This is a genomic window from Ectobacillus soli, assembly GCF_042610425.1.
In the GTDB taxonomy this organism is placed as follows: Bacteria; Bacillota; Bacilli; order Bacillales; family Bacillaceae_G; genus Ectobacillus.
On sequence record NZ_JBGJZM010000007.1, the window covers coordinates 1 to 50,467 of the forward strand.

General features: G+C 38.7%; 50 protein-coding genes, 2 tRNA genes, 2 rRNA genes and 1 pseudogene. 54 read left to right on the plus strand and 1 reads right to left on the minus strand.

Annotated features, from left to right (window positions below; translation table 11 throughout):
• Positions 1–117 precede the first annotated feature (117 nt).
• The 10 genes and pseudogenes from rrf (at position 118) to rsmI (ending at position 7,145) form a co-directional block, all read left to right on the plus strand.
• Positions 118–233, plus strand: a 5S ribosomal RNA gene (gene rrf, locus ACAN53_RS17440).
• Positions 234–532: 299 nt separating this feature from the next.
• A complete protein-coding gene (locus ACAN53_RS17445; RefSeq protein WP_379971429.1) occupies positions 533–736 on the plus strand; it encodes a sigma factor G inhibitor Gin in 204 nt (67 codons plus the stop codon).
• Positions 737–930: 194 nt separating this feature from the next.
• Complete coding sequence (locus ACAN53_RS17450) at positions 931–2,373, plus strand: aminotransferase class I/II-fold pyridoxal phosphate-dependent enzyme (RefSeq protein WP_379971430.1); 1,443 nt, start codon at positions 931–933, stop codon at positions 2,371–2,373.
• Positions 2,370–2,993, plus strand: coding sequence for a dTMP kinase (tmk, locus tag ACAN53_RS17455; protein WP_379971431.1), 624 nt, complete (start codon positions 2,370–2,372; stop codon positions 2,991–2,993). Before ACAN53_RS17450 ends, tmk begins: the two co-directional genes overlap by 4 nt.
• A 34-nt stretch (positions 2,994–3,027) precedes the next feature.
• A complete protein-coding gene (gene holB / locus ACAN53_RS17460; RefSeq protein WP_379971432.1) occupies positions 3,028–4,008 on the plus strand; it encodes a DNA polymerase III subunit delta' in 981 nt (326 codons plus the stop codon).
• A 4-nt stretch (positions 4,009–4,012) separates the two neighbouring features.
• A complete protein-coding gene (locus ACAN53_RS17465; RefSeq protein WP_379971433.1) occupies positions 4,013–4,840 on the plus strand; it encodes a PSP1 domain-containing protein in 828 nt (275 codons plus the stop codon).
• Positions 4,841–4,854: 14 nt separating this feature from the next.
• Positions 4,855–5,202: a DNA replication initiation control protein YabA gene (gene yabA, locus ACAN53_RS17470; RefSeq protein WP_379971434.1), complete on the plus strand. Its 348-nt coding sequence runs from the start codon at positions 4,855–4,857 to the stop codon at positions 5,200–5,202.
• An 80-nt stretch (positions 5,203–5,282) separates the two neighbouring features.
• Positions 5,283–6,023, plus strand: a complete 741-nt coding sequence (locus tag ACAN53_RS17475) for a tRNA1(Val) (adenine(37)-N6)-methyltransferase (RefSeq protein ID WP_379971478.1) — start codon at positions 5,283–5,285, stop codon at positions 6,021–6,023.
• Positions 6,010–6,337: pseudogene (locus tag ACAN53_RS17480) on the plus strand (GIY-YIG nuclease family protein). Before ACAN53_RS17475 ends, ACAN53_RS17480 begins: the two are co-directional and overlap by 14 nt.
• Positions 6,270–7,145, plus strand: coding sequence for a 16S rRNA (cytidine(1402)-2'-O)-methyltransferase (gene rsmI, locus ACAN53_RS17485; protein ID WP_379971435.1), 876 nt, complete (start codon positions 6,270–6,272; stop codon positions 7,143–7,145). The pseudogene ACAN53_RS17480 and the gene rsmI overlap by 68 nt, the downstream one beginning before the upstream one ends.
• A gap of 61 nt (positions 7,146–7,206) precedes the next feature.
• Here the strand turns inward: rsmI and ACAN53_RS17490 are convergent, their stop codons facing one another.
• The gene (locus ACAN53_RS17490) at positions 7,207–7,494 is read right to left on the minus strand and encodes an AbrB/MazE/SpoVT family DNA-binding domain-containing protein (protein WP_379971436.1); all 288 of its coding nucleotides are present in this window, start codon (positions 7,492–7,494) and stop codon (positions 7,207–7,209) included.
• A gap of 412 nt (positions 7,495–7,906) precedes the next feature.
• Here ACAN53_RS17490 and metG point away from each other — a divergent pair, with 412 nt between their 5' ends.
• The 44 genes from metG to ACAN53_RS17710 form a co-directional block, all read left to right on the plus strand.
• Positions 7,907–9,886 (plus strand): methionine--tRNA ligase, encoded by a 1,980-nt coding sequence (gene metG, locus ACAN53_RS17495; RefSeq protein WP_379971437.1) that lies wholly within the window; start codon positions 7,907–7,909, stop codon positions 9,884–9,886.
• Positions 9,887–10,076: 190 nt separating this feature from the next.
• The gene (locus ACAN53_RS17500) at positions 10,077–10,844 is read left to right on the plus strand and encodes a TatD family hydrolase (protein ID WP_379971438.1); all 768 of its coding nucleotides are present in this window, start codon (positions 10,077–10,079) and stop codon (positions 10,842–10,844) included.
• A gap of 163 nt (positions 10,845–11,007) precedes the next feature.
• The gene (locus ACAN53_RS17505; protein WP_379971439.1) at positions 11,008–12,207 is read left to right on the plus strand and encodes a ubiquitin-like domain-containing protein; all 1,200 of its coding nucleotides are present in this window, start codon (positions 11,008–11,010) and stop codon (positions 12,205–12,207) included.
• Between the two features lie 220 nt (positions 12,208–12,427).
• On the plus strand, positions 12,428–12,985 hold the full coding sequence (rnmV, locus tag ACAN53_RS17510) for a ribonuclease M5 (protein WP_379971440.1): 558 nt from the start codon (positions 12,428–12,430) through the stop codon (positions 12,983–12,985).
• A complete protein-coding gene (rsmA, locus tag ACAN53_RS17515) occupies positions 12,982–13,857 on the plus strand; it encodes a 16S rRNA (adenine(1518)-N(6)/adenine(1519)-N(6))-dimethyltransferase RsmA (protein ID WP_379971441.1) in 876 nt (291 codons plus the stop codon). Before rnmV ends, rsmA begins: the two co-directional genes overlap by 4 nt.
• A gap of 143 nt (positions 13,858–14,000) precedes the next feature.
• Complete coding sequence (gene yabG, locus ACAN53_RS17520; protein ID WP_379971442.1) at positions 14,001–14,876, plus strand: sporulation peptidase YabG; 876 nt, start codon at positions 14,001–14,003, stop codon at positions 14,874–14,876.
• Positions 14,877–15,073: 197 nt separating this feature from the next.
• The gene (veg, locus tag ACAN53_RS17525; protein ID WP_379971443.1) at positions 15,074–15,337 is read left to right on the plus strand and encodes a biofilm formation stimulator Veg; all 264 of its coding nucleotides are present in this window, start codon (positions 15,074–15,076) and stop codon (positions 15,335–15,337) included.
• Between the two features lie 94 nt (positions 15,338–15,431).
• Positions 15,432–15,614, plus strand: a complete 183-nt coding sequence (locus tag ACAN53_RS17530) for a small, acid-soluble spore protein, alpha/beta type (RefSeq protein ID WP_379971479.1) — start codon at positions 15,432–15,434, stop codon at positions 15,612–15,614.
• A 201-nt stretch (positions 15,615–15,815) separates the two neighbouring features.
• Complete coding sequence (gene ispE / locus ACAN53_RS17535) at positions 15,816–16,685, plus strand: 4-(cytidine 5'-diphospho)-2-C-methyl-D-erythritol kinase (protein WP_379971444.1); 870 nt, start codon at positions 15,816–15,818, stop codon at positions 16,683–16,685.
• Between the two features lie 54 nt (positions 16,686–16,739).
• Complete coding sequence (purR, locus tag ACAN53_RS17540; protein ID WP_379971445.1) at positions 16,740–17,588, plus strand: pur operon repressor; 849 nt, start codon at positions 16,740–16,742, stop codon at positions 17,586–17,588.
• Between the two features lie 107 nt (positions 17,589–17,695).
• Positions 17,696–18,076 (plus strand): RidA family protein, encoded by a 381-nt coding sequence (locus tag ACAN53_RS17545; protein WP_379971446.1) that lies wholly within the window; start codon positions 17,696–17,698, stop codon positions 18,074–18,076.
• A 122-nt stretch (positions 18,077–18,198) separates the two neighbouring features.
• Positions 18,199–18,489 (plus strand): septation regulator SpoVG, encoded by a 291-nt coding sequence (gene spoVG / locus ACAN53_RS17550; RefSeq protein WP_379971447.1) that lies wholly within the window; start codon positions 18,199–18,201, stop codon positions 18,487–18,489.
• Positions 18,490–18,730: 241 nt separating this feature from the next.
• A complete protein-coding gene (gene glmU / locus ACAN53_RS17555) occupies positions 18,731–20,110 on the plus strand; it encodes a bifunctional UDP-N-acetylglucosamine diphosphorylase/glucosamine-1-phosphate N-acetyltransferase GlmU (protein WP_379971448.1) in 1,380 nt (459 codons plus the stop codon).
• 33 nt (positions 20,111–20,143) lie between these two features.
• Positions 20,144–21,097 (plus strand): ribose-phosphate diphosphokinase, encoded by a 954-nt coding sequence (locus tag ACAN53_RS17560; protein ID WP_379971449.1) that lies wholly within the window; start codon positions 20,144–20,146, stop codon positions 21,095–21,097.
• A gap of 63 nt (positions 21,098–21,160) precedes the next feature.
• The gene (gene pth / locus ACAN53_RS17565) at positions 21,161–21,721 is read left to right on the plus strand and encodes an aminoacyl-tRNA hydrolase (RefSeq protein WP_379971450.1); all 561 of its coding nucleotides are present in this window, start codon (positions 21,161–21,163) and stop codon (positions 21,719–21,721) included.
• 143 nt (positions 21,722–21,864) lie between these two features.
• Positions 21,865–22,089, plus strand: coding sequence for an anti-sigma-F factor Fin (locus ACAN53_RS17570; protein WP_379971451.1), 225 nt, complete (start codon positions 21,865–21,867; stop codon positions 22,087–22,089).
• A 237-nt stretch (positions 22,090–22,326) separates the two neighbouring features.
• Complete coding sequence (mfd, locus tag ACAN53_RS17575; RefSeq protein ID WP_379971452.1) at positions 22,327–25,857, plus strand: transcription-repair coupling factor; 3,531 nt, start codon at positions 22,327–22,329, stop codon at positions 25,855–25,857.
• A gap of 144 nt (positions 25,858–26,001) precedes the next feature.
• Entirely contained in the window at positions 26,002–26,538 is a 537-nt protein-coding gene (spoVT, locus tag ACAN53_RS17580; protein ID WP_379971453.1) for a stage V sporulation protein T, read from the plus strand.
• Between the two features lie 419 nt (positions 26,539–26,957).
• Complete coding sequence (locus ACAN53_RS17585) at positions 26,958–28,544, plus strand: putative polysaccharide biosynthesis protein (protein ID WP_379971454.1); 1,587 nt, start codon at positions 26,958–26,960, stop codon at positions 28,542–28,544.
• Positions 28,545–28,559: 15 nt separating this feature from the next.
• Positions 28,560–30,023: a bifunctional methyltransferase/pyrophosphohydrolase YabN gene (gene yabN, locus ACAN53_RS17590; protein WP_379971455.1), complete on the plus strand. Its 1,464-nt coding sequence runs from the start codon at positions 28,560–28,562 to the stop codon at positions 30,021–30,023.
• A gap of 11 nt (positions 30,024–30,034) precedes the next feature.
• Positions 30,035–30,292, plus strand: coding sequence for an RNA-binding S4 domain-containing protein (locus ACAN53_RS17595; RefSeq protein ID WP_379971456.1), 258 nt, complete (start codon positions 30,035–30,037; stop codon positions 30,290–30,292).
• Between the two features lie 65 nt (positions 30,293–30,357).
• On the plus strand, positions 30,358–30,651 hold the full coding sequence (gene yabP / locus ACAN53_RS17600) for a sporulation protein YabP (RefSeq protein WP_379971457.1): 294 nt from the start codon (positions 30,358–30,360) through the stop codon (positions 30,649–30,651).
• Positions 30,648–31,301, plus strand: a complete 654-nt coding sequence (gene yabQ / locus ACAN53_RS17605) for a spore cortex biosynthesis protein YabQ (RefSeq protein WP_379971459.1) — start codon at positions 30,648–30,650, stop codon at positions 31,299–31,301. Before yabP ends, yabQ begins: the two co-directional genes overlap by 4 nt.
• Positions 31,298–31,657 carry an FtsB family cell division protein gene (locus tag ACAN53_RS17610; protein ID WP_379971460.1) on the plus strand — a complete coding sequence of 120 codons (360 nt, stop codon included), beginning with the start codon at positions 31,298–31,300 and terminating at the stop codon, positions 31,655–31,657. Before yabQ ends, ACAN53_RS17610 begins: the two co-directional genes overlap by 4 nt.
• Before the next feature lie 86 nt (positions 31,658–31,743).
• Positions 31,744–32,211 carry a S1 domain-containing RNA-binding protein gene (locus ACAN53_RS17615; protein ID WP_379971461.1) on the plus strand — a complete coding sequence of 156 codons (468 nt, stop codon included), beginning with the start codon at positions 31,744–31,746 and terminating at the stop codon, positions 32,209–32,211.
• Between the two features lie 174 nt (positions 32,212–32,385).
• Positions 32,386–32,459, plus strand: a tRNA-Met gene (locus ACAN53_RS17620).
• A 9-nt stretch (positions 32,460–32,468) separates the two neighbouring features.
• Positions 32,469–32,540: transfer RNA gene (locus ACAN53_RS17625), tRNA-Glu, on the plus strand.
• 406 nt (positions 32,541–32,946) lie between these two features.
• Positions 32,947–35,397 carry a stage II sporulation protein E gene (spoIIE, locus tag ACAN53_RS17630; protein ID WP_379971480.1) on the plus strand — a complete coding sequence of 817 codons (2,451 nt, stop codon included), beginning with the start codon at positions 32,947–32,949 and terminating at the stop codon, positions 35,395–35,397.
• A gap of 215 nt (positions 35,398–35,612) precedes the next feature.
• Positions 35,613–37,043, plus strand: coding sequence for a tRNA lysidine(34) synthetase TilS (gene tilS / locus ACAN53_RS17635; protein ID WP_379971463.1), 1,431 nt, complete (start codon positions 35,613–35,615; stop codon positions 37,041–37,043).
• A complete protein-coding gene (gene hpt / locus ACAN53_RS17640) occupies positions 37,040–37,582 on the plus strand; it encodes a hypoxanthine phosphoribosyltransferase (protein ID WP_379971464.1) in 543 nt (180 codons plus the stop codon). The genes tilS and hpt overlap by 4 nt, the downstream gene beginning before the upstream one ends.
• Positions 37,583–37,665: 83 nt before the next feature.
• On the plus strand, positions 37,666–39,579 hold the full coding sequence (gene ftsH / locus ACAN53_RS17645) for an ATP-dependent zinc metalloprotease FtsH (protein WP_379971465.1): 1,914 nt from the start codon (positions 37,666–37,668) through the stop codon (positions 39,577–39,579).
• A gap of 184 nt (positions 39,580–39,763) precedes the next feature.
• Positions 39,764–40,546, plus strand: coding sequence for a type III pantothenate kinase (locus ACAN53_RS17650; protein WP_379971466.1), 783 nt, complete (start codon positions 39,764–39,766; stop codon positions 40,544–40,546).
• A gap of 5 nt (positions 40,547–40,551) precedes the next feature.
• Positions 40,552–41,430, plus strand: coding sequence for an Hsp33 family molecular chaperone HslO (gene hslO / locus ACAN53_RS17655; RefSeq protein WP_379971467.1), 879 nt, complete (start codon positions 40,552–40,554; stop codon positions 41,428–41,430).
• A gap of 138 nt (positions 41,431–41,568) precedes the next feature.
• A complete protein-coding gene (gene cysK, locus ACAN53_RS17660; RefSeq protein ID WP_379971468.1) occupies positions 41,569–42,489 on the plus strand; it encodes a cysteine synthase A in 921 nt (306 codons plus the stop codon).
• 192 nt (positions 42,490–42,681) lie between these two features.
• On the plus strand, positions 42,682–44,070 hold the full coding sequence (gene pabB, locus ACAN53_RS17665; RefSeq protein WP_379971469.1) for an aminodeoxychorismate synthase, component I: 1,389 nt from the start codon (positions 42,682–42,684) through the stop codon (positions 44,068–44,070).
• 13 nt (positions 44,071–44,083) lie between these two features.
• Positions 44,084–44,671 (plus strand): aminodeoxychorismate/anthranilate synthase component II, encoded by a 588-nt coding sequence (pabA, locus tag ACAN53_RS17670; protein ID WP_379971470.1) that lies wholly within the window; start codon positions 44,084–44,086, stop codon positions 44,669–44,671.
• Complete coding sequence (gene pabC / locus ACAN53_RS17675; RefSeq protein WP_379971471.1) at positions 44,665–45,534, plus strand: aminodeoxychorismate lyase; 870 nt, start codon at positions 44,665–44,667, stop codon at positions 45,532–45,534. Before pabA ends, pabC begins: the two co-directional genes overlap by 7 nt.
• The gene (gene folP, locus ACAN53_RS17680; RefSeq protein WP_379971472.1) at positions 45,534–46,394 is read left to right on the plus strand and encodes a dihydropteroate synthase; all 861 of its coding nucleotides are present in this window, start codon (positions 45,534–45,536) and stop codon (positions 46,392–46,394) included. The genes pabC and folP overlap by 1 nt, the downstream gene beginning before the upstream one ends.
• Positions 46,372–46,734: a dihydroneopterin aldolase gene (gene folB / locus ACAN53_RS17685; RefSeq protein WP_379971473.1), complete on the plus strand. Its 363-nt coding sequence runs from the start codon at positions 46,372–46,374 to the stop codon at positions 46,732–46,734. Before folP ends, folB begins: the two co-directional genes overlap by 23 nt.
• Positions 46,731–47,246: a 2-amino-4-hydroxy-6-hydroxymethyldihydropteridine diphosphokinase gene (gene folK / locus ACAN53_RS17690; RefSeq protein ID WP_379971474.1), complete on the plus strand. Its 516-nt coding sequence runs from the start codon at positions 46,731–46,733 to the stop codon at positions 47,244–47,246. The genes folB and folK overlap by 4 nt, the downstream gene beginning before the upstream one ends.
• Positions 47,198–47,404 carry a helix-turn-helix domain-containing protein gene (locus ACAN53_RS17695; protein WP_379971475.1) on the plus strand — a complete coding sequence of 69 codons (207 nt, stop codon included), beginning with the start codon at positions 47,198–47,200 and terminating at the stop codon, positions 47,402–47,404. The genes folK and ACAN53_RS17695 overlap by 49 nt, the downstream gene beginning before the upstream one ends.
• Before the next feature lie 23 nt (positions 47,405–47,427).
• Positions 47,428–48,426 (plus strand): tRNA dihydrouridine synthase DusB, encoded by a 999-nt coding sequence (gene dusB / locus ACAN53_RS17700; RefSeq protein ID WP_379971476.1) that lies wholly within the window; start codon positions 47,428–47,430, stop codon positions 48,424–48,426.
• Positions 48,427–48,552: 126 nt separating this feature from the next.
• The gene (gene lysS, locus ACAN53_RS17705; protein WP_379971477.1) at positions 48,553–50,034 is read left to right on the plus strand and encodes a lysine--tRNA ligase; all 1,482 of its coding nucleotides are present in this window, start codon (positions 48,553–48,555) and stop codon (positions 50,032–50,034) included.
• 353 nt (positions 50,035–50,387) lie between these two features.
• Positions 50,388–50,467: ribosomal RNA gene (locus tag ACAN53_RS17710) — 16S ribosomal RNA — on the plus strand; the annotation flags it as partial.

Consider the following 50,467-nt stretch of genomic DNA (forward strand, 5'->3'; position numbering starts at 1 on the left):
GGAAGCATGGTGACATGTGGAGCTGACGAATACTAATCGATCGAGGGCTTATCCAAAAAGTTTTTATTCCTTACACTTTTGTTACCTAGTTTTGAAGGAATATTGCCTTTCTATAGGTCTAGTGATGATGGCAAAGAGGTCACACCCGTTCCCATACCGAACACGGAAGTTAAGCTCTTTTGCGCCGATGGTAGTTGGGACTTTGTCCCTGTGAGAGTAGGACGTCGCTAGGCAAACGAAAAGAACCGATCAATATGATCGGTTCTTTTTATGCTGTATAAAGTTTTCGGATTACATCAAGACAGACACAATCCATGCAAACTCCCATACAAATAAAGTAAGAAAAATTTGAAAATTTTGNGAAAAGAACCGATCAATATGATCGGTTCTTTTTATGCTGTATAAAGTTTTCGGATTACATCAAGACAGACACAATCCATGCAAACTCCCATACAAATAAAGTAAGAAAAATTTGAAAATTTTGTATATACAAAACAAATTTGTTAAAGATAGAAGTGTGGAGGTGGAGAGTATGAAAGAGACGTTAATCTATACGCATACGCAACCAACTTGCTGCGTTGTATGCGAAGAAGAAAAAAACAAAGGTATTTTTGTATACAAAGGTTTTTTATGTGAAGATTGTGAAAAAAAAATTGTTCAAACCGATACAGATGATCCTCAATATAGATTCTACTTACGCCAACTCCGAAAAGTTAGATTCTCTCAAAATAAATAGAAAATAAGACGATTGATTGTAAAATTGATTCATTAACAAAGATTTCGTGATAAATAGACTAAGATAATGCTTACACGAGTATAGTCTAGAAGACGAGCATCGACTATCTTGATCAAACAACACAAGACCATTATGTTTTTCTCGAAAATTGCGTATAATAGAATAGATAGAAATGATACGTAAGGAAGAGATAAATGGAACAAAATAATACTCCGTTGTATGATGCGCTCGTACAATTCGCAGCAAATAAACCGTTATCGTTTCATGTGCCGGGTCATAAAAATGGCATGGTTTTCCCAGAAAAAGCAGCTGCACATTTCCAAAGTTTGCTAGAATTAGATGTAACAGAGCTTACAGGGTTAGATGATTTACATGATCCAACAGGATGTATTAAGGATGCCCAAACGCTTCTGTCAGAACTTTATGAGGTAGATGCGAGTTATTTTCTCGTGAATGGTTCTACTGTTGGGAATCTAGCGATGCTGTTTGCTGTATGTAAACAACAAGATATCGTATTGGTACAACGTAATTGTCATAAATCAATAATAAATGGGCTAAAGCTCATAGGAGCTAAGCCTGTTTTTTTAATGCCAAACATAGATAAAGATGCCCATGTTCCGACTGGAGTCTCTTTTGAGAGTGTAGAGGGTGCCCTACTAAATTATCCAGAAGCGAAAGCTGTCGTATTAACACATCCGAATTATTATGGTATGACGCAAGATTTAACATCAATTATACAGCTTGCTCACGATCACTTTATTCCCGTACTCGTCGATGAAGCACATGGTGCTCATTTTGGTTTAGGATTTCCGTTTCCAACGTCTGCAATTGCATACGGAGCAGATGTGGTCGTTCAATCTGCTCATAAAACGCTACCTGCCATGACGATGGGGTCTTTCCTTCATGTAAATAGCTCGTTGTTAAAACGAGAGCAACTTGCAAGGTCATTGCATATGCTACAGTCAAGCAGCCCTTCCTATCCGATTATGGCATCGTTGGATTTGGCTCGTTATTCGTTAGCTAAGCTAAAGAAGGAAGGGACGGGGGAACTCTCGTTTTTCCTTCAGTATATTCGTGAGGAATTATCGCGCATACCGCAAATTACAGTTATCCATAAACAGGCACAAGATCCACTAAAAATTATTATTCAAACGAAGTGCAATCTGTCAGGATATGATATACAAACTATATTGGAAGAAAAAGGATTATATACGGAATTGGCTGACTCATATAATGTATTACTCGTTTTACCACTTTCAATTTCTTCTGCCTATATAAAAGCAGTTGCAATTATTCGAGAAGCACTGCAGTCATTTCCTGTAGTACTTAAGGGAAACCATGAAGTACCTTTACATAGTTCGTCTTTATTTTCTACGTTAGCCATTTCATATGAAGAAGCGGATATGTGGACGGAACAAACTATTCCGCTTACTGAAGCATCCGGTCAGATTGCAGCGGAAATGATTCTTCCGTACCCTCCAGGAGTACCGATTGTGATGCCAGGGGAACGTATCGAAAGAGAACATATTGAACATATACAAATGCTTCTAGAAGCAGGTGCTCATTTTCAGGGCAATACAAGCTTGGATACTCAATCAATTCAAGTTTACGGGCGAAGAAAGGTGAAGTCAAAATGAAGGGTTTATTTATTACGATAGAAGGACCAGAAGGTTCAGGAAAAACAACGCTACTAAGAAATCTACTTCCGCATTTGCACGATAGAGGAAGAACCATTGTCGTAACTCGTGAACCAGGCGGAATAGAAATTGCAGAAAAAATTCGAACTTTGATTCATGATCCTGCTCATACGATGATGGATGCTCGTACGGAGGCCCTGCTTTACGCTGCTGCACGAAGACAGCATTTAGTAGAGAAAGTTATGCCAGCACTTAAGGAAGGGGCTATTGTATTATGTGATCGCTTTATCGACAGCTCTCTTGCTTATCAAGGTTATGCAAGAGGGTTAGGAATCGATAATGTGTACGAAATTAATCGGTTTGCTACCGAAGATTGCATGCCGAATCTTACCATTTATTTAGATATTCAACCGAGCTTAGGTTTAGAAAGAATTCACGGTGATGAACAAAGAGAAATCAACCGTTTAGATATGGAGAATATTTCATTTCACCAAAAGGTACGCGAAGGTTATTTACAGCTACTGAAGCGATTTCCAAACCGCATTGTTCGAATTGATGCTGCACGGTCTAAAGAAGAGGTATTAAAGGATGTACGAGATCGAATAGAGAAGTATTTATAGGAGTGAAAACTTTAAAATAAGTGAGTGATGATTTATGCAACAATGGGGAAAGTTGGCGGACATACAGCCTATCGCCACCCAAATCATAACGAATAGTATTATTAAGCAGCGAATCTCGCACGCCTATTTGCTAGAAGGACCAAAGGGCACAGGGAAAATGGAGACGGCTATTCTACTTGCCAAAAGTATATTTTGTCTAAATAGAAGAGGGGCAGAGCCGTGTCAAACCTGTAGCAATTGCAAACGAATAACGTCGGGGAATCATCCGAATGTATATAAAGTCCTACCTGAAGGATTATCGATTAAGAAGCAGCAAATTCAAATGCTTCAAGAAGAATTTACGAAAACGGGCTTAGAAACGAATAAAAAAGTGTATATCATTGGCCATGCGGACCGTATGACAGTCAATGCCGCTAATACATTACTTAAATTTTTGGAGGAACCAAGCAGTGAGGCGACGGCAATCTTAGTTACAGAGCACAGTCATCAAATGCTAAGTACGATTTTATCCCGTTGCCAAATAATAACATTTCGTCCACTTTCTCATCCTGCTTTAGTTAAGCAACTGCAAGAGCAAGGAATTCCAGCGTATTTTGCAGCAACAGCTGCTAAATTAACGAACAATGTAGATGAGGCGTTAGCCTATTGTCATGATGAATGGTTTGCACAAGCCAGAACTTTAGTGATAAAATTATGTGAAGCTCTTGGAAAAGATTCAGCGTCTCTTTTTTTTGTACAAGAAAAATGGGTCAAGCATTTTTCAGAAAAAGAACAACTACAAATGGGATTAGATATGCTACTCCTTATTTATAGGGATTTATTATATGCGCGGTCTATCGAGAATGAGGAAATTGTTTTTCAAGATCAGCATGATTTATTACAATCTTTCTCTTATTCTCAAAAACGGATTGTATCGGCTCTTTCCAATATATTAGAAGCAAAAAAACGGCTTAATGCGAATGCAAATGCTCAGCTTATATTTGATCAGCTTGTATTTCGCTTACAGGAGGGATAAACGCTTGTATGATGTAGTAGGGGTACGCTTTAAAAAGGCAGGAAAAATCTATTACTTCGACCCGAACAATCTAGATATACCGAAAGACGATTTTGTAATTGTAGAAACGGTACGGGGAATTGAGTATGGGAAAGTTGTTATGCCTAAGAAACAGGTAGGCGAAGATGATGTTGTATTGCCATTAAAAAAGGTAATTCGCATTGCAGAAGAGGAAGACCGACAAATTGTTGATGAGAATAAAAGAGACGCGAAAGAGGCTTATAAGATTTGCTTACAGAAGGTAACGGATCACGAGCTAGATATGAAGCTTGTAGATGTAGAGTATACATTCGATCGTAATAAAGTAATTTTTTATTTTACAGCAGATGGACGTATTGATTTCCGGGAGCTTGTAAAGGACTTAGCCGCAATATTCCGCACGCGGATCGAGCTTCGTCAAATTGGAGTACGTGATGAAGCAAAAATGCTCGGTGGTATTGGTCCGTGTGGACGTATGCTTTGTTGTTCTACCTTTTTAGGAGATTTCGATCCTGTATCCATTAAAATGGCGAAAGATCAAAGCTTATCGTTAAATCCAGCTAAGATTTCCGGATTGTGCGGACGGTTAATGTGCTGCTTAAAATACGAGAATGATGAATACGAGACAGCGAAAGAACAGCTACCAGATTTAGATGAAAAAGTGCAAACATCGAACGGTCCCGGACGTGTAATTGGCTTGAATATATTAGAACGATTAATTCAAATCGAGCTAGTGGGGAAGGACCGTATCGTTGAATATACATTAGATGAGCTCATGCATGAAGGAGTCGTATCGAGTCAAACCACAGACTAATGAGGTGGACGCTTGTGGAGAAAAAGGATATTTTTGAGTCGGTAATAAGCATGGAAGAACAAATCGGCCATTTATATAAGCAACTCGGCGAGTTGAAGCAGCATCTCGCCGAGCTTCTCGAAGAAAATCAACATATAAAGATGGAAAACGAGCATTTACGTCGCCGATTTGAGAACGTGCTTGAAAAAAAGCAACATCGCCAGAAGGAAAAAGAAAAAAAGCCAACAGCAGATATTGGTGAAGGGTATGATAACTTGGCAAGACTTTACCAAGAAGGCTTTCATATTTGTAATTTGCATTATGGGAGTGTTCGTAAGGAAGGCGACTGCTTATTCTGTTTATCATTTTTAAATAAAAAATAAAATTACCTTTCCATGCGAGTGGAAAGGTAATTTTTTGTAAACGTAACCCAATCATATATAAAGTAGAAAGGATTATGGGCATGGAATTGTATGGGGATGAACGTCTTGATTATTTATTAGCAGAGAAATTAAAAATTGTGCAAAGTCCGTCGGTTTTTAATTTTTCATTAGATGCTGTCTTGCTGGCCGACTTTGCTTGGGTGCCGATACAGAAAGGGTCACTTCTGGATTTATGTACAGGCAATGCAGTGATTCCATTGCTGTTAAGTACAAGAACGAAGGGGAGTATTACTGGCGTAGAAATACAAGAGCGTATTTATCAAATGGGAGTGCGTAGTGTTGATTATAATGGCTTATCAGATCGCATTCACCTTATTCATGGTGACATTAAAGAAATGCCAGCGGTTTTGGGGCACCATACATTCGATGTGGTAACATGTAACCCACCTTATTTCCAAACACCAGCCTTATCTGAGATCAATCCGAATGAACATCTTGCTATTGCTCGTCATGAAATCATGTGCAAGCTTGAGGACGTGGTTCGTGTGAGTAGCCAGCTCGTCAAACAAGGAGGGAAAGTTGCCTTTGTACATCGTCCTGGGCGCCTACTGGATATTGTAACGCTAATGCGTAAGTATAAAATTGAGCCAAAGCGTCTACAATTCGTATATCCTAAGCTAGGAAAGGAAGCGAATATGCTTCTCGTAGAAGGAATAAAGGATGGAAAGGCTGATTTGAAAATTCTTCCGCCACTTATCGTTTATAATGAAAAAAATGAATATACAGCAGAAATTCGAGAAATTCTGTATGGAGAAAAATAAACATTATTTCTATGTGCTGGAGTGCGGAGACGGAAGTTACTACGGCGGATATACCATTGATATTGAACGAAGAGTGAAACAACATAATGAGGGAAAAGGAGCACGCTATACGCGGAGTCATCGTCCGGTTGAGCTCCTATATTCAGAAGAGTTCGAAACGAAAACAGAGGCAATGCGGGCAGAGTATCATTTTAAACAGCTTACGCGAAAAGAGAAAGAACAGTATGTGCAAAAAGGAGAATAACTATGTGGCAGCAGAAGAGCTTTCAAGCAAAAGGCGGAACATTGTTTCTCGTTCCAACTCCGATTGGTAATTTAGAGGACATGACTTTTCGTGCAGTACGAATGCTGAAGGAAGCAGATATCATTGCAGCAGAAGACACGAGACAAACTAAAAAACTGTGTAATCACTTTGAAATTGAAACGCCAATTATGAGTTATCATGAACATAATAAAGAAACCATAGGCTTTAAAATTATCGAATTATTACAAGATGGAAAGACGATTGCACTTGTGAGTGATGCAGGTATGCCTTGTATTTCAGATCCAGGCTATGAGCTTGTAATGCAGGCTGTCTCCAATCAAATTACAGTAGTACCTCTGCCAGGGGCAAACGCCGCTCTTACAGCACTCATTGCATCGGGTCTTTCTACGCAGCATTTTTACTTTTTCGGTTTTTTACAGCGGCAAAAAAAGGATAAAAAGAAGGAGCTAGAGCAGCTTCTCTACCGAAAAGAAACATTGCTTTTCTATGAGGCACCTCATCGATTGGAAGAAACGTTACTTGCTATAAAGGATGTACTTGGGAATCGAAGAATTGCCATATGCCGTGAGCTTACAAAGAAATTTGAAGAATTTATACGCGGTACAGTTGAAGACGTTTTACAATGGTCGAAATCAGGTGAAGTTCGAGGAGAATTTTGTATTGTGGTGGAAGGATCTACCGAAGAAATGCCGCAGGAAGAGGAATGGTGGCAATCACTTTCTATTATCGAACATGTAGAGCACTACATCAAAGAAAAGAAGGAGTCCTCTAAGGATGCCATTAAACATGTAGCATTAGATCGAAATATGTCGAAAAGAGATGTTTATCAAATCTATCATATTGATGAAAAAGAATAACAGAATATGAAAATAAAAACCACTTCTCTCACAAACTAAGTGAAGAGAAGTGGTTTCTTTATTATTTTGCAGCAGCTGCAATGTAAGATTGTAATTCTTGTAAAATGATTTGTGCACCTTCAGGTGAAAGAATGATTTTACCACCTGCAAGAGATAGATTTTCGTCAGAAACTTCACCAGTTACTTGGCAAGTCATATTAGGCTTGTACTTTTTAAGAATGATTTTTTCGTCATCCACGTAGATTTCAAGTGCGTCTTTTTCTGCAATACCTAATGTACGACGTAATTCGATAGGAATTACCACACGACCTAGCTCATCAACTTTACGAACGATACCTGTAGACTTCATAATTTTTTCCTCCTAATTGTGTGTATATGCTGTAATGATTATATATCTTGTTTCGTCATTTTTCGACAAAATACCTTATGAATCTATGATACCAATCATTTACATTTCCGTCAATTATTAATTCGCAAATTTCGATAAATTTTTTAAATTTTTTTTCTATGAAAAATGGACAATAAGAAACTATCTAAAATCCCATATTAGTAGCATGTAGACCATCTGTGATGTGAAGATAGCATGTATAATTTTTAGCTTTCAGAGAAATACATGGTAATATAATGATTGGCTAACAAACACGTTCTCATTTTTATGAGTAAGTTTGGTATACTATTTAAAAAGGAAAACTTCTAACAAGGGAAACATTTCTACTTGTTAGAACGGCTAATTACATAATAGTCATTTGGGAGGTTTCGAAATGGCAGCGGACAAAAAAAGTTTTTATATTACAACCCCTATTTATTATCCGAGTGGTAAACTGCATATCGGACATGCTTATACGACAGTTGCTGGAGATGCAATGGCACGGTATAAGCGTTTGAAAGGGTTTGACGTACATTATTTAACGGGTACGGATGAACACGGTCAGAAGATTCAGAAGAAGGCTGAAGAAACGGGAGTAACCCCGCAACAATACGTAGATGGTATTGTGTCAGGAATTCAAGATTTGTGGGGAAAAATGGATATTTCTTATGATGATTTTATTCGTACGACGCAAGATAGACATAAGAGTATTGTCGAAAAGATTTTCAAACGCCTATTAGATCAAGGTGACATTTATCTAGACGAATATGAAGGATGGTATTCAGTTCAGGATGAAACCTTTTATACGGAGTTGCAGCTAGTAGATCCTGTGCTTGAAAATGGGAAGATAGTTGGCGGAAAAAGCCCTGATAGTGGTCACCCTGTAGAACTTGTACGGGAAGAATCCTACTTTTTTAAAATGGGAAAATATTCGGATCGACTATTAAAATTCTATGAAGAAAATCCAGAATTTATTCAGCCAGAATCTCGTAAAAATGAGATGATAAATAATTTTATTAAACCAGGGCTGGAAGATTTAGCGGTTTCTCGTACTTCCTTTGATTGGGGAATCCGTGTTCCTGGAAATCCAAAGCATGTTATTTATGTGTGGATTGATGCGTTATCCAATTATATTACGGCACTTGGCTATGGTACGGACCAGGATGAGCTTTATAAGAAATATTGGCCTGCTGATGTTCATCTTGTCGGAAAAGAAATCGTTCGTTTCCACACGATTTATTGGCCAATCATGTTAATGGCACTTGATTTACCGCTTCCGAAGAAAGTATTTGCTCATGGCTGGATTTTAATGAAGGACGGTAAGATGAGTAAATCAAAGGGGAATGTAGTAGATCCCGTTACATTGATTGATCGATATGGTCTTGATGCGCTTCGTTATTATTTGCTTCGTGAAGTACCATTTGGTTCAGATGGTGTGTTTACACCAGAGGGTTTTGTCGAACGATTAAACTATGATTTGGCAAATGACTTAGGAAACTTATTGAACCGTACGATTGCAATGATAGACAAATATTTTGGCGGAGCAATCCCTGTCTATAAAGAAAATGTCACTGCATTTGATACAGATTTAGTGGCTGTTACAAAAGAAACGATTCAAAAAGTAGAAAAATCAATGGATAATATGGAGTTTTCAGTTGCTTTAGCGGAAATTTGGCAATTAATTAGCCGTTCTAATAAATACATTGATGAAACGCAGCCGTGGGTTCTTGCTAAGAATGAACAGGACCGGGAAAAGCTTCAATCCGTTATGGCCCATTTAGCTGAGGTGTTACGTCAAGTAGCTGTTATGCTCCAACCATTTTTAACTGCATGCCCTGCGGAAATGTTTGCACAGCTTGGTATTCAAACAACAGAGTTAAAAACATGGGATAGCCTTGTATTTGGGATGATTCCAGAAGGAACAAACGTGGCAAAAGCAAATCCGATTTTCCCTCGTTTAGAAGTAGAAACAGAAGTTGCCTATATTAAGTCTCAAATGAAGGGGCCATCTCCAAAACAAGAAGAAAAACCAGAGAAGCATGAAGATTCGGAAGAGATTTCTATCGATGAATTTTTCAAGGTGGACCTTCGCGTGGCAGAAGTACTTCATGCAGAGCCTGTAAAAGGCGCGAATAAGCTATTAAAGCTTCAACTTGACCTTGGCACGGAAAAACGCCAAGTAGTTTCTGGAATTGCACAGTGGTATTCACCAGAGGATTTACAAGGGAAAAAAGTAATTTGTGTTGCTAACTTAAAGCCGGTTAAATTGCGCGGTGAATTATCACAAGGCATGATTTTAGCTGGTGAAGAAAATGGTGCATTGTCTCTAGCAACAGTTGACCAAACACTTCCGAATGGTACGAAAATTAAATAGTTTCGTTCCAACGGGAAGTTGAAAAATTGATAGAAAAAGAGGTGTTTCATGGGTATTAGAGCGAAACATCTCTTTTTCTTGCCAAAAATTATGGATAATTACACCATCTATGCATTATAAATGTAATAGACCTGTAATTATCTCGCTAGGAAAGTAATGAATTTTAACTTAACCAAAAGGGGATCAGGCAATGCTTTTTGATACACATGCACATTTAAATGATGAACAATATGCAGAAGATGTGGAACAAGTGATTGAAAACGCTCGTGAAGCTGGGGTTACGAATCTGGTGGTTGTTGGATTTGATCAGGTCACTATTCCGAAAGCAATTCAATTAGCGGAAAACTATGATTTCATTTACGCTGCAGTAGGATGGCATCCTGTTGATGCTATCGATATGACACCGGAGCACTTACAGTGGATTGAACAGCTGGCTGCTCATCCTAAGGTAGTTGCTTTAGGGGAAATGGGTCTTGATTACCACTGGGATAAGTCTCCAAAGGACGTACAGCAGGAAGTATTTCGGCAGCAAATACGATTAGCTAGAAAAGTGCGTCTACCGATTATCATTCATACACGAGATGCAATCGAGGATACTGTCACCATCCTTAAAGAGGAACATGCAGAGGATGTTGGGGGAATTATGCATTGTTTTAGCGGTAGCGTCGAAACAGCAAAAATATGCGTAGACATGAATTTCCTTATTTCATTGGGAGGACCTGTAACATTTAAAAATGCAAAAAAACCGAAAGAGGTGGCGGCGGAGATTCCCATTGAAAAGCTGTTAATTGAAACAGATTGCCCCTATTTAGCTCCGCATCCTTACCGTGGGAAACGAAATGAACCGGCCTATGTGAAGCGAGTCGCTGAGGAAATTGCCTTATTAAAGGGACTAACATATGAAGACGTTGCTTTGATAACGTCAGAAAATGCAAAACGATTTTTTGGTATTCAATGATGGAAAGGAGACTTATTTGTATAACACGTAAGTCTCCCGTTTCCCGCACATGAACCTACTTCATTTTCTTATTTAATACAATTTAACACGCCTTCGTTATCTATTTGAACACTAGGAGTTAGCTAGTTAAGTTGATTTCAAGAAATAAAGGAGGAGTTATATCATGAATGAAACGACAAAACATGTAGTACCAAAATTGGAGTCAAAAAAGAAGGTAGCAGTGCAACTTACAAGTGCTTTAGTTTTATCTAGCTCAGTAGGGACAGTGGCCTATGCGTATACAAACGATACGGTGACCCTCGAAATAGATGGACATTCAGAAGTGATTCATACACATGCAATAACGGTAAGTGAATTGCTGCAGGAAAAGGAGATTGTCCTAACCGAACATGATCGTGTATACCCGGCTCCTAACGAAAAAATTCAGAATAATATGAAAATTACAGTGCAAAAAGCAAAGCTACACACTGTAAAAATAGATGACATTACACACATTGTTTGGTCAACAGCTAAAACAGTTGAAGAATTATTAAAAGACAAGCAAATGGAGATTACAAAATATGATAGTGTGACTCCTGCATTAGATGCACCTATTGAAAACAATGAAGTGATAAAAATAGAAAAGGCCTTTCCGATTCTGTTACAAGACGGTACGAAAGATATGCAAGTATGGTCAACGTCTATTACGGTTGCAAATGTATTAGAAAATCAACATATCTTATTGGGTGAGTTTGATCGTGTCATACCTTCCTTGGATCAAAAGATTAATAGGAATACTACTGTCAAAGTCATACGGGTTGAAAAAACGGAAGAAACGATTGAACAAAACACTACCTTTGCAATAGTAAAGAAACAAGATTCATCGTTACTTGCAGGAGAAGAACGGGTTTTGCAGGAAGGAGAAGGAGGAAAAGTAGCAAAGACATTTGAAGTCGTAAAAGAAAATGGAATAGAAGTATCGCGAAATGTAACGAAGGAAGTTATGTTGAAGGAAAGTACCGATCAGATTGTTGTAGTCGGAACGAAGCAGCCTGCAAAAGCGGTCGGACCAAGTAATAACGAAATGGTAACAGCTTCAGAATACTATGTGGAAGCAACTGCATATTCTCCTTTCTGTGACGGTTGTGAGGGCGTTAGCGCTGGAGGATACAACTACAGAGCAAATCCGAATATGGCACTTATAGCGGTAGATCCTAGAATTATACCGTTAGGAACAAAAGTTTGGGTAGAAGGCTACGGCTATGCAATTGCTGGTGATACAGGCGGTGCAATTAAAGGAAATCGAATAGATGTATTACTGCCTACCGAAGCAGCAGCTAATGAATGGGGCCGAAAACGAGTGAAGATTCGCATATTACGATAGGAGAAGCATAAAAAGTTAGGATTAAAAGCAAGAGAAGTATAGTCTCTTGCTTTTACCAGTTTGTAGAGGTATACGGGATAAGAAAATGTATAAATAATATACATAGAAATGGATTATGGATTATCATTAATAGATGAGCAAACTTACACGAAAATAATAATGGAAAAGTTGTTATTTTTTTGTTTAATAAACTAGGGATAGTTGTACTTTGGAGGATAGGATGAAAATTAAAGAAATTATTGTTGTAGAGGGTAAAGATGATACGGTTGCGATCAAGCGAGCGTTGAACGCAGATACGATAGAAACAAACGGGTCAGCTATTGGAGACGAAGTGATTGAGAGGGTTCGTTTAGCACAGCAAACAAGAGGCGTGATTATTTTCACAGATCCAGATTATCCTGGAGAACGGATACGTAGAATTGTTTCGGAAAAAGTTCCAGGATGTAAGCATGCGTTTTTACCGAAGAAAGAAGCCATTGCAAAAAATAATAAGGGTTTAGGTGTGGAGCATGCATCTATCCAATCCATACGGCAGGCATTAGAGCACGTGCAACAGGAAATGCCGGAGCTAGAAGCAGACATCTTGTGGGAGGATGTCCTGCAAGCTGGATTAATTGGCGGAGACAATGCGAAAGTTCGTCGTGAACGACTTGGAAAGCTATTAAAAATTGGACATGCTAATGGAAAACAAATGTATAAACGACTACAAATGTTCCAGATTTCCAAAGATGACTTTGAAGCGGCTATGATGAAGGTACTGCAGGAGGAAACGAAATGAAAGACATTGCAACACCCAATCGTACAAAACTAATTTTAGAAAAATATGGTTTTTCTTTTAAAAAAAGCTTGGGGCAAAATTTTTTAATTGATACGAATGTGTTAAACAGAATTGTCGATTTTGCAGAGCTCACACCTAATTCTGGAGCAATTGAAATTGGTCCTGGTATTGGAGCGTTAACGGAACAACTTGCAAAGCGTGCTAAGAAAGTGGTAGCCTTTGAAATTGATCAACGATTGCTTCCTATTCTTGCAGAAACGCTGGAGCCATATCCCCATGTAGATATTATTCATGGTGATGTTCTAAAGGAAGATGTAAAAGCGGTTATTGCTTCAGAATTTGAAGAGGGGCAAGATATTATGGTGGTAGCTAACCTCCCGTATTATGTGACAACGCCTATTCTTTTTAAATTATTAGAAGAATCACTTCCTATTCGAGGTATTGTTGTAATGATGCAAAAGGAAGTCGCGGACCGAATTGCTGCTGAGCCAGGATCGAAAAACTATGGCTCCCTCTCCATTGCTATTCAATATTACATGGTAGCAGAGACCGTTATGACCGTTCCTCGTACGGTGTTTGTGCCGCAGCCGAATGTAGATTCAGCTGTACTACGCCTAATTAAGCGGGAAAAACCAGTAGTGGAAGTGAAGGATGAGTCGTTTTTCTTTCAAGTGGTACGTGCAAGTTTTGCACAGCGGAGAAAAACGTTACTTAATAATCTTTCTAGCAATGTATCTTCCATTCCAAAGGATAAGGGCTGGCTCGAACGAACACTTCTTGAGATAGGGATTGATCCGAAGCGAAGAGGCGAAACATTGACTATTGAGGAATTTGCCAAGTTAAGTAATACCTTATATGAGCAAAGAGTGTAATAATTGTCTTTGCCGCATGATGACTTTGTAAGAGATGCAAGAAAGGGAATTCTTTCTTGCATCTCTATTTGTTTTTTTGTCACTTTTTCCGTGTTATTACATAGCCTAATTAAAGAAATGAAAGGAATTTGGGGGTAGAATGAATGGGAGCTAAGGTCGGGGATTTAGTGGAAAGAATATCTCACAGGCGCGACCTTCTTTTTCGTGTGACAGAAATTAGAGAAGAGAGCGGTAATCCAATTGCTATTTTATACGGGGAAGAATTTCGTCTTGTAGCTGATGCACCAATTACAGATTTAATCGTTATCGATGGGCGCGCCCATCGACAACGTACGAGGGAAGAACATGATAAGCTCGAACAAACGTATCGGTTATTTCAACAGGATTACCACGAGTTACAACAGCGGAATGAATATTATTCGAGTGGCGGGTATAGTACAGATGTCAATTATTTTCAAATGCCTGGAAAAGTACTTCATATAGATGGGGATGCTACTTATTTACAAAAGTGCTTAGATTTATATAGAAAGATCGGAGTTCCTGTGCAAGGAGCGCATTGTAAGGAAACGGAGATGCATATAAGAATTGGAGATTTACTTGACCAATATAAGCCAGACATTTTAGTTATTACCGGGCATGATTCCTATACGAAAGCGAAAGGGAAAGTAGACGATATAGAGGCTTATCGGCACTCCAGACATTTTGTGCAGGCTGTTCATGAAGCAAGAAGAAAGTATCCTTCCCTTGATCAACTTGTTATTTTTGCAGGAGCGTGTCAATCACATTTTGAAGCTCTCATTCGTGCAGGAGCAAATTTTGCCAGCTCTCCGTCACGTATAAATATTCATGCATTAGATCCAGTGTATGTAGTAGCGAAAATTAGCTTTACATCCTTTATGGACCGAGTAAATGTGTGGGAAGTTGTACGCAATACCATTACTGGAGAACGAGGTCTCGGTGGTGTTGAAACAAAAGGGATATTACGAACAGGATTGCCATTTCAATATTATAATGAGTAGGAAAAGCTAACAAAAAAAGGACACGAATTCCTTTCGTGTTAGCTTTTCTTTCGCTTGGAAGGAAAAGCTAATATATAAGTTCAACAAGCTTTCTGGTATACTATACATAAAAATCCAAAAAGACGTTAAGACTATGCATGTGAGTTCGGAATGAAAAAGGTGTGACTTTGAAATAAAGGCAGCGAGGTGCAGCGTAAATGGCAAAGCAACTAATAGAAATTAAGAGCTCGTTAGATAGTCAACTTGGAAAAAGATTAATGTTAAAGGCAAATAGTGGAAGAAGGAAGACAATAGAACGGTCTGGTGTATTATCAGAAACCTATCCTTCTGTATTTGTTGTGCAGCTGGAAGATGAATACGCATTTCAGCGCGTATCTTATAGCTATGCAGATGTGCTAACAGAGACGGTTGAACTTACATTTTATGATGAACAGACAGGTGAATTGGTTCTGGAAGGATAAAAGCAGAAACATTTACAAATGTTTCTACAAATGAAACTCTCCCTTTTCCACATACTAATAAGGCCATAGTGTAGGAAAAAGGAGGGCTTTGCACCTGAGTAGAAGAAGAGGCATTATGTCGCAGCAGTTGAAAGAAGAGTTAGCAAAGGAACTTGGATTTTATGATGTAGTGCAAAAAGAGGGTTGGGGTGCCATCCGTGCTAAGGATGCAGGTAATATGGTGAAGCGTGCCATTGAAATTGCGCAGCAGCATCTAAACAATCAAGAACATCAATAACAAATGAATGTTCCCACCTATGGTAGTCGAGGAAAAACATCCTCGGCTTTTTTGTCTAGTGCAAGCGATAATGAAATGAAATGAAGCTGCTTGTACTTTTCTTTTTTTTATAGTTTTTCGTATAATTAGGTTTACGAAAGCATGAGGGTTGAAGGTGTGGTAAAATAAACGATAATTGAGTACATAGAGTAGGTGAAAAGGTTGAAGCTGCTAGTGAAAGCACCGGCAAAAATTAATTTATCATTAGATGTATTACGAAAGAGAGAAGATGGATATCACGAGGTTCGTATGATTATGACAACTATTGATTTGGCAGATCGAATCGAACTTGCAGAGCTTGATCGGAATAAAATTGAAATCATTTCTCATAATCGATATGTGCCTGATGATCAGCGTAATCTCGCGTACCAGGCAGCCAAGATTTTGAAGGAACGATTTGGTATTCAAAGGGGCGTATCCATTACGATTGAAAAACTTATTCCAGTAGCTGCAGGTCTTGCAGGCGGAAGCAGTGATGCAGCGGCGACATTACGTGGCTTGAATACGCTATGGAAGCTAGGTTTAAGCGGTGAACAACTTGCTGAAATTGGAGCGGAAATTGGCTCTGATGTATCCTTTTGTGTATACGGGGGGACTGCAATTGCAACGGGCCGCGGTGAAGTCATTGAGCATATTCCAGCCCCGCCGCCTTGCTGGGTAGTATTAGCAAAACCACAGATTGGCGTTTCCACAGCTGATGTGTATCGTAATTTAAAAGTAAGTCAAATGGTCCATCCAGATGTTGATAAAATGATTGCTAGCATTTCAAACCGTGATTATGAAGGAATATGTGGCACGTTAGGAAACGTCTTAGAACAGGTTACCTTCCAGATGCATCCCGAAGTAGCACGAATCAAAGAGCAAATGAAGCGATTTGGAGCGGATGCTGTTCTAATGAGCGGTAGCGGTCCTACAGTTTTTGGCTTAGTGTATCACGATTCAAGAATGCGCCGTGTTTATAATGGGCTAAAAGGATTTTGTGAACAAGTGTATGCAGTACGCATGCTTGGCGAACGAGAAAAGCTTGAATAAAGGCGTATAATGGGTTATGATTTAATTAGAATATTCGTGATTTGAGGTGGGAGTTTGAAAATACGACGTAGTACACGTTTGGTCGATATGACCTATTATTTGCTTCAAAAACCTCGGCGCTTAATTTCTCTCACTTTTTTTGCAGAACGCTACCAATCAGCTAAATCTTCTATTAGTGAGGATTTGGTCATTATTAAGCAAACGTTCGAGCAACATGGTGTTGGAACTCTTCAAACGATTCCCGGTGCAGCGGGAGGAGTAAGATACATTCCTTTTATGGATGCTGAAGAAGCCAATGAGCTTATAGCTGAACTTCGTGAACAACTTACTGATTCGAAACGTCTTCTTCCCGGAGGCTACCTATACATGACAGATTTGTTGAGTAACCCGCTATATATTAACGGGGCAGGACGATTATTTGCCTCTATATTTGCCAAGGAAGAAATAGATGTTGTCATGACTGTTGCAACGAAAGGAATTCCTTTAGCTTACGCTGTAGCGAATTACTTGGATGTTCCTGTTGTTATTGCCCGTAAAGATAACAAGGTGACGGAAGGGGCAACGGTGTCGATTAACTACGTTTCGGGATCTTCTAAGCGGATTCAGACGATGACATTAGCGAAAAAAAGCTTACAGCAAGGGTCGCGTGTTTTAATTATCGATGACTTTATGAAAGCAGGCGGAACTGTACAAGGTATGGTTAGTATGCTTGAGGAATTTCAAGCAACTGTTGTAGGAATTGGTGTCCTTGTAGAAGATGTTGATATAGAAGAACATCTCGTTGACAATTATGTATCGCTCGTTCGCCTAATTGGGGTAGACGTGAAAGACAAAGTGATAACGATTGAAAGAGGAAATTTTGATTTGCCTATCTTAGAAAAGAAAGAATTCATTACAGAGTAATATTATAAACAATTGTAGACAATGGGATAAGCTCCTTCTCTTATTTTGGGAAGAATAAGAGAATGGGCTTATCTTTTCATTCAAAATATCTGAAAGGTGTGAAAATTATGAAAATAATTCACAGCAATGCTGCTCCCCAAGCGATTGGACCATACTCACAAGGAATCGTAGTTAATAATATGTTTTATAGTTCTGGACAAATTCCCCTCCGCCCCGACGGTACACTAGTTACGGGTGAGTTAGGCGAACAAACGCATCAAGTATTTCATAATTTACAGGCTGTATTAGAAGAGGCTGGTTGCTCTTTTGCTAGCGTAGTAAAGACGACTGTATTTTTAAAGGATATGAATGATTTTAATGCTGTTAATGAAATTTACGGAAGTTATTTTGGCGATCATAAGCCAGCTCGGTCTTGTGTTCAAGTGGCGAGACTACCGAAAGATGTTGCGTTAGAGATTGAAGTAATTGCTTTAATTGCTAACAAATAATTCTTATTTTTTCCTATGAATTTCGTTTTTTGAAAAATTTTTAAAATATAGAAGGAAATTAGGAGAAGATGTGGAATTATTAGACATATATCGCTGATTTAAAAAAGGGTGGTGAACATAAGATGGAAGTGACTGACGTAAGATTACGCCGCGTAAACACGGAAGGCAGAATGAGAGCGATTGCATCCATTACGTTGGACCATGAATTCGTAGTTCATGATATTCGTGTAATTGATGGCAATAATGGATTATTTGTAGCGATGCCTAGTAAGCGCACTCCGGACGGAGAGTTCAGGGATATTGCACATCCGATTAATTCTAGCACTCGTGGTAAGATTCAAGATGCTGTCCTCGCGGAATATCATCGTTTAGGAGAGTTAGAAGAGGTTGAATTGGAAGAAGCAGGCGCTTAATCACATATAATCAAAGGTTTTTTGGTTAGTACATCGCGTATGGAGGACAAACTTCTGTGAACATGGCAGAAGTTTGTTTTATTTTGTATATTTCTCTCCCTTTTTCCCCTTACTATGCTTTTCCTCTCAAACAATTTCAATAATTGTGGTAAAATTTAATAGTTATCCGGTGTTTCTTGAAAAGTTAAAGATTTTAATATAATATTCTTAATGGATAAATAGGTTGCGATGGAGGGTTAGTATGTCAAATCGATTTGCAGTAATATTGGCAGCAGGGAAAGGAACTCGTATGAAATCCAAGCTGTACAAGGTACTTCATCCTGTTTGTGGAAAGCCTATGGTACAGCATGTTGTAGATGCGGTTTCACAGTTAGGTCTCCAACGTGCAGTTACAATTGTGGGTCATGGGGCAGAACTAGTGCGGGAGCAACTTGGCGAGCAAAGTGCATTTGCGCTTCAAGAAGAGCAGCTCGGGACTGCTCATGCAGTAATGCAAGCAAGCGACTTGCTAGCTCATAAAGAAGGTACAACACTCGTTATTTGCGGTGATACACCATTAATTACTTCTGAAACAATGGAAGCGTTATTACAGCATCATGAGCAAACGAAGGCGAAAGCAACAGTACTTACTGCACATCTAGAACAACCGTTTGGTTACGGCCGTATTGTACGTAATAGAGATGGCAATGTTGAGAAAATTGTAGAACAAAAAGATGCAAGCACCGAAGAATTACAATTACAAGAAATTAATACGGGAACATATTGCTTTGATAATACTCTTCTTTTCAATGCTCTAAAAAAGGTTTCGAATGAAAATGCACAAGGAGAATATTATCTTCCGGATGTTATTGAAATTTTAAAAAACGAAGGGCATATCGTTTCTGCGTATCAAACGAGTAATTTCGAAGAAACGTTAGGTGTAAATGATCGCGTTGCGTTGTCACAAGCGGAAAAGCTGATGAAACAACGTATTAACCACAAGCATATGGTGAATGGGGTTACGATTATTGATCCAGACAATACGTATATTTCTGCAGATGCTAGTATCGGTAGTGATACAACGTTGTATCCTGGAACCATCATCGAAGGAAAAACGATTATTGGTTCTGATTGCAATATTGGACCACAAACGTCGATAAAGGATAGCATGGTTGGGGATCGTACGCTTATTCGACAATCTACCGTTCAAGATAGCGAAATTGGGAAAGATGTTACCATTGGACCGTTTGCTCACATTCGCCCTGCTTCCGTGATAGGTGATGAAGTACGTGTAGGAAACTTCGTTGAAATTAAGAAATCTGTTTTCGGTACGGGAAGCAAAGCTTCTCATTTAAGTTATATCGGAGATGCAGAGGTAGGATCTGGAGTGAACTTAGGTTGCGGTATTATTACTGTAAATTACGATGGTCAAAACAAGTATAAAACAGTTATTGAAGACGGTGCATTCATCGGTTGTAATTCAAACCTAATTGCTCCTGTTACAATTGGTGAGAAGGCTTATGTTGCTGCTGGATCAACCATTACAGATGACGTCCCTGCTAGCGCATTATCCATCGCAAGATCACGTCAGACGAACAAAGAAAAATATGTAGAAAAATTGAACAAAAAACAGAATTCTTGAACAAGAAAAATTCCTTATGCGGAGGTTTATCTAGTGCCAAACCAATATTTAGATTCCAACTTAAAAGTATTTTCTTTAAACTCTAACAAAGGTGTTGCAGAAGAAATTGCAAAACATATAGGAGTAGAGTTAGGGAAATGCTCTGTGACTCGCTTTAGTGATGGTGAAATCCAAATTAATATTGATGAAAGCATTCGAGGATGTGACGTATTCGTTATTCAATCTACGAGCTTTCCAGTGAACGAACATATTATGGAACTTCTTATTATGATTGATGCATTAAAGCGTGCATCAGCAAAAACAATTAATATCGTAATGCCATATTATGGCTATGCACGTCAAGACCGCAAAGCGCGTTCACGTGAACCGATTACGTCTAAGCTTGTAGCTAATTTGTTACAAACAGCAGGGGCATCCCGTGTTATAACACTAGATTTACATGCACCACAAATTCAAGGATTTTTTGATATTCCAATTGATCATTTAATGGCTGTGAAAATCCTTTCTGATTATTTTGCAGAGAAGAATTTAGATGATATCGTAGTTGTATCACCTGATCATGGTGGTGTAACACGTGCGAGAAAGATGGCAGATCGATTGAAAGCTCCGATTGCAATTATTGATAAACGCCGTCCTAGACCAAACGTTTCTGAAGTTATGAATATCATTGGTAATATAGAAGGAAAAACATGTATCTTAATTGATGACATTATTGATACTGCAGGAACTATTACATTAGCAGCAAATGCACTAGTGGAAAATGGTGCTAAGGAAGTATATGCATGTTGTACACATCCAGTATTATCTGGTCCTGCAATTGACCGTATTAATAATTCAAAAATAAAAGAACTAATCATTACAAATTCTATTGCTCTTCCAGAAGATAAGAAGAGTCCGAAAATCAAGGAACTATCTGTTGCGACTCTTATCGGGGAAGCAATCATTCGTATTTATGAAGATCAATCAGTAAGTACGTTATTTGATTAATTTGATGATGGATAGGCGTAACCATAGGGTTACGCCTATCCTATCATGATGAGGAGAGTAAGAATGAAGCTAATAGTAGGTCTTGGAAACCCGGGTAAAGAGTACGAACGGACGAGACATAACGTTGGATTCATGGTTATAGATGAATTGGCGAAGCGTTTTGCTATTTCATTAGATCAATTGAAATTCAAAGGGCTGTTTGGTGCAGGAACTGTAGACGGTGAGAAAATTATTCTGTTGAAGCCCCTCACATATATGAATTTGTCTGGTGAGAGTATTCGACCTCTTATGGATTATTATAAAATTGACATAGAGGACTTTATTATTATGTATGATGATTTGGACCTTCCTATTGGAAAGCTACGCCTTCGAACAAAAGGAAGCGCGGGTGGGCATAATGGAGTGAAATCAACCATTGCTCATTTAGGGACACAGGATTTTAACCGTATACGAATTGGTATTGATCGCCCCAAAAATGGGATGAAAGTACCTGATTATGTATTAGGCCGTTTTACGAATGAAGAACAATCCCCATTGGCAGAGACAATCCAGAAAAGTGCAGATGCATGTGAAGAATGGATTCATACGCCGTTTTTACAGGTTATGAATACATTTAATGGGTAGATATTGTATAATTAAGTGAAACTTCCATTAGTGAGGATTTTGTTGTTTTTTTACACGATGTAGTAGAGTAGTGGACAAGTACGTATAATATACTCATATATAGCCATACTATTAGTAGTCGAACATAAGGTATGGAGGAAGATATGAGTACATTTTATTATTGTCGTCATTGTGGATGCAGAATCGGTTCTATTATGAATGAGGAAGCTCATAATGTAGTAGTAGGCCAACTAACAGAGCAAGACAAGAAGGAAATGCTTCGTTATGATGAATATGGTAATGTGTATGTGAAATCGATTTGTCAGGACTGTCAGGAAACTTTAGAACGTAATCCACATTATCATGAATATGATACATTTATTCAGTAAGCTTTGGTTAGCCCAAAGCATTTTTCTGTTTTTTATTCCGTATTAAAGGGACTTTCCTTTTATCTTACTGCTGATGTAACCCCCGCTTTTCTAAGCGGGGGTTACATCAGCAGTAAGAAATTCAGTGAGTATACAATCTATATGATGTTGAGAAAATCCCTACTAATGGAAGTTTCATTTTTTATACAAACACATAATAATATACTAACGTACTCTTTGTTGAGAGGAGTTTCACAAATGATAGGTTTACTAGAACAATTTATTGATAATAAAGAAATAATCTCCATTGTACATGGCATTGAGAACGGGCTCAAGGAGCAACTAGTTTCTGGAATGACTGCTTCTTCTCGTACTCTTTTTTTGGCTGCCCTTTATGAAAAATCAAAGCGTACGCAGTTAGTGGTAACCCATAATTTATTTCAAGCACAAAAAGTATACGATGATTTTGTCTCCATATTGGGGGAAAAGAAAGTACTTCTATATCCTGTCAATGAACTTGTGGCTTCTGAAATTGGCGTTGCAAGTCCGGAATTGTTAGCACAGCGGATTGATGTACTAAACCGACTTGTCCATAATGAAGCAGCTATTATTGTAGCCCCTATTGCGGGAATACGTCGTTTTCTACCATCAAAGGACACTTGGGAAGGCAGTCAGATTTCATTGCGGGAAGGAGACGATTTAGATTTAGAATCCTTTACCCGTAATCTTGTGCAGATTGGGTATATACGAAGATCAATGGTAGAAGCTCCAGGGGAATTTAGCCTACGCGGAGGAATTTTAGATATTTATCCGTTAACAGAGGAACTGCCTGTCCGTATTGAACTATTTGATACGGAAATAGATTCAATTCGAGCTTTTCAAGTTGAGGACCAACGATCACAGGGACCAACTTCATCTATATCATTTGGTCCTGCAGCAGAGTTTATTTTTACATCTAGTGAATTGGAGCAAGGTGCACAGAAGCTAGAAGTAGGCTTAGCTGAAACTGTTAAGAAAGTGAAAAGTACCAATCTTAAAGAACAGTTATTGGAAACAGTTGGCTATGAATTAGAACAGCTGAAACACGGAAACAAAATGCAAAATATGTTTAAATATTTGTCTCTCTATTATGAAACACCTTCTAGTCTAGTAGACTATTTACCTGAAAGTGGAATAGTAGTACTTGATGAAGTGTCTCGTATACAAGAAACAGCTGAGCATTTGGAACAGGAAGAAGCAGAGTGGTATACATCCTTGCTAAGTGATGGTTCTATTATCCAGGGACTTACGTTTTCGCATGATTATATGCAATTAATTCAACAGAAAAAACGAAGCTTTTTATATATGACATTATTTTTACGACATATTACACATACACATCCGCAAAATATTGTGAATATGACCAGTCGAACGATGCAGGATTTTCATGGGCAAATGCATCTGCTTAAAAGTGAATGTGAACGTTGGGTGAAAGGAAACTATACGGTCGTTGTACTAGGCGCAAACGAAGAACGTGTGAAAAAGTTAGAAGGAATACTCCGTGATTATGATATAGATACAGATATATCGCTTCATTCTAACGTTTTGGTTTCAGGGCGCATTCAAATAATAGTTGGTGATTTGCAGGCTGGATTTGAAATGCCGATGCAGCGCCTTGCGGTTATTACGGAAAAGGAATTATTTCATAAAACGATAAAAAAGCAGCAGCGTAGGCAAAAGCTTTCAAATGCAGAGCGGATTAAGAGCTATTCTGAGCTTAAAGTTGGCGATTATGTTGTTCACGTAAATCACGGTATCGGTAGATTCCTTGGTATTGAAACACTTCAAATTAATGGTGTCCATAAAGATTATTTGCACATTAAATATCAAGGCAATGATAAATTGTATGTACCTGTTGAGCAAATCGATCAAGTGCAAAAGTATATCGGCTCGGAAGGAAAGGAACCGAAAGTTTATAAGCTTGGTGGCACCGATTGGAAACGAGTGAAAAGCAAAGTAGAAAAATCCGTACAAAATATAGCGGATGATCTAATAAAGTTGTACGCCGAACGGGAAGCTTCAAAGGGATATAACTTTTCACCCGATACTACCGAACAGCGTGATTTTGAAGCGCTATTTCCGTATCAGGAAACAGACGATCAGCTACGGTCTATTGTGGAAATCAAAAAAGATATGGAACGAGAACGTCCAATGGATCGCTTGCTTTGCGGGGATGTAGGTTATGGGAAAACGGAAGTGGCAATTCGCGCGGCTTTTAAAGCAATTATGGATCACAAGCAGGTCGCAATCTTAGTGCCTACTACGATTTTGGCACAGCAACATTATGAAACGATAAAAGAGCGCTTCCAAGATTATCCTGTTTCTGTAGGGCTATTAAGTCGTTTTCGCACACGTAAACAGCAAAACGAGGTATTGAAGGGTCTGAAGGATGGAACAGTTGATTTTGTTATTGGAACCCATCGTGTTCTTTCAAAGGACATCATATTTAAAGATTTGGGTCTGCTCATCATTGATGAAGAGCAACGGTTTGGTGTTACCCATAAAGAAAAAATTAAACAAATGAAGGCGAATATTGATGTACTTACGTTAACGGCTACACCGATTCCTCGTACACTTCATATGTCTATGCTAGGGGTTCGGGATCTATCGGTCATTGAAACACCACCCGAAAATCGATTTCCTGTTCAAACCTATGTTGTCGAATACAATGGATCATTAATTCGGGAAGCTATTGAACGAGAGCTCGCACGTGAAGGGCAAGTATATTTTTTGCATAATCGTGTGGAAGATATCGAACGGAAAGTAGAAGAAATTAAAATGCTCGTCCCAGATGCACGCGTCACGTATGCACATGGAAAAATGAATGAAAGCGAGCTAGAAGCAGTCATGCTAGAGTTTTTAGATGGCCAATTCGACGTTCTTGTTAGTACAACCATTATTGAAACAGGTGTAGACATTCCGAATGTAAATACACTTATCGTAAGCGATGCCGATCGAATGGGATTGTCACAACTGTATCAGCTTCGTGGACGGGTAGGGCGTTCGAATCGGGTGGCATACGCATATTTTACGTATAAAAAAGATAAGGTGCTGTCGGAAGTCGCTGAAAAACGGCTTCAAGCGATTAAAGAATTTACGGAGCTAGGATCAGGATTTAAAATCGCAATGCGCGATTTATCCATCAGGGGAGCAGGTAATTTGCTTGGGGCAGAGCAACATGGCTTCATTGATTCAGTCGGCTTCGATTTATATTCACAAATGCTAAAAGAAGCAATTGAAGAACGAAGAGGAGTATCGGATGAAGATGCCCATTTCGAGGTAGAAATTGATTTAGACGTGGATGCATACTTACCTGATGAGTACATTTCAGATAGTAAGCAAAAAATAATGATGTATAAGCAATTTAGAGGCGTTTCTTCGATGCAAGATATGATAGAACTACAGGAAGAAATCATTGATCGTTTCGGAGATTATCCTCAAGAGGTCGGATATTTATTTCAAATTACAGGTTTGAAACTACTCGCTGCCCAGGAGAGAGTTGAGTCCATTAAGCAATCAAAATTGATTGTTACGTTCTTATTCTCCGAAAAGTCGAGTCAAAACATCGATGGCGGGAAGTTATTCATGTTAGGAAACAGTTTGGGACGCAACATTGGTCTTGGTATGGAAGGTAATAAGCTAAAGGTCACCATCAATACGAAGGACATCGAGGTTTCGAAATGGTTGACCATGTGTGAAAACTTACTAAAGGGTTTAAAGAATGTAAAAAAAGAAGTGGTTAACGCATAATGCTATAAGAAAAAATGGATTTGACGTGCATAGAACATCTAATGTGAACAATACTATGCTTAATAGTTGGTGGCTTTTACATGATAAGGAGAAGATGCGAAGGTTCACCACTTTTACCATCTTTAGAAAGCGAGGCACCATTAGATGAAAGCAACCGGAATCGTACGTCGAATTGATGATTTAGGCAGAGTCGTTATTCCAAAAGAAATTCGCAGAACACTTCGTATTCGAGAAGGAGATCCATTAGAAATCTTCGTTGACCGAGATGGAGAAGTTATTTTGAAGAAATATTCACCCATTAGTGAATTGGGGGATTTTGCAAAAGAATATGCTGAAGCACTTTTTGACAGCTTAGGACATAATATATTTATTTGTGATCGCGATGCTATCATTGCCGTAGCAGGCGTTTCCAAAAAAGATTACTTAAACAAAAGTGTAGGAGACGTAATTGAAAAAGTAATGGAAGACCGTACATCCGTAATTATGACGGATGAAAGCGACATTACTCTTATTGACGGAGTAATTGAAAAAATAAGCTCTTACGCCATGGGACCCATCATAGCAAACGGAGACCCAATCGGAGCAGTAATCATCTTCTCAAAAGAAAAAATAATCGGCGACGTAGAAAAAAAAGCAGTAGAAACCGCCGCCGCCTTCCTAGCCAAACAAATGGAACAATAGAAAAGCTTTTTCAGCTCGCCCAGCTCCGGAGGGCAGAAGTTCTCCACCCAAAAAGGCGCTCTTTGCCTTTATGGGTGGAGGTTTTCTGACCGGAAGGAGCTAGCTGAAAAAGCTAGCCACCAAGAAAAATGAACCCGGCTCGTTCAGCTCCGGAGGGCAGAAGTTCTCCACCCAAAAAGGCGCTTTATGCCTTTATGGATGGAGGTTTTCTGACCGGAAGGAGCTAGCCGAAAAAGCTGGTCAAAAGAAAAGCAAATCTATTTTTAACGCGTTTTTCCATCACCTAGAATCACTTTACTAAACAGACCATCTGTTAGAATGCAGATGGTCTATTTTCCATGTTCACAGTTACGGTTACGTCAATCTGGTATTATGATATAATACGCGTGGTGTGAGTATAGGAAGAAAGGAATTTCTGTATGGAGATGAAGAAGCAGGGGGCTTTTTGGCAAGGAGCTATTATATTAACGATATCTGGTCTTATCATGAAAATACTAAGTGCTTTTTATCGGATTCCGTATCAAAATATTGCAGGGGATCTCGGTTTTTATATTTATCAGCAAGTGTATCCGTTGTATGGTCTTTCTTTAGTTTTAGCCACGTATGGATTTCCTGTGGTCATATCCAAGCTAATTGCGACCAGACTAGAGAGGGGAGATAATCAAGGAGCAAAGGAAATTGTCTATGTTTCATTTTGGTTTTTAATGAGTGTAGGAGTGCTCTTTTTTGTTATTCTTTTCTTTGGGTCTCATACAATTGCACGTGCTATGGGGGACGAACGGCTATTTAAGCTACTGAAAGTAGTAGCATTTTCATTTCTTCTTATGCCTTTTCTATCCGTAGCAAGAGGATATTTTCAAGGATTTGCAAATATGGCTCCAACAGCAGCCTCGCAGATAGCAGAGCAAACGATTCGTGTTTCGATTATCGTACTGCTATCGTTACTACTGGTGGGAATCGGATCGGATAGCTACACGGTGGGGGCAGGTGCTATGCTTGGCTCTGTAATAGGGAGTATCGTAGCGATAGGCATTTTATTCTATTTTCTCCGAAACGAGATGCAAAGTATGTTCGTGCAAAAATGGATCAATATACCAAATAAGCGGTATATTATTAAAATTGTATTTTGGCAAGGTGTGACAATATGTGTCAGCAATCTGGTCCTTATATTCATTCAGTTCGTTGATTCGATGTCACTCTACAACTTGTTAGTAGGCACAGGGTTTGAAGAGCATGGTGCAAAGCTCATAAAGGGTGTGTATGATCGAGGTATTCCGTTTATTCAACTGGGTACGGTAGTGGCTACCTCGTTTTCGTTGACACTCATACCTCTTATTACAGGTGCACGAATGAGAGGGGATCATGGGTTTATTAAAGGTAAAGTGAAGCTAGCTATCAAATTAACATTAGTAATTGGCTTTGCTGCAACAGCAGGACTCGTATGCATTATTCGGCCGGCCAATATTATGTTGTTCCAAAATGGAGATGGTTCTGACTTTCTTGCCATTTTATCACTTTCCATTCTATTTAGTGCCTTTTCCATCACGTCTGCTTCTGTTCTACAGGGGCTTGGTATAACGGTTCTTCCCGCCTTATTTGCTATTTTGGGAGCGGGAATCAAGTACGGCGCGAATCTATGGATGATTCCACGGTTTGGTGTCAAGGGAGCAGCAATGGCAACAGTAGTTGCTTTGTGTTGTATTGCTATATGTAACCTGTATATTTTACTACGAAAAGTACCGAATTCACTCCCGAGTTGGCATAGCGTACGAAGTGTTACCATTGCCGGGCTTAGTATGGTGCTGTCTGTGATTCTTTACATGGATGTGCTAGAACATCTTGTGCATACAGAACATCGCCTAGTAGCAACGTTTGAAGCGTTAAGTGCTGTCATGATTGGAGGCGTTGTGTACCTGGTGCTTATCTTGAAAATGAAAGTATTTACTGACGAGGAGTTTGGTGTGGTTTGGAAAGGCGGGAAAATCCCCCTTATTTTCAAAAAGTAAAAGGAGTGAAACAAATTGGCTCATACAGTTACGATTATAGGATTAGGAGCTGGCGAATTAGAGCAACTTACCATTGGCGTATACCGAAAGCTGAAGGAAACGAAGTATATGTATGTTCGCACGAAAGAGCATCCAGTTATACAGGAACTTGAGAGAGAAGGGATTACGTACACTTCTTTTGATGATGTGTATGAATCGTTTGATCAGTTTGAACAGGTTTATGAAACAATTGCTTCTATTTTGCTGGAAAAGGCGAAGGAAGAAGATGTTGTATACGCGGTTCCTGGGCATCCCCTCGTAGCAGAACGAACGGTACAATTGCTATTGGAAAAAGGGAAGAGCGAAGGGGTAATGGTGAAAATAGAGGGAGGACAAAGTTTTCTTGATCCACTGTTTGCCAGTCTTCGAATTGACCCAATTGAAGGATTTCAGCTTGTAGATGCTACTTTCTTTACTCGTAGTGAATTAGAATTACGTCATCACCTTATTTTCTGTCAAGTCTATGATTCCCTCATTGCATCAGACGTGAAATTAACGTTGATGGAAAGTTTATCTGATGATTATGAGGTATTTATTGTAACAGCAGCGGGTACTTCTTTTGAAAGCGTGCGGGCAGTTCCGCTTTATATGCTTGATCATGAGACTGAATTAAACAATTTAACAAGTGTATATGTTCCTCCTGTTCACGATGAGAGCATATTACTTCATGAATTTCATACATTAAGACAAATCATTGCGACTCTTCGGGGCCCGAATGGTTGTCCTTGGGATAAAGAGCAAACACACGAGTCATTAAAACGCTATCTCATTGAAGAAACATATGAATTGCTTGAGGCAATTGATGAAAAGGATGATGAACATATCACCGAAGAGCTCGGAGATATTTTGCTACAAGTTATGCTCCACGCACAAATTGGCGAGGATGAAGGCTGGTATTCAATTGATGATATTATTAAGGGATTAGCAGAGAAAATGATACGCAGACATCCGCATGTGTTTGGAGATGTGTCTGTTACGAGTACTAATGAAGTTCTTGAAAATTGGAATGATATTAAGAAAACCGAAAAAGGAAAAGAACGCGAATCCGTTTTGTCGGGTATTCCGAAAACAATGCCCCAGTTGTTACAAGCCTATGAAATACAAAAGAAGGCAGCGAAGGTCGGATTTGATTGGAAAGATGTAGAGCCCATGCTAGAGAAAATGACGGAAGAATGGGATGAGTTTCGTGCAGAAGTCAAAGTAATGGATACGGAAAAAATGCTCAAGGAATTTGGAGATATTTTGTTCGCAATCGTCAATATTGCTAGGTTTTATAAAATTAATCCGGAAGAAGCACTACATACAACAAATATAAAGTTTATCAATCGCTTTACCTATATGGAGGAACAAGTCGCTTCGATGGGGAAAGCCATGGAAGATTTAACTCTTGAAGAACTTGATATTCTTTGGGAGGAAGCAAAGAAAAAGGGTTACGAATAGGAGAGATTACAATGAGATTAGATAAATTTTTAAAGGTTTCTCGTTTAATTAAAAGAAGAACGCTTGCGAAAGAAGTTGCAGATCAAGGGCGAATTGCAATAAATGGACAACAAGCTAAGGCAAGTTCGGTTGTGAAGGTAAATGACATTCTTACGGTTCGTTTCGGTCAGAAGGTTGTTACGGTGAAAATCAATGAGCTGAAGGAAACAACAAAAAAAGAAGATGCAGCTGATATGTATACCATTGTGAGTGAGGATAAGCCTGAGTAAGGTACGTTCTAAATCTGTTTCGCCTAGCATACTGTAGTAACAGTACTAGCTATGGAGGGATTGAGATGAACCAAATATCTTCAGCAAATAAACCAGCAGCCGAGCATGATGTAATAATGCGAGGAAGACGTTTGCTGGACATAACGGGAGTCAAACAAGTAGAAAGCTTTGATAATGAGGAATTTTTGCTAGAGACCGTAATGGGTTTTCTTACGATTCGCGGACAAAATTTACAAATGAAAAATTTAGACGTTGATAAGGGCATCGTATCCATTAAAGGAAAAGTGTACGAATTAGCGTATATAGATGAACATCATTCGGAGAAGGCTAAAGGAATCTTTAGCAAGCTTTTTAAATGAGTTTGACCGTTCAACTGTATACGATGCTTTCTATGATTGGTATGGGGGCTTGGACAGGTGCAGCGCTGGATACATATCAGCGCTTTCTAAAAAGGCCAAAGCGAAAACGGGTACTTATCTTCTTTTATGATTTATTATTTTGGTTTGTCCAAGCCCTTCTCATTTTTTATGTATTATTGCTTGTTAACGAAGCAACGATTCGAATCTATGTATTTGTGGCGTTACTTTGTGGCTTTGCGACCTATCAAAGCATGTTTAGACGTCTGTATTTACTTGTATTAGAAACGGGTATTAAAATTACGATAAGGGTCTATCGCATAAGTGTTTCAATCACTAAGCTTCTCATTGTGAATCCTGTTTTGTTTCTCGTTTCATGTATCGTTGCTATTTTCGTGTTTTTGTTTCGTACATGTAGATCCTTATTGCGAGTATTTCTTACACTTCTTATTCAAATCGTTAAAGTCGTATTGAAAATCTTTTTTGTACCAATACGATTAATTGGACTAGTTGTATGGAAAGTTCTCCCTAACCGTGTTAAAATTTTTGTTAAGAGCCTAGCAGGACTTCTTCTAAAAGTCGAGAAATTCAAAGTGAACATAATAAACTGGTGGATTTCTATTAAAAAATGGTTGGGGGGACCTCGTGAATGAGGGAGCAAGGGAACACGTACGTAAGAGAAAATCCAAAAGTCAATGAGCAGCATATACTACAACCAGAGAACCAAAGCAAGAAGCGTCTGTTTCGTCGTCTTACTCTGTTTCTTGCATTTGCCCTTACCGTAATTGCTAGTTTAAGTATAACCTTTTATAAGCAAAATATGACCATCAAGGAACAAGTTGCGGGAACTGCGAAGCTTGAAGGTGAAATGAATTCATTGAAAGACGAAGAAAAAAAGCTTCAAGAACAAATCCGTCAGCTTAACGATGATGATTATATTGCGAAAATTGCACGGAGAGATTATTTTTTTTCAAAGGATGGGGAGATAACCTTTCCTATAGCTAAGTAATGTGTGTTTCATTGACACTCTATTTTGTGATTATATATAATGAAGTATAATTTGACTTTTTAAATTTAAGGAGGAACATTTTTTTTATGTCAATCGAAGTAGGCAGCAAGTTACAAGGAAAAGTAACAGGGATCACTAATTTTGGGGCTTTTGTAGAGCTGCCAGATGGAGTAACAGGTCTTGTCCATATCAGCGAAGTAGCAGATAATTATGTAAAAGATATTAATGATCATCTCAAAGTGGGCGATCAAATTGAAGTTAAGGTCATTAATGTTGAAAAAGATGGGAAGATAGGTCTTTCTATTAAGAAAGCGAAAGAACGTGAAGGTGCTCCTGCTAATACGAATGATCAGCGCCCAAGCCGTCCTGCACGAGGCAATCGCCCTTACAATCGTGACCGCGAACGCGGTGGTCGTGAACGTAACGAATTCAAACCTCAAGAAACATTTGAACAAAAAATGGTTCGCTTCTTAAAGGATAGTGAAGATCGTTTAACTTCTTTAAAACGTAATACGGAATCAAAACGTGGAGGACGTGGCGCTAGACGCGGTTAATTCTTTCCTTTGAAATAGGGACATTCGGAAAAACCGGGTGTCCTTTTGTTATTGAGGATAATTCGGTATCCTTCTCTAAATAGTTAGTAGTTTATTCTTTTTCTAATAAAATTTATTGACACTTGATCTATTTATAGATATTATAGTAATTGTCCGTTGAATTGTTAAGGACATGGCGGTGTAGCTCAGCTGGCTAGAGCGTACGGTTCATACCCGTGAGGTCGGGGGTTCGATCCCCTTCGCCGCTATAATAGAATGGCCCGTTGGTCAAGCGGTTAAGACACCGCCCTTTCACGGCGGTATCACGGGTTCGATTCCCGTACGGGTCATCTTTCAAAACAAGGTCTACAGAGTGGGCTTTGTTTTTTTGTTATTAAATAAACCATTTGTATGTATGCGTAACAAATCCCCTAATCCTTCTACAAAATCATTGCTTATTTTCCGGTAGAATGGTCTGTTGTTTCTACTATTTTACCTGATTCTGTATACATATAGTACAGCGTTACATATATCGTCGAACGATTTTATGTTGCTTTGCTCTTTTTTTGACAAAAACTCCTGATTTATTTTCGTATACTTATCCTACTAGTAGAGACGCTTCAATTAGGAACGGAGTCTGTAGCCGAATTGAAAGTGTATCCAATTCGATCAATAGGCGAAAGGACCAAATTCGCTTGTACGATCAGGACAAAATATTCGGGTGGTGTAAACTGTATGCAGATAACAGGAAGAAGTATGACCCATTCAAAAACTAGTGCATTGGTAGATAATCGCGGAGGGTTGGCACGTTTTGCTAGTAAAGTCAGAAGTGTGTTTGAACAGCTATTCTTTCGTTGGGGATTTATTATTACCTTAGTTGGATTTTTATTAGGACGAGCCTATATCCTCACCAATATTTTACCGTTCGCTTTGCCGTTTTTTGCATCAGTATATGTGATGAAACGAGATAAAATGGCATTAGCTTTTCTTGCGCTCATGGGAGGCGCATTTACGGTATCCTTTGATCATGCAACCCTTACCTTTACTTCCGTATTTATGTTTTTTGTTTATCATATATTTTTTGTAAGATTTACGAAAAAAACCGTAGGTCTTGTCCCCTTCCAAGTTTTTTTATCTGTATTAACCGCACACTTACTCGTGACGTACTTTGGTCAAAAATCTATCATCATGTATGATGTTTTTATGAGTACAATTGAAGCGGGATTAAGCTTCGTTCTTACGATGATTTTTCTTCAAAGCGTCCCTCTATTAACAGAACGAAAAAACAAACAGAAAGCGCTCGCAACTGAAGAGATTGTATGTTTAATCATCTTGCTAGCATCTGTCTTAACAGGAACAACAGATTGGTTTGTTTATCATCTGTCGATTCAACATATATTTACTAGATACTTAGTGCTTCTATTTGCATTCACAACTGGGGCGGCAATTGGTTCAACGGTTGGAGTCGTGACCGGCCTCATTTTAAGCTTGGCAAGTGTTGCTAGTTTATATCAGCTTAGTTTACTCGCCTTTTCGGGGTTGCTCGGTGGATTACTCAAAGAAGGAAGGCGCTTTGGCGTTAGTTTTGGACTTCTGATTGGGACGAGCCTGATTGCTTTATATGTAGATAAACAGGGGGATATTACGCAAACATTATTCGAATCATTAGTAGCCATTTCTATTTTTCTAGTAACGCCGAGGTTTTTGTTAGAACGATTAGCGAAGTTTATTCCAGGAACGGCTGAGAATGATGACGATCAGCATCAGTATTTACGACGTATTCGTGATGTGACTTCTAGCAAAGTAACGCAGTTTGCGAATGTGTTTGAAGCCCTTTCGAATAGTTTCTCTGTTTACGGCTATGTAGAAAATGAGAGTAAGGATGCAGAAGCGGATTTATTTCTTAGCGGTATTACAGAAAAGACATGTCATAACTGTTTTAAGAAAGAGCAGTGTTGGGCTGTAAATCCGGATCGAACCTATGATTATATGAGGCAAGTATTACACGAAACAGAAGAAGATACCTTAACGCGGAATTCAAGATTTTTAAAAGAGTGGGGAAAATACTGTGTTCGAAGTGCAAAAGTGAATGAACTGATGAAGCAAGAGCTTTCTCACTTTTATGCGAAGCAAAAACTAAAAAAACAGATGAAAGAAAATCGTAGGCTAGTAGCAGAGCAACTTCTTGGTGTTTCCAAAGTGATGGAGGATTTTGCAAAAGAAATACAAAGGGAAAAGGAGAATCACCAAGCGCAGGAAGATCAAATATTAGATGCGTTTACGAAATTTGGAATTGAAATTGGACAGGTTGATATTTATTGCCTTGACCAAGGCAATGTTGATATAGAGATGGTTATTCCAAATGTTAGCAATCAACGGGGAGAGAGTGAGAAATTAATAGGGCCCATGCTATCCGATGTCCTTGGGGAAACTATCTTGGTAAAGCGAGAAGAGAAATCGCCGTATCCTCACGGCGATACAACGGTGTGCTTCGGATCAGCGAAAACATTTGCGGTTGAAACGGGTATTGCAACAGCTGCATTAGGTGGAGGTCTTGTATCAGGAGACTCCTATTCTACCATGGAGCTTAGTGCTGGCAAATACGCACTTGCTATTAGTGATGGTATGGGTAATGGAGAAAGAGCGCACATGGAGAGCAGGGAGACGCTCAAGCTACTACAAAAAATATTGCAGTCTGGCATTCATGAAAAAATTGCGATTAAAGCAATCAACTCTATTTTATCTTTACGTACAACAGAGGAAATGTTCACAACTCTTGATCTGGCGATGATTGATTTGCGGGATGCAAAAGTAAAATTTTTGAAAATCGGCTCTACCCCTAGCTTTGTAAAGCGTGGCGAAAAAGTAATAAAAGTAGAAGCAAGCAATTTGCCAATGGGTATTATTGAAGATGTAGATGTAGATGTCGTAAGTGAGCAATTGAAGAGCGGGGATATTCTCATTATGATGAGCGATGGAATTTTTGAGGGACCAAAGCATGTGGAGAATCACGAGGCTTGGATGAAACGAAAAATTAAAGAATTACAGACAAGTGATCCCCAAGAGATTGCCGATATTCTTCTTGAGGAAGTGATACGTTCACGCAGTGGAAGTATTGAGGATGATATGACGGTAATTGTTGCAAAAGTAGAAAAAAATATGCCGAAATGGGCAACTATTCCTGTTATGGGTAAAAAAGCTCAGTAATCAGATAAAATCTGTATTTGAGGATGGCCTTAGACGGGATGCTAAGGTCATCTTTTGTAATTTAAGGTTGATGTATCTAACAGGAGTAGGGTTTGAAAGGAGTGACCTGTTATATAATGACAAATGCATTTGTTTTTTTTTGCAGATAAAGGATGAATAGTGGTAGGATTGTGACAGGGAACTTTGAGGAACAATTATGAAAGGTGATAAATACATTGAAAGAAAATTTCACTTTGAAAGTAGACGCCTTTGTAACGAAATACGAATTGCTTCGTCCTGATTCAACCATCATTATTGGAGTTTCTGGAGGACCTGATTCCCTAGCATTGCTGGACTACTTGATGAAAAGAAAAGAAAAAGACAATTTACATATTATTGTAGCACATGTAGATCATATGTTTCGAGGAGAAGAATCGAAGCAGGATATGGAATATGTAATAAATTATTGTACAAGACTAGGTATACCATGTGAAGCAACACAAATCGATGTGACGCACTATCAAAAAGAGAATCGACTTGGAACGGAATTAGCTGCAAGAGAGTGTCGGTATGCTTTTTTCAAACACATCATGCGTAGGTATGACGGTGATTACTTAGCGCTTGGACATCACGGAGATGATCAGGTAGAGACCATTTTAATGCGTCTTGTACGCGGAAGTACCATGAAGGGATATGCAGGTATGCAGGCAAAGCGAAAATTCGCAGGTGGAATGCTTATTCGTCCCTTATTAGTGGTTACGAAAGATGAAATCAATCAGTATTGTCAGAATCAAGCAATTGCAGTGCGCTTTGATTCCAGTAATACGGAGGATACGTATACGAGAAATCGATTTCGTAAACATATTCTCCCTGTTTTAAAAAAGGAAAATCCCAATGTACACGAACGTTTTCAGTCATTCAGTACATGTATACAAGAAGATGAAAAATATTTACAGGAATTAGCTTTTGAAAATATGAATAAAGTATTAAAATATAAAGAAAAAAATAAAGTAGTACTGTCAATTCCTTTATTTGAATCTTTACCAATACCTTTACAAAGAAGAGGGATTCAACTAATATTAAACTATCTTTATAATTACCAACTACCGGTAACCCTTTCTTCTGTACATACCGAGCAAGCGCTGTGCTTTATTAAGCGTCCTCATCCATCTGGTTCGCTTGATTTTCCGGCAGGGCTCAAGGTAATTCGGACGTATGAAGATTGTAGTTTTTGCTTTCCGGAGGATCCACATCTTCCGTATTCATACACTTTACCCATTCCAGGATCGGTTACTTTGCCTAATGGAGATGAACTGATAGCAGAAATTACCGATTTCTTTCCTGCTTCTATTCATTCAAATTTATTTATTGGCGCTAGTAAAGATATTGCCGGGCCATTAACCGTTCGGTCACGGGCCGAAGGAGATAGAATGACGGTAAAAGGTATGAATGGTACGAAAAAGATAAAAACTATTTTTATCGAAGGAAAAGTACCAAAGCTAAACCGAGTTGAATGGCCGATTGTTTGTGATGCTAAAGGAAACATACTTTGGGTTCCACAGTTAAAGTATGCAAACATAGCTTTATCGGCAGGGTTGTCAAATGAAGATAAGTACATACTTATTCGTTACAAAAGCAAGGAGTCTTCTAGGAGGATAAACAAATGATGAATCAGGATATTGAAACAGTACTCGTATCAGAAGAGGAAATACAAAAAAAGGTTAAGGAACTTGGCGCAATCATTGCGGAGGAATATAAAAACACCACTCCACTAGCAATTGGTGTGCTTAAAGGAGCAATGCCTTTTATGGCTGATCTTCTGAAACGAATCGATGTATATCTTGAAATGGATTTTATGGCAGTGTCTAGCTATGGTAATTCAACAGTTTCTTCTGGAGAAGTAAAAATTTTAAAGGATTTGGATACTTCTGTAGAAGGTAGAGACATATTAATTGTGGAAGATATCATTGATAGTGGTCTCACTTTAAGCTATTTAGTTGATTTGTTTAAATATCGCAAGGCAAAATCAGTCAAAATTGTCACATTATTAGATAAGCCGGCTGGTAGAAAAGCAAAGATTAAGGCTGATTATGTTGGATTTGACGTACCAAATGAATTTGTTGTTGGATATGGTTTGGATTATAAGGAACAATACCGTAATCTTCCTTACATTGGGGTATTAAAACCTAGCGTTTATTCAAACTAACAATACATAGGCTTTACTATTGGATTGGATAGTTTTTCTATGTTACTATTTACTATATTGTATGCTGTGAGAGGAGGTTTGGGATGAATCGCATCTTCCGTAATACCATCTTTTATTTATTAATATTTTTAGTTGTAATTGGGGTTGTTAGCTATTTTAATGGTTCAACTCAGCAAACAAAGCCGATTAGCTATGATAAATTCCTCACTAAATTAGATAATGGGGAAGTACGTTCAGTTAGTTTGCAGCCTAAAAATGGTGTATTTGAGGTAAAGGGTCAATTTGTAGATTCTGCTCAAGACGAATTTTATGTAACATACGCACCAAATACTGAAGAATTACAGAAAAAAGTGAATGATAAGGCAAAAAATACGAAGGTAGATTATAAACCAGCAGAGGAAACAAGTGCTTGGGTTACATTCTTCACTTCCATTATCCCGTTTGTTATTATATTCATTCTGTTCTTCTTCCTTATGAACCAAGCACAAGGCGGCGGCAGCCGTGTAATGAATTTCGGAAAAAGCAAGGCGAAGCTTTATAATGATGATAAGAAAAAGGTTCGTTTCCGAGATGTTGCTGGTGCAGACGAAGAAAAACAAGAATTAGTTGAAGTTGTTGAATTTTTAAAGGATCCTCGCAAATTTTCTGAGCTTGGTGCACGCATTCCGAAAGGGGTTTTACTTGTAGGCCCTCCAGGAACAGGGAAAACGTTACTTGCAAGAGCTGTAGCAGGTGAAGCAGGTGTACCATTCTTCTCAATCAGTGGATCTGATTTCGTAGAAATGTTCGTTGGTGTCGGGGCTTCCCGTGTTCGTGATTTGTTCGAAAACGCGAAGAAGAACGCACCATGCATTATCTTTATCGATGAAATCGATGCAGTAGGACGTCAACGTGGTGCTGGACTTGGTGGTGGTCATGACGAGCGTGAACAAACATTAAACCAATTGCTCGTAGAAATGGATGGTTTCGGTGCAAACGAAGGAATTATTATTGTCGCTGCAACCAATCGACCTGATATTTTAGACCCTGCACTTTTGCGTCCAGGACGATTTGACCGCCAAATTACAGTAGATCGACCAGATGTAAACGGTCGTGAAGCCGTATTAAAGGTACATGCGCGTAATAAACCACTTGATGAAAGTGTCAACTTGCGTACAATTGCGACGCGTACACCAGGATTCTCTGGCGCAGATTTAGAAAATCTGTTGAATGAAGCCGCTCTTGTCGCTGCTCGTTCCAATAAAAAGAAAATTGATATGTCTGACGTGGATGAAGCAACAGACCGGGTAATTGCTGGACCTGCGAAGAAAAGCAAAGTTATATCAGTTAAAGAACGTAACATCGTGGCGTTCCACGAAGCTGGACATACAGTTATTGGTATGGTACTAGATGATGCAGATGTCGTTCATAAAGTAACGATTGTACCGCGCGGTCAAGCCGGTGGTTACGCAGTAATGCTTCCTAAGGAAGATCGTTACCTCATGACAAAACCAGAATTACTTGATAAAATTACAGGTCTACTTGGTGGACGTGTAGCGGAAGAAATTGTGTTTGGTGAAGTAAGTACAGGTGCTCATAATGACTTCCAACGTGCAACTGGTATTGCAAGAAGCATGGTTGCAGAATATGGTATGAGTGATAAAATTGGACCACTACAATTTGGCAATGCTCAAGGACAAGTGTTCTTAGGCAGAGACTTCCGTTCAGAACAAAACTATAGCGATTCAATTGCTCATGATATTGATTCTGAAATGCAAACGATTATTAAGAATTGTTATGCTCGTGCGAAAGAAATTCTTACGGAAAAACGTGATAAACTTGATATAATTGCAAAAACGTTACTTGCTGTAGAAACGTTGGATGCGGATCAAATTCGAGGACTTTACGATAACGGTATCTTACCGGAACGTAAGAAAAAAACATATGGTTCTGAAGAAGTAAAGGTCAATATTTCTACGAACGAAGAAGGAAAAACAACTGAAGAACCGAAAGAGTGACGATTTGTCACTCTTTTTTTCCCCTTATTTATAGCGTGAGGGGTATAGTTCATTCGGATCACCATTCTATAGAATTTATGCGACTAGCCTCAAAGGAGTGATTTTTCTCCATTGAGGCTAGTTGAACTTTATAAAGTTGTAATAATCAACTATGATGAGAGTATTAGATGTGAGGAGTGAGACTATGATTTTCGTAATGGATATAGGAAATACGAATGCAGTTCTTGGAGTTTTTGAAAAGGAACAGCTTCATTATCACTGGCGAATTGAAACTAATCGGAATAAAACGGAAGACGAGTATGGAATGCTTATTAAGGATCTACTTGGCCATGTTGGGCTTACGTTTCGTGATATTACAGGTATTATTATTTCCTCTGTTGTTCCGCCCATTATGTTTGTACTGGAAAGAATGTGTGATAAATACTTTCACTGTAAGCCACTTGTTGTGGGACCAGGAATTAAAACAGGGTTAAATATTAAATATGAAAATCCAAGAGAAATAGGAGCAGACCGTGTTGTAAATGCTGTGGCTGCTATTCAATTATACGGAAGTCCACTTGTTATTGTTGATTTCGGAACGGCTACTACATACTGCTATGTGAATGAAGATAAAAATTATATGGGCGGGGCAATTACACCTGGTATTATGATTTCTGCTGAGGCACTTTATAGCCGAGCTGCAAAATTACCAAGAATCGAAATTACACGTCCGCATGATATCGTTGGTAAAAATACAGTAAGTGCTATGCAAGCAGGTATTTTATATGGTTATGTGGGACAAGTAGAGGGAATCGTAAAGCGTATGAAGGCGCAGGCAAAACAAGAGCCAACTGTAATCGCAACAGGAGGACTGGCTAGACTTATTGCTGAGGAATCAGATGTGATTGATATTGTAGATCCATTCCTTACCTTAAAGGGACTATCGATGATTTATGAACGTAACATATTGCATGAGAAGGGGGAATGAAAGGGATGAAGGATTATTTAGTAAGGGCACTTGCTTTTGATGGGCAAGTGCGGGCTTACAGCACTATTACAACGCATACAGTTAGCGAGGCACAGCGCCGCCATGATACATGGAGAACAGCTTCTGCTGCGCTAGGTCGCTCTTTAACGGCAGGAGTGATGATGGGAGCGATGCTAAAGGGAGATCAAAAGCTTACCATCAAAGTAGAAGGAAACGGTCCGATTGGACATATTTTAGTTGATGCAAATGCCAATGGAGAGGTCCGCGGATATGTAGCACATCCTCATGTTGATTTTGAAGCAAATGAGCATGGTAAACTTCGCGTATATGAAGCAGTTGGAACAGAAGGTTACGTAACCGTTATTAAAGATATTGGGTTACGAGAGCCATTTATGGGGCAAGTGCCTATCGTCTCTGGTGAGCTAGGGGAAGATTTCACTTATTATTTTGCCGCCTCCGAGCAAACACCAGCTTCTGTAGGAGTAGGTGTATTAGTTAACGGTGATGATAGTATCCTTGCAGCGGGTGGATTCGTTCTACAAATGATGCCGGGAGCAGAAGAAGAAACCATTACTTTTATTGAAAAACGTTTGAATGAAATTCCGCCGATAAGTCGGCTTATTGAAGATGGGTTAACACCGGAAGAAATCTTGTACAGCATTTTGGATAAGGAAAATGTGAAAGTGCTAGACCGTTTAGATGTTACATTTCAATGTACATGTTCTAGAGAACGAATTGAAGGTGTGCTAAGTAGTCTGGGTATAGAAGAACTTAGAAAAATACGAGATGAAGAAGAAGAGACAGAGGTACACTGTCATTTTTGTAATGAAAGATACACTTTTTCTAAGCAAGATATAGGAAATCTTATCGATAGCTTGCAGTAAACACAATAAATGTGACATCGAAGCCAACTCTTAAAAAAATTTTTAATTAATGTAAAGTATATGAATTGACAAATAGTACCTACAATGCAAAAATGTTTATAAATCCAATAAAAATACTAGGCAATAGGGGTGGGAATAATGACAATTGCACAATCCGTGTCAGAATTAATTGGGAATACGCCAATCGTAAAGTTAAATCGTATCGTCGAAGAAGGCAGTGCAGATATTTACTTGAAACTTGAATTTATGAATCCTGGAAGCAGTGTGAAAGATCGAATTGCTCTTTCTATGATCGAAGATGCAGAAAACAAAGGAATTCTTAAAGAAGGAGATACAATCATTGAACCGACAAGCGGTAATACAGGAATCGGGTTAGCGATGGTTGCAGCTGCAAAAGGATACAAAGCAATTTTAGTTATGCCTGACACGATGAGTATAGAACGCCGTAATTTGCTCCGTGCTTATGGTGCAGAACTAGTTTTAACACCTGGCAAAGAGGGTATGGTTGGAGCCATTCGTAAGGCGGAAGAATTAGCAGCAGAACACGGCTATTTTGTTCCACAACAATTTAAAAACCAAGCAAATCCTGAAATTCACCGCCAAACAACTGGTCCTGAGATTGTAAAGCAAATGGGAGATCAGCTGGATGCATTTATTTCTGGTATCGGAACGGGTGGTACGATTACAGGAACAGGCGAAGTTTTGAAGGAAGCATATCCAAATATTAGAATTATCGCAGTAGAACCAGCAGATTCACCTGTTTTATCAGGTGGTAAACCAGGTCCTCACAAAATTCAAGGAATTGGCGCTGGATTCATTCCTGAAACACTTAATTCAGAAGTGTATGATGAAATTATTCAAGTAACAACGGACCAAGCATTTGAAAATGCAAGAAGAGCTGGACGTGAAGAAGGAATTTTAGTTGGTATTTCTTCAGGAGCAGCTATATATGCTGCAAAAAAAGTTGCAAAAGAACTTGGAGCAGGAAAGAAAGTGTTAGTCATTATTCCAAGTAATGGAGAACGTTACTTAAGTACTCCACTTTACAACTTTGAATAAAAATCAAATGAGGTGACCTGTCAAGGAGGTGCTATTCTCCTTGCTAGGTCACCTTTTTTTATTTTTCTCACGAACAGCTGTAAAGCGTATTATACCTCGTTCGTTGTTTTAACTTTAGAAGCAAAGTAACAAACTACTACAACGAACTTAGATTCCCTGTTAGAATAAGACAAAACAGTACGAGGTGAGAGAATGCAACGACGAGTAGCAGCAATATCATTTCCGTATGAGAAGGATTTTTTTACTCAATATAAATATCTATCGCAACATAAATCGTATCACTTTATTCTCGAAAGCGGGAATGGAGGTCGTTATAGCATGGTAGGATTAGATCCTATTGCTATTCTGCGTGGAAAACATGATGAACTGCGTATTACAGAAGGCGCGAAAGAAACGGTAATAAAGGGAAATCCTATTGAAGAAATGAAGCGATATATGAAACAATACACAGCGATATATAATGATGACTATCCACCCTTTCAAGGAGGAGCGGTAGGCTATTTTAGCTATGATTGTATTCGCTACATGGAGACGATTCCACGAACTGCGACGGATGATTTACAAATTCCAGATTTGTTTTTCTTACTATTTGATGATGTAGTTGTGTATGATCATCGTGAAAACTTGCTTTGGTGCATCACGCATTTTACAACAGATGAAGAGGGTGCAAAGCTACATGTAAAAGAGATGATGCAAACATGGATGCAAGACTATCCTGCCTTGCACATTTCAGCAGCGAAGTCGCTTGCTACTGAAACGACTGTATCCTTTACAGAAGATGGTTTTTGTGACGCTGTTGCAGTCATTAAGGATTATATTGCTGCTGGAGATGTATTCCAAGTGAATTTGTCTGTTCGTCAATCCCGACCACTTCACTCTCATCCACTAGAAATCTATACGAAGCTTCGTGAAATGAATCCATCTCCTTATATGGGCTATTTAGAATTATCTGATTTTCAGCTGGTAAGTGGCTCACCTGAGTTGCTTATTCGAAAAAGGGGAAAAGAAGTAAGTACACGCCCTATTGCAGGAACTCGTTCACGGGGTAAAGATGCGAATGAAGATGAAGCTTTGGCAAAAGAATTAATTGAAAATGAAAAAGAGCGCGCTGAGCATGTTATGCTTGTGGATTTAGAACGAAATGATTTGGGACGTGTGTGTAAGTATGGAACGGTATGTGTAGATGAACTTATGACGATTGAAAAATACTCTCATGTAATGCATATTGTATCTAACGTACGAGGTGAATTAGAAGAAGATAAAAATGCCTTTGATGTTATCAAGGCTGTATTTCCAGGCGGGACTATTACCGGGGCTCCTAAAATACGAACGATGGAAATTATAGAACAGTTGGAACCCATTCGAAGAGGTGCTTATACAGGTTCGATCGGATGGATTGATTACTCCGGAGATATGGAATTGAACATTGTGATACGTACGCTTCTAGCAAAGGACGGACAAGCGTATGTACAAGCGGGAGCCGGTATCGTCATTGATTCAAACCCGAAGCATGAATATCAAGAATCACTTAAGAAAGCAACTGCATTATGGCGTTCCAAAGAAAGCAGCGAAGATTGGTAGGTGAGGTGAGAAAATGATACTAATGATTGATAACTATGATTCGTTTACATTCAATTTGGTTCAGTTTCTTGGAGAATTGGGACAAACCATAGTTGTAAGGAGAAATGATGATATATCGATTGAAGAAATAGAGGATCTATCACCTGATTTTTTAATGATTTCTCCAGGACCATGTAGTCCGAATGAAGCCGGTATTAGTTTAAAGGCGATTGAATACTTTGCGGGGAAAATTCCTATTTTGGGAGTGTGTTTAGGGCACCAAGCAATTGCACAGGTTTTCGGAGGAGAGATTGTTCGCGCAGAACGGTTAATACACGGTAAAACTTCACAAATATACCATGATGGTAAATCAATATTTCATGATATATCGAATCCTTTTGCTGCCACGCGCTATCATTCTTTACTTGTAAAGCGTGAAACAATACCAAATTGTCTTGAAGTTTCAGCTTGGACAAAAAGTGGTGAAATCATGGGTATTCGCCATAAATCGTTTCCTGTAGAAGGGGTACAGTTTCATCCAGAGTCAATTTTGACATCACAGGGAAAAGAAATATTGAAAAAATTTTTAACACACTATAATAGGAGCACGGTACCATGTTGATCTATGTGAATGGAAACTATGTCAAAGATACCGAGGCTGTTATCTCACCTTATGATCATGGTTATTTGTATGGAGTAGGTGTGTTTGAAACATTACGTGTGTATGCGGGTCATTGTTTTCTGTTTGATGATCATTTTGAGCGATTACAATTTTCCCTATCCACACTCTCCATACAATGGAATATGGAAAAGGAAACAATCCTGAACATATTGCACGAACTGTTACGTCGAAATGATTTACAAGATGCTTATATACGATTAAATGTCTCAGCTGGCATTGGAGAAGTGGGGTTACAAACAGAACCTTACACTTCTCCTTCCGTCATTATATTTGTAAAACCGTTACCTGTTTCCAATACTATTACCAAGAAAACGGGCGTCATTTTACAACTATCACGCAATACACCAGAAGGCTATCTCCGACTTAAGTCGCATCATTATTTAAATAGTATACTTGGTAAGAGAGAAGTAGGTGATGACCCAATGAAGGAAGGTCTTTTCTTAACAAAAGAAGGCTATGTGGCAGAGGGAGTTGTTTCAAATATCTTCTTCGTAAAATGTGGGGTGTTGTATACGCCTGCTGTAGAAACAGGAATTTTGAATGGAATTACAAGGAATTTTATTATAGAAATAGCAAAAAGCATTCACATGCAGGTAATAGAAGGATTCTTTACGAAAGAAGAGCTATTCGAAAGCGATGAAGTATTTGTCACAAATTCGATTCAAGAAATTGTACCAATGCATACAATTGATACCGTGTCTTTTACTAACAACCCAATAACTTTAGAATTAATACGTGTGTATCGAAAGTTTCGGAATGTATTACGAAGTAAGCATGAGTTAATAAAAGGAGATGCTAAGTAGTGGAAGCTTTACGTAATATTCAATGCGGACCATATGAATTAAAAATTACAGAAGAAACTATCGTTATGGGAATTTTAAATGTTACCCCCGATTCATTCTCGGATGGTGGTAAGTTTAACAATGAACGGTCTGCTGTTCTGCACGCACAAGAAATGGTAGAGCAGGGTGCTAAAATTATTGACATTGGCGGCGAATCTACTCGTCCAAGTTATGCGAAAGTATCACAGGAGGAAGAATTAGGGCGTGTATTACCAGCTATTAAAGCTGTATCTCGGTCTGTTCATGTTCCAATCTCTATTGATACGTATAAAGCGGAAGTGGCAAGACAGGCAATCGAGGCTGGCGCAAATATCATTAATGATATTTGGGGTGCTAAGGCTGATCCGAAGATGGCTGAAGTAGCTGCTTATTTTGATGTACCGATTATTCTTATGCACAATCGAGATAATACCAACTATCGAAATATAATTGCAGATATGATTGCTGATTTATATGAGAGTGTGAAAATTGTGAAAGCAGCGGGTGTTCGTGATGAAAATATTATTTTAGACCCAGGCTTAGGTGGTTTTTCAAAAACACCAGAACAAAACTTAGAGGTTATGAGAAATCTTGAACAGCTTACCGTTCTTGGTTACCCACTTTTACTTGCGACATCTCGGAAGGCGTTCATTGGTGATGTGTTGAATCTACCTGTAAATGAGCGAGTAGAAGGGACAGGAGCTACTACTTGTTTAGGAATTCAAAAAGGATGCGATATCATACGTGTGCATGATGTGTTAGAAACCGTAAGAATGGCAAAAATGATGGATGCAATGCTTGGTAAAGGAGGAATACGAGTTGGACAAGATATTCGTGCATGACATGGAATTCTATGGTTATCACGGAGTGTTTCCCGAGGAAAATAAACTAGGCCAGCGGTTTCGGGTAAATCTTACGGTAGAATTAGATTTACGACAAGCGGGACAAACCGATAATTTAAGGGATTCCGTTAATTACGGGGAATTATATCATCTTTGCGAAAACGTTGTAGAAGGGAAACCATACAAGCTGGTAGAATCTGTTGCGGAAGTTATTGCATCTACCGTTCTTACTACGTACAATGTAATACAGCGATGTACAGTAACGGTTATTAAACCAGATCCCCCAATTCGAGGCCATTATCGGTCAGTTGCAGTCGAAATTACGAGGGAACGCGTATGAATAATATTGTCTATCTTTCTCTAGGATCGAATATCGGAGATCGAGCTGATTACTTGCATAAAGCAGTCGAGTTGCTTAATCTTCATGAAGAAATTAGCGTGCAGAAAATTTCCTCCATTTACGAAACAAAACCTGTTGGGTATACGAACCAAGGTTACTTTCTTAATATTGCATTGCGAATTTCTACCAGCTTAACACCCAATATACTGCTAGCTTATACACAACATATTGAAAATGAATTAGGAAGAATGAGGGAAATTCATTGGGGGCCTCGTACGATTGACCTTGACATTTTGCTTTATAATAACGAAAATATTGAAACAGAGAGCCTTATTATTCCACATCCTCGCATGAATGAACGTGCTTTTGTGTTAGCACCCTTATATGAAATCCATCAAGAGTCGCAAAAACACTTCTCACCTGAACAAATAGAGGAAATGAAAAGGCAAGAGGGAGTAAGGGTATGGAAGCAGAAAAATGGGGAAGACGTATTCGCGCTTTTCGAAAGTTGAAGGGTTATACGCAAGAAAGCTTCGCTAAACAATTGGGATTGTCAGTATCTATTTTAGGTGAAATCGAGCGTGGCAATCGAACTCCTTCACAAGAATTTCTTGTAAATGTATCACATACTTTGAACGTTTCCATAGAAGAATTATCACCTAAGGATTAAGAAAGGGAAGGGAGGGATTTACGTTGCTTAAGATTGGAAATATTGAGATGAAAAACCCGGTAGTATTAGCACCAATGGCCGGAGTGTGCAATTCTGCATTTCGTCTTACTGTAAAAGAATTTGGGGCTGGTCTTGTTTGTGCAGAAATGGTGAGTGACAAGGCTGTACTTTATAAAAATGAAAAAACGATGAACATGCTATATATGGATGAACGCGAGAAACCCCTTAGCCTTCAAATTTTTGGTGGGGAAAAGGAGAATCTTGTTGAAGCGGCTAAATTTGTGGAATCACATACGGATGCGGATATTATAGATATTAATATGGGGTGCCCTGTACCGAAAATTACAAAATGTGATGCAGGTGCAAAATGGTTATTAGATCCGAATAAAGTATATGAAATGGTAGCGGCTGTTGTAGATGCAGTTAAAATACCGGTAACTGTTAAGATGCGTATTGGATGGGATAGTGAACATATCCTTGCAGTTGAAAATGCACTTGCTGTCGAACGGGCAGGAGGACAAGCGGTAGCTGTTCATGGCCGTACGCGTGCTCAAATGTACGAAGGTAAATCGAATTGGGATATTATAAAACAAGTAAAACAAGCGGTCAATATTCCGGTTATCGGAAACGGAGATGTTGAAACTCCACAAGATGCAAAGCGTATGCTGGACGAGATTGGTGTGGACGGAGTTATGATTGGACGTGCAGCACTTGGAAACCCATGGATGATCTATCGTACGGTTCAGTATTTAGAAACGGGAAAATTGATGGAAGAGCCAGGGATTCGCGAAAAAATTGACGTATGTCTTCTACATTTAGATCGTCTTATCGCACTTAAAAATGAAAAAATAGCAGTAAAGGAAATGCGTAAACATGCTGCTTGGTATTTAAAAGGAATTCAGGGAAATGCAAGAGTTCGCAATGCGGTAAATGAATGCAATACACGTGATGAACTTGTGTCTTTGCTTACGCAATTTGCTGATAGAGCAGAAGAAAAAGAGAATTCTATTCAAGTCGGTTGACATTCACAGGAGCATGTGTAAAGTTGAAGAAGAAAAACTGTCAGTGGTAGCTGACAGTTTTTCTAGTGGATTAGAAAGTGTTATACTATAAACATTGCAAAATTTCATAGAGCTGGAGTTGATTTTATGAGTGAAGAGTTAAATGACCAGTTACAGGTGCGCAGAGAAAAACTACAAAACCTGTTTGATAGCGGAATAGATCCATTTGGAAAGCGGTTTGAACGAACACATTCTTCTAAACAACTAGTAGAATTGTACGATGAATTTTCAGAAGAAGACTTACATGAAAAAGATATACCTGTTTCTATTGCAGGACGAATTATGACAAAGCGAGGAAAAGGAAAGGTTGGCTTTGCTCATATTCAAGATTTAAATGGACAAATGCAAATTTACGTTCGGAAAGATGTAATTGGGGAAGAAGCCTATGAATTATTCCGTACAGCAGATCTAGGAGATCTTGTTGGAATACATGGAACTGTATTCCGTACAAAAACAGGAGAGTTATCTGTCAAAGTTACTGGCTTTACTTTACTGGCAAAATCTCTTCGTCCACTTCCAGACAAATATCATGGGTTAAAAGACATTGAACAACGCTATCGTCAAAGATATTTAGATTTAATTACAAGTATGGAAAGCCGTGAAACATTCGTATCACGCAGTAAAATCATTCGTTCTATGAGAAGATACTTAGATGATTCCGGTTATTTAGAAGTGGAAACACCAATGATGCATGCAATTGCAGGCGGTGCATCAGCACGTCCATTTATTACACACCATAATGCGCTTGATATGGATCTATTTATGCGTATTGCAATTGAATTACATTTAAAACGCCTAATCGTCGGCGGCCTTGAAAAAGTGTATGAAATTGGTCGTGTATTCCGTAACGAAGGAATATCAACACGTCATAATCCAGAATTCACAATGCTAGAATTGTATGAAGCATATGCTGATTTTGAAGATATTATGAAACTAACAGAAAATATGATTGCACACATTGCGAAAGAAGTAATTGGTACTACAAAAATTACTTATGGAGAATATGAGGTTGATTTAGAGCCTAAGTGGAAACGACTTCATATGGTTGATGCAATTAAAGAATATACAGGTGCTGACTTTTGGAAACCAATGAGTGTAGAAGAAGCCCGTCAATTGGCAAACGAGCATCATATTGAAATTAAAGATACGATGTCAGTAGGACATATTATTAATGAATTCTTTGAACAAAAAGTAGAAGAAAAGTTAATTCAACCTACATTTATTTTTGGCCATCCTGTAGAAATTTCACCTCTTGCAAAGAAAAATGCAGAAGATCCTCGGTTCACGGATCGTTTCGAGCTATTCATTGTAGCGCGTGAGCATGCCAATGCATTTACAGAGCTAAATGATCCAATTGATCAAAAGCAACGTTTTGAAGCTCAATTACAAGAACGTGAACAAGGTAATGATGAAGCACATATGATGGACGAAGATTATATCGAAGCATTAGAATATGGTATGCCTCCAACAGGCGGTCTAGGCATAGGTATCGATCGTCTAGTGATGTTATTAACCAACTCACCATCTATTCGTGATGTTCTTTTATTTCCGCTTATGCGTCATAAATAAGAAGCCTAGTAAAGCGTGAATTCATTTGTTTGATTCAATAGACTGGCATGTAGTTTGCTGCATGCCAGTCTATTTTTTTATGGTTAATGCGGGAGGTAACATCATATTTATGTACATTTGAATAGATAAGATATAGAAAATCTAAAAAAACAGTTGCTTTATTTTTTTCTAACTGGTATATTTATATGCGTTGTCACTGACGAAAGTTAATTTAAAAATTCAAAAGTTGTTGACAGCTTTCGGTTCACATGATATTATATTGAAGTCGCTTTTGAGCGATGCCGAGTTCTTTGAAAACTAAACAAAACATGAAACGTCAGTTTTATTTTTTTTAGCTTAGACAAACTTTAACTTTTATGGAGAGTTTGATCCTGGCTCAGGATGAACGCTGGCGGCGTGCCTAATACATGCAAGTCGAGCGAACCCTTCGGGG

Coding starts and splice junctions, on each gene's coding strand:
- ACAN53_RS17445 (WP_379971429.1), top strand. CDS start 533: ATGAAAGAGACGTTAATCTATACGCATACGCAACCAACTTGCTGCGTT.
- ACAN53_RS17450 (WP_379971430.1), top strand. CDS start 931: ATGGAACAAAATAATACTCCGTTGTATGATGCGCTCGTACAATTCGCA.
- tmk (WP_379971431.1), top strand. CDS start 2,370: ATGAAGGGTTTATTTATTACGATAGAAGGACCAGAAGGTTCAGGAAAA.
- holB (WP_379971432.1), top strand. CDS start 3,028: ATGCAACAATGGGGAAAGTTGGCGGACATACAGCCTATCGCCACCCAA.
- ACAN53_RS17475 (WP_379971478.1), top strand. CDS start 5,283: ATGGAATTGTATGGGGATGAACGTCTTGATTATTTATTAGCAGAGAAA.
- rsmI (WP_379971435.1), top strand. CDS start 6,270: ATGTGGCAGCAGAAGAGCTTTCAAGCAAAAGGCGGAACATTGTTTCTC.
- ACAN53_RS17490 (WP_379971436.1), bottom strand. CDS start 7,494: ATGAAGTCTACAGGTATCGTTCGTAAAGTTGATGAGCTAGGTCGTGTG.
- metG (WP_379971437.1), top strand. CDS start 7,907: ATGGCAGCGGACAAAAAAAGTTTTTATATTACAACCCCTATTTATTAT.
- ACAN53_RS17500 (WP_379971438.1), top strand. CDS start 10,077: ATGCTTTTTGATACACATGCACATTTAAATGATGAACAATATGCAGAA.
- ACAN53_RS17505 (WP_379971439.1), top strand. CDS start 11,008: ATGAATGAAACGACAAAACATGTAGTACCAAAATTGGAGTCAAAAAAG.
- rnmV (WP_379971440.1), top strand. CDS start 12,428: ATGAAAATTAAAGAAATTATTGTTGTAGAGGGTAAAGATGATACGGTT.
- rsmA (WP_379971441.1), top strand. CDS start 12,982: ATGAAAGACATTGCAACACCCAATCGTACAAAACTAATTTTAGAAAAA.
- yabG (WP_379971442.1), top strand. CDS start 14,001: ATGGGAGCTAAGGTCGGGGATTTAGTGGAAAGAATATCTCACAGGCGC.
- veg (WP_379971443.1), top strand. CDS start 15,074: ATGGCAAAGCAACTAATAGAAATTAAGAGCTCGTTAGATAGTCAACTT.
- ACAN53_RS17545 (WP_379971446.1), top strand. CDS start 17,696: ATGAAAATAATTCACAGCAATGCTGCTCCCCAAGCGATTGGACCATAC.
- spoVG (WP_379971447.1), top strand. CDS start 18,199: ATGGAAGTGACTGACGTAAGATTACGCCGCGTAAACACGGAAGGCAGA.
- glmU (WP_379971448.1), top strand. CDS start 18,731: ATGTCAAATCGATTTGCAGTAATATTGGCAGCAGGGAAAGGAACTCGT.
- pth (WP_379971450.1), top strand. CDS start 21,161: ATGAAGCTAATAGTAGGTCTTGGAAACCCGGGTAAAGAGTACGAACGG.
- ACAN53_RS17570 (WP_379971451.1), top strand. CDS start 21,865: ATGAGTACATTTTATTATTGTCGTCATTGTGGATGCAGAATCGGTTCT.
- mfd (WP_379971452.1), top strand. CDS start 22,327: ATGATAGGTTTACTAGAACAATTTATTGATAATAAAGAAATAATCTCC.
- spoVT (WP_379971453.1), top strand. CDS start 26,002: ATGAAAGCAACCGGAATCGTACGTCGAATTGATGATTTAGGCAGAGTC.
- ACAN53_RS17585 (WP_379971454.1), top strand. CDS start 26,958: ATGGAGATGAAGAAGCAGGGGGCTTTTTGGCAAGGAGCTATTATATTA.
- ACAN53_RS17595 (WP_379971456.1), top strand. CDS start 30,035: ATGAGATTAGATAAATTTTTAAAGGTTTCTCGTTTAATTAAAAGAAGA.
- yabP (WP_379971457.1), top strand. CDS start 30,358: ATGAACCAAATATCTTCAGCAAATAAACCAGCAGCCGAGCATGATGTA.
- yabQ (WP_379971459.1), top strand. CDS start 30,648: ATGAGTTTGACCGTTCAACTGTATACGATGCTTTCTATGATTGGTATG.
- ACAN53_RS17610 (WP_379971460.1), top strand. CDS start 31,298: ATGAGGGAGCAAGGGAACACGTACGTAAGAGAAAATCCAAAAGTCAAT.
- ACAN53_RS17615 (WP_379971461.1), top strand. CDS start 31,744: ATGTCAATCGAAGTAGGCAGCAAGTTACAAGGAAAAGTAACAGGGATC.
- spoIIE (WP_379971480.1), top strand. CDS start 32,947: ATGACCCATTCAAAAACTAGTGCATTGGTAGATAATCGCGGAGGGTTG.
- hpt (WP_379971464.1), top strand. CDS start 37,040: ATGATGAATCAGGATATTGAAACAGTACTCGTATCAGAAGAGGAAATA.
- ftsH (WP_379971465.1), top strand. CDS start 37,666: ATGAATCGCATCTTCCGTAATACCATCTTTTATTTATTAATATTTTTA.
- ACAN53_RS17650 (WP_379971466.1), top strand. CDS start 39,764: ATGATTTTCGTAATGGATATAGGAAATACGAATGCAGTTCTTGGAGTT.
- hslO (WP_379971467.1), top strand. CDS start 40,552: ATGAAGGATTATTTAGTAAGGGCACTTGCTTTTGATGGGCAAGTGCGG.
- cysK (WP_379971468.1), top strand. CDS start 41,569: ATGACAATTGCACAATCCGTGTCAGAATTAATTGGGAATACGCCAATC.
- pabB (WP_379971469.1), top strand. CDS start 42,682: ATGCAACGACGAGTAGCAGCAATATCATTTCCGTATGAGAAGGATTTT.
- pabA (WP_379971470.1), top strand. CDS start 44,084: ATGATACTAATGATTGATAACTATGATTCGTTTACATTCAATTTGGTT.
- pabC (WP_379971471.1), top strand. CDS start 44,665: ATGTTGATCTATGTGAATGGAAACTATGTCAAAGATACCGAGGCTGTT.
- folK (WP_379971474.1), top strand. CDS start 46,731: ATGAATAATATTGTCTATCTTTCTCTAGGATCGAATATCGGAGATCGA.
- ACAN53_RS17695 (WP_379971475.1), top strand. CDS start 47,198: ATGGAAGCAGAAAAATGGGGAAGACGTATTCGCGCTTTTCGAAAGTTG.
- lysS (WP_379971477.1), top strand. CDS start 48,553: ATGAGTGAAGAGTTAAATGACCAGTTACAGGTGCGCAGAGAAAAACTA.